Origin of the sequence: Comamonas aquatilis (genome assembly GCF_965139575.1) — a bacterium.
GTDB classification, from domain to species: Bacteria; Pseudomonadota; Gammaproteobacteria; order Burkholderiales; family Burkholderiaceae_C; genus Comamonas; species Comamonas aquatilis.
This window is the reverse complement of sequence record NZ_CBCSIW010000009.1, coordinates 1-56,255: the sequence shown is the minus strand read 5'-3', so window position 1 is coordinate 56,255 and position 56,255 is coordinate 1. Positions and strand designations below refer to the sequence as shown.

Genomic DNA, 56,255 nt, shown 5'->3' with positions numbered 1-56,255 from the left:
CTCTGGACTGGATGCAGGCTGGAGCAGATCCACGCTCCGAGTTCACTGGCTTTTACCTTGAGAAATTCACCAAGGACGCTCAATTTCCGGTGATCGAAAGCTGGGCATTCGGCGCTGTGGCTGGCTCGCCCTTCATTACAGCCTGGCAAAAAGAGTTCCACCTGGCTTTGATTGAAGAGGGAACGGATGCGTATCTGCAACGTCACCAATCCATGCCGGGCTGGTCCGAGATTCAGCAAAATATCGAAGACCCCCGCTATTTGCTGATTCACATTACGGCCCAGCAGGTGCTGCGTGGACAGCAATTCTCGCGCATGGCCTTGTTCAAGGCCGAGGACACGGCTTACTACTATCACCGTGCTTTGCGCTGGAAGTGGTATCTGCTTTACCCACAACTATGTCTGGTTGCTGCACCCAGGCAAAGTGCACCCATCGTCAAACTGCGTGGCGGCGAGCGTCGCCACTTCACGGAAATGTTTACCTCGCATGGCGGCTCCGTGCCTGGCAGCACCTGGCATCAGGCTTTGAACCCCCAAGAAAAAAGGCCTTGAAAAGGCCTTGGGGTGAGGTAGGTGCAGTTGGCTCAATGACCGCCTGAAAACACTTCGCCCGCCTTCAGTCGGTAGACTGTGCCGCAATAGGGGCACTTGGCTTCGCCGGTCTTGGCCACGTCCAGATAAACCTTGGGGTGGGAGTTCCACAGCTTCATGTCGGCTTTGGGGCTGGGGCAGAACACGCCGCCTTGGTGGTTCAAGTCCTGGGCGGCCAGTTCGATGACGGCATTGGTAGACATGCTAGTTAATCTTTCTCTGAAATTTCAGTGGGGATGGTAATCGGTTCGGCTCTGCAAACGGGGTGGCTGAGCCAGGGGAGGCCAGCCAGCATCGTCTCGCAGCGAAGGCGCCGTCCAGCGCCTTAGTGGGTCAGACCAAAGTCAGCCAGTGGGCGTACTTGGGGTTGCGGCCGTTGACGATGTCAAAGAAGGCCTTCTGGATTTTTTCGGTCAGCGGGCCGCGGCGGCCTTCACCGATCTGGATGCGGTCCACTTCGCGGATGGGGGTCACTTCGGCGGCAGTGCCGGTGAAGAACAGCTCGTCACAGATATACAGCTCATCGCGGGTGATGCGCTTTTGCACCACTTCCAGGCCCAGGTCTTCGCAAATGTGCATCACGGTGTTGCGGGTGATGCCGTTCAGGGCCCCGGCCGACAGATCGGGTGTGTAGACCACGCCGTCCTTGATGACAAAGATATTCTCGCCCGAGCCTTCGGACACAAAGCCGGAGGCGTCCAGCAAGATGGCCTCGTCGTAGCCGTCGTCCAGGGCCTCGGTATTGGCCAGTATGGAGTTGGTGTAGTTGCTCACCGCCTTGGCCTGGCTCATGGTGATGTTCACATGGTGGCGCGTGAAGCTGGAGATCTTGGTGCGGATGCCGCGCTCCATGCCGTCTTCGCCCAGATAGGCGCCCCAGGCCCATGCGGCCACCATCAGGTGGATGGTGTTGCCCTTGGGGCTGACGCCCAGCTTGCGGTCGCCAATCCAGGTCAGTGGGCGCAGATAGCAGGACTTCAGGCCGTTGGCCTTGACCACGTCCACCTGGGCCTGATTGACCTGGTCTTGTGTGAGGGGGATCTGCATGCGCAGGATCTTGGCGCTGTTGAACAGGCGCTTGGTGTGATCCTGCAGGCGGAAGATGGCCGTGCCCTGTTCGGTCTCATAGGCGCGTACGCCTTCGAATGCGCCGCAGCCGTAGTGCAGCGTGTGGGTCAGCACATGGATCTTGGCATCGCGCCATTCCACCATCTGGCCATCCATCCAGATCTTGCCGTCGCGGTCGGACATCGAGGGAACAACAGGGCTCATAAAACCATCCTCTAAGGGCTTGTGTGCGGACGGACGCCAGCGCTGAAACGTTCAGCTGCGGCGTTTGTCTCCGTAAGCCCTTATTTTAGGATGTCGCAGAGCCTGGAGTCTGGGCGTTTGTTTCCGGTGTGGGTAAAGCGGCTGCATCCTCCTTGGGCTCAGGGCGCTGCAGCGACCATTTCACCAAGCGGCCCGAGACAAATTCGCAGGTCACATGCGACTGGCTGCCGTCGGTCCAGCGGTAAATTTCCGGATCCTTGCCTTCTTCGGACAGACGCTCGCCCAGCGAGCGTGTCATGGCCACCACGTGCACCAGAGGCACTTTGGGCTTGAGCTTGGCATTGAGCATGACGGCGCTGCCCACATAGCCGATGGGGCGGTTGGCGGCTTTTTTCATGACGGACATCAGCCGCGTGAAGTGCAGCAGCAGCCACATGATGATGCCGCCGGCCACGGCGGCCACGCCTGGCCAGCCCGCAGACCGATGGGCCGCAAGCACCAGAACGAGCAGGCCCACAGGAATCAGAATATTGCGCAAATTCATGGATGAGATTGTCTTATGCAAGCAGAGGTCAGAGTCTGCGGTCAGTGCGTATGCCCCTTGATCCGACTCGGTGGGTGGGCGATGGATTCAAAAACAGGAGCGGGTAGCGCTTTCAACAGTTGAAGATCAAGTCGTTTTTTATTTGAAATTCAATCAAATCAAGCGCTGATAGCTAGCCTTTTGAAGAATCAAGCAATGCCTCTCACGATATTCATGGCCTCGTCCACACGCTCCACCGCATGAATGGTCAGGCCGGGAATGGCCTTCTTGGGTGCATTGGCCTTGGGGACTACCGCGACAGTGAATCCTAACTTTGCAGCTTCCTTCAGACGCTCCTGACCGCGCGGCGCCGGACGCACCTCGCCGGCCAAGCCTACCTCACCAAAGGCGATAAAACCCTTGGGCAAAGCCTTGCCGCGCAGACTGGAAGTGATCGCCAACATCACGGCCAGATCAGCTGCCGGCTCATTGATGCGCACGCCGCCCACGGCATTGACGAACACATCCTGATCGGCACAGGCCACACCCGCATGGCGGTTGAGCACGGCCAGCAGCATGGCCAGCCGGTCCTTGTCCAGGCCCACGGACAGCCTGCGGGCCTGCGGGCCGCCTTGATCGACGAGTGCCTGAATTTCCACCAACAGAGGGCGCGTGCCTTCCAGCGTCACCAGCACGCAGCTGCCGGGCACGGGCTCGCTGTGCTGGGAGAGGAAGATGGCGCTGGGGTTTGTGACGCCCTTGAGGCCTTTTTCCGTCATGGCGAAGACGCCAATCTCGTTCACCGCCCCAAAGCGGTTCTTGATGGCGCGCACCAGGCGGAAGTTGCTGTGTGTATCGCCCTCGAAGTAGAGCACCGTGTCCACCATATGTTCCAGCACGCGCGGGCCGGCCAGGGCGCCGTCCTTGGTGACGTGGCCTACTAGGATGATGGTGATGCCCGTGGTCTTGGCCGCACGCGTCAGGTGCGCAGCGCATTCGCGTACCTGGGCCACCGAGCCGGGTGCGGACGATAGCTGGTCCGAATACACGGTCTGAATCGAGTCGACCACCACCACGGCCGGCTGAGTCGCTTCCACCGTGGCCAGGATTTTTTCCAACTGAATCTCGGCCAGCACATTGACCTGGCTGTTGTCCAGCCCCAGGCGGCGCGAACGCAGGGCCACCTGGGCACCGCTTTCTTCCCCGGTCACATACAGCGTGGGCAGGCCTATGCGGTGCAATGCATCCATGGCCTGCAGAAGAAGTGTGGACTTGCCTATGCCAGGGTCGCCGCCAATCAAGACCACGCCGCCTTCCACCACGCCGCCGCCCAGTACCCGGTCCAGTTCTTCTATGCCGCTGGGCGTGCGCGCCACGTCCTGTGCTTCGATGGCCGACAGCGGCGTAACGGGCTGGGCATTGGCCAGGCCTGCATAGCCCTGGGGTTGGCTTAACCGGTTCTTGCCGCCCGAAGCCGATTCGGCCACGGTCTCTATCAGCGAGTTCCAGGCGCCGCAGCTAGGGCATTTGCCCAGCCAGCGCGGGCAGGTGCCGCCGCAGGCATTGCAGGTAAACGTGGTTTTTTCTTTGGCCATGAGCGGCCACTATACAGAGCGCAGATTGCCGCTGGCCACTGGTAGGCGGGCGACAAATTTCAGAGCCAATAGCCATAAAAGCAATGAGTTCATATAACCAGTGCGCATGACAAGAGAATATCGGCTACAATTCATCCATCGACACGGCAACGACATAAAGCTGCCAAGTCAGAGAAATTACCGCGCGATGGAGCAGTCTGGTAGCTCGTTGGGCTCATAACCCAAAGGTCGGAGGTTCAAATCCTTCTCGCGCAACCATCAAAAAAGCCTTCTGGAAACAGAAGGCTTTTTTCGTTGTGCACTGCACAGTGGTCAAGTCCCACGCCGATCCGGGCGTGCCGCCTCGCTGTAAAAAAATCGCCCCTCTTTCGAAGAAGCAGGGGCGATTTGCAAAGGGAAGGCGCCAGGCGCCCACCGCTGATGCTTATGGGTACAGACCGCGCATTTCGCGAGCGTGCAGAATGCGCTTGCAAGCCACGATGAAGGTGGCCGTACGCAGCGACACCTTGTTTTCCTGGGCCACTTGCCAGATGCCAGCGAAGGCCTCTTGCATGATGCGCACCAGGCGGGCGTTGATTTCGTCCTCGGTCCAGAAGAAGCTGGAGAAATCCTGCACCCACTCGAAGTAGGACACGGTCACGCCACCGGCGTTGGCAATCACGTCGGGCAGCACCAGCACGCCCTTGTCGGTCAGGATGTCGTCGGCTTCAGGCGTGGTGGGGCCGTTGGCGCCTTCGATCACGATCTTGGCCTTGATCTGCGCGGCATTGTCCTTGGTGATCTGGCTTTCCAGCGCAGCAGGGATGAGGATCTCGCAATCCACGGCCCAGAAATCCTTGGAGTCCATGGCTTCGCCACCGGCAAAGCCGCCCACGCCGCCATTGGCTGCCACATGCGCCAGCAGAGCCGTCACATCCAAGCCGTTGGCGTTGTAGATGGTGCCGGTATGATCTTGCACGGCCACGATATTGGCACCGGCTTCAGCAAACAGCTTGCCTGCAGTACCGCCCACATTGCCAAAGCCTTGCACGGCCACGCGTGCGCCTTGCAAGGGCAGGCCGGTCAGCTTGGCAGCTTCCACGCCCACGGTGAACACGCCGCGGCCTGTCGCTTCCACGCGGCCCAGCGAGCCGCCCAGATCGACGGGCTTGCCTGTCACCACGCCGGTGGAGGTGGCGCCGGTGTTCATGGAGTAGGTGTCCATCATCCAGGCCATGATCTGGCCGTTGGTGTTCACGTCGGGTGCGGGAATGTCCTTGGATGGGCCGATCAGCAGACCGATTTCGCTGGTGTAGCGACGTGTCAGGCGTTCCAGTTCGGAAGTCGAGAGCTTGCGCGGATCTACGCGAATACCACCCTTGGCACCGCCGTAAGGCACGTTCACGGCCGCGTTCTTGACCGACATCCAGGCCGACAGCGCCATGACTTCAGACAGCGTCACGTCCTGGTGGAAACGCACGCCACCCTTGCCGGGGCCGCGGCTCAGATTGTGCTGAACGCGGTAGCCCTCGAAGTGGGCGATGGTGCCGTTGTCCATCTCGATGGGCACGTCGACGATCAGAATGCGCTTGGGGCGCTTGAGGGTCTCGACCCAGCGGGCGAGCGAGCCCAGATAAGGCGTGACGCGATCTACTTGCTGCAGATAGTTGCCCCAGGGGCCGAGGTGCTCGGAATTCAGATAAGAAGGCAGAGCGTGTGCGGAAGAGTCTGTGGCTTGCATGATTTGGGCCTGGTTGACTGAGGTGGAACGGGCCGTTGTGAGGCCTCGCTGTCCGGGAACTACAGTGTGCGCGGGGCTTTGTGGCTTGTCCAAGGCTTGTTGCTTGGGGTCTTATGCATTTAACGCATAACCCTGAAAAACCGCCGATGCTGTCCAGTGTTGTCAGGGGAATACGCAACCGGGCGCGGAATTTGCCATCATGCTTGCATGTCTGAAAACAACGATTGCCAAGACGGCTGGTGCGGCCCCGCCCCTTTTGCCAACACTCCGCCCATGGGTTTGGCCCCCGAGTTGCGGGACGTGCAGGATGTGCTGCCCGATTGGGCGCAGCTGGCTCCGGCCCTGCATGAAGATGCCTATGCCACGGCCGATGCGCTGTGGTGGTCGCGCAAGCTGGGCGAGAAGATGAGCCTGGGCGCGGATGTGGCGGCGCTGATGCGCAACGAGGAAGATGCACGCGCCGTGCAGTCGGCGCTGGCCGGCGTCTTGGGCTGGTGGCCTGCAGACCGGGCCCCGCGCTACTGGAAGTCCGGCGCTGCCAACCGCCAGACGGCCCTGCTGCATGTGCCCCTGCCCGAGTCTGGCGTGCAGCAAGGCCTGGCCTGCGCTGCCGCCCCGCCAACCGTATTCAATCTGCGCGGTGCAGAGGCGGAAATCGCCTTGCGCATAGGGCAAGACATTTCAGCGCAGCAAGCTGCCGCCCTGACTCCCGAAAGCGCCCTGGCCCTGGTAGATGACGTGGCCGTGGCCATTGAATGGGTGGATGTGCGCTGGCGCGACGGCTTGCAGGCGCCGGCCCTGGCCTTGCTGGCCGACGGCCAATGCCATGGCGGTCTGGCGCTGGGCGAATGGCTGCCTGCCTCAGTGCTGGCGGGCCGGGACTGGGCGCAGCAAGTCTGCACCGTGGCCGTGAACGGTGAGGCGCCCCGGCGTTTTACCGGCACGCACAGCCTGGGTGACCCGGCCTGGTTGCTGCTGGACTGGCTGCAGCATGTGGCGCGCTGCTACGGCAGTGTGCCTGCAGGCACGGTGGTGACCACGGGCAGTTGGTGCGGCTGCCTGAAGCTTGAGGCTGGGGATCGCCTGGCCGTTGTTTTTGAGGGCCTGGGCCAGCTGGGCTGGCAGTTTTAAGCCGGTTTGCTCACAAAACAGAAGCTGCTTGCGCCAACGACTGCTTGATCTTGAAGCGAAAGCACGCTGCATTCAAATCAAGCTCTGCGCCAGCAGCTTTTGAAGTAATAGCAAGTCGCTTCACTTCACCTGGATTTTCTCCAGCGCCGGAGAGCCCGCCGGGTATTGGAGCTCCAGATTGCCCAGCACCTCGCGCAGCAAGGTGGCAATCATCAGATTGCGGTGGGTTTTGGAGTCGGCGGGAACAATGGTCCAGGGCGCCCAGGGCGTGTGGGTGGCGGCCAGCAGCTTTTCATAGGCCTGCTGATACTCGTCCCACTGGGCACGTACCTTGAGGTCGCTTTCGTCAAACTTCCAGTGTTTGCAGGGGTCGTCCAGTCGCTCTTGCAGTCGCTGGCGCTGCTCGTCCTTGCTGATGTGCAGCATGAACTTGACGACCAGGGTGCCGTTTTCGCTGAGCATGCGCTCGAAGTCGTTGATCTGGGCATAGCGCTGGGCCTGCTGCTCGGGCGTGATCCAGCCGTTGACCACGGGCACCAGCACATCCTCGTACTGGCTGCGGTTGAACACCACGATCTCGCCCGCGCCCGGCACCTGCTGGTGGATGCGCCACAGATAGTCATGGGCTTTTTCGGCATCGGTAGGCGCTTTCCAGCCCACGGTGTGCACGCCCAGCGGCGTCATCTGGCCGAACACGCCGCGCAGCGTGCCGTCCTTGCCGGCCGCATCCATGCCTTGCAGTATGACCAGCAGCTTGAAGCGCCGATCGGCATAGAAGATGTTCTGCAGCCCATCGAGTTCCCGGGCCAGCGCGCTGACGCTGTCCTTGTCATGCTGCTTGCCCTGGCCGGCTGAAAAAGGCTTGGCTCCGGGCTCGAAGCCGGCCAGCTCCACGGAGGGCGGCGCATCGGCGTCCAGCTGGCGGCTGTCGCGCGGCACGCCGGGCTGCCATTGCTGCCAGAGCTTGCGCAGGGTTTTGTGCTTGCTCTCGAAAGGATAGACATTCTCGGCGGAAGGCGAAGGCTGTACCGGCTGGCTGGGGGTGGACATAACGCAGCTCCATGAACAAGGTGGATGAAAGCGGATGCTATGAATAATCTAGCTATGTGCGCCTGATTGATATGGGTTTCAGGCTGTTTTAATGCTTAACTCGGGCGCTGCGGCACTCCCTGCTCGCGCAGCAACTGCACAAAGCGGCGGGCGGCCAGGCCTTGCGGGCTTTCCTTGGACCAGACCCAGTCCACGAACAGTGTGGTGCCATTGCTCAGGTTTTGCACGGGAATTTCCAGCAACTGACCGGCGGCAATGCGCGGCTCGACCAGGCCCTTGGGCAGCCAGCCCCAGGCCATGCCCGCGCCAATCAGCGACAGCGCGGCCTGGTGGCTGTCGGTGCGCCACAGCTGGCGGGCAAACACAAAGCGCGGGTCGGTCTGCTGCGGATCACGACTGGCCACCAGCACCTGGCGGGTGGCTGCCAGCTGTTCCACGCTGAGCCGGGCGCGCTCGCCATGCTCGGCCCGCGCCTGCTGCCAGGGGGGGAACTGAGGGGACATCACGGCCAGCAGCGTCTCGCGCCCCATTTCCTGAAAGCCTTCGCGCCCGTCAATGGCCGGGCGTTCAAACACCAGGGCCAGATGGGCGCGGCCTGCGTGCAGCAACTGCAGGGCATCGGTCTGCGGCGCGGTCAGCACTTCAATCGGTAGGGCAGGAAACTCCTGCACCAGGGCGGCCAGCGTCTCGGTCCAGGGGGTGGAGAGCAGCTCGGGCGCAATCGCCAGCGTCAATCTTTCCTCCAGCCCCTGATGCAAGGCGCTGGCCTGCCAGTTGAGCTGCTGCAGCTGCTCGGCCAGCAGACGGGCCTGCGGCTCCAGCGCCCGGGCGGCGGCCGTGGGCCGGGGCTCGCGCCCGCTGCGGTCGAACAGCGGCAAATCCAGCTCCGCTTCGAGCTGGGCCACGGCCATGCTCACGGCCGAGGGCACGCGCCCCAGCTTGCGGGCGGCAGCGGAAAACGAGCCTTCATCGAGCACGGCAAGAAACAGCGGAACCTGGTCGGCAGCGAATGGCATGGCGTTATCTATCAGGAAAATTGAAAGGAGATGACTTTTATCTTCAGTTTTCAGAACATACACTGCGGCCCATGTCTCAACAAGCCTCCGCGATGGCATCCGCTTCTTCTTCTGCCGCTCACACTGTTCATGCTTCTGTCAAAGCCTCCGCGCCTGCCGCGCCGGGCAAGGCCACGGGTCTGCAAGGCCCCAAGCGCCGCATCATCTATGTCTCCTTGTACGAGGCGATCGCTATCGCCGTCTCCAGCCTGATCTTCATGGCCATTGGCCAGAAGGCCGGCGACTCCAGCGTCATGGCCGTCGCCGCATCGGTGATTGCGATCTGCTGGAACCTGAGCTTCAACCACCTATTTGAAAAATGGGAAGCACGCCAGGCCGTCAAGGGCCGCTCCGTGCTGCGCCGCGTGGTGCATGCGATTGGTTTTGAGGGCGGCTTGGCGCTGGTCCTCATCCCGCTCATGGCCTGGTGGTTCGACGTCTCGCTGTGGCAGGCGACGGTGATGGAAGCCGGCCTGCTGGTGTTCTTCATGGTCTACACCTTTGCCTTCAACTGGGCGTTTGACCGCCTGTTCGGTCTGCCTGCCTCGGCCCAGAATCTGTCGGCCTGAGTCAAGTAAAAAATCCGGCTGCAGCGCTTGATAGTCAAGCGCAGGTAGCTATCAAAAAAAGCGTGCGCCTTGTCAAGGTGCACGCTTTTTTCGTTGGGGAGCGGTGACGGGAATCAGCGCAGCCAGCTGATGAAGCCCTGCAGCAAAAAGGCGTTGATGATGTCGATGAAGAAGGCCCCCACCAGCGGCACGATCAGGAATGCCTTGTGCGAGGGGCCGTACTGGTTGGTCAAGGCCTGCATATTGGCCACAGCCGTGGGCGTGGCGCCCATGCCGAAGCCGCAGTGGCCGGCGGCCAGCACGGCGGCGTCGTAGTCTTTGCCCATGACGCGGAAGGTCACAAAGACCGCATACGAGGCCAGAAGCAGGGTCTGCACCAGCAGGATGATCATTAGCGGCGCGGCGAGATCCGTCAGCTCCCACAGCTTGAGCGACAGCAGGGCAATGGACAGATAAATCGACAGGGCCGCGCTGCCGAAGACGTCGATGGCCCGGTCAAAGACCTTGATGTTGAACACATAGTCCAGCGTATTGCGGATGATCACGCCGCCGCCCAGGGCCCAGACAAAGGTGGGCAGCTTGATGACGCCCTGGGTCAGCGAGGTCATGAGTTCGGCAAACGCCAGGCAGCCGGCGAACAGCGCCAGGGTTTCCACGGCAGCATCGGCCGTGATCAGGCGCGGCGCCTTGCTGGAGGATTCGAAATTGGCCACGTCGCTGCCCTCGCTCACGGCGGGCGCATCGACACTGAGCTGCTGGGCCTCGGTGCGAGGCTGGGCCAGCTGGCGGCTGGTGATCAGCCGCTTGGCCAGCGGGCCGCCGAGCAGACCGCCAATCACCAGACCGAAGGTGGCACAGGCAATGCCCAGCGCCGTGGCGCCGGTGAGGCCGTATTCGTTCTCCAGCATCGCGCCGTAGGCCCCGGCCGTGCCATGGCCGCCGATCAGAGTGATGGAGCCTGCGACCAGACCCATCAGCGGGTCTTGCCCCAGCAAGGTGGCCAGGCCCACGCCCACCACGTTCTGCGCAAAGATGAAGCCGGCGATCAGCCCCAGAAAGACCAGCAGCGCCGTGCCGCCTTCGCGCAGCTTGGAGAGGTTGGCGCTCAGACCAATGGAGGAGAAAAACACCAGCATGAAAGCATCTTGCAGGCTGGACTCAAAGCCCAGGGTCAGGCCCGTGGTTTCATGGAGCAGGAAAATGCTCATTGACACCACCAGCCCGCCGGAGACGGGCTCGGGGATGTTGAAGTTGCGCAGAAAGCGGATGTGCCGCGTCATCAGCTTGCCCAGCAGCAGCACCAGCACGGCAAAAATAAGGGTGTAGTACGCGCCAAAAGTGACGTGCATGCGTTTTCTCCAATCGGCACCCGCCGTCAAGGGGCGGCGGTGATTCCTGAGGTCGAGTCTGTACTCTGGGTTGAACAGTGCATCGGCGTCGCAGCATGTGGCGGCTTGGCTCCATTCGCCAGAGCCTAGACAGATAGGATCGATGCTTTTATCCCGTCAGCATGCCCGCCGCCGTTTGCGCGCGCAACTGGCATTCATCTGGCATCAACGTGACCGAGGAGGCGAATATGCTTGAAACCAGACGACTGCGTTCGTCATTGACGATATGTCCCGGGCGAATGTTGGCGTTTTAGGGATAAAGCGCGGGTTTCATGCAATAAGCCGAGGCGATCGGACTGCGGTGCAGGGAGTCAGGCACATTGGTTCGATTGAGGCTCTTGACGGTTTAAGGCGCATTCACTTGTGCACATGGTGCAGATTGGCTGCATGGACATAAAATGCAGGGCTTCGCCCCAAGGAGCGCTGCAGCTAGCTGGTTGATGTTCAACCAGTGCGTCAGGCTTGGGGTCAGCAGCTGGGCTCTGATGCCGGCTGCTTCGCAACAACGGCGCTCACCTGTTATTTCTGATTCTGGTTTTCACACAGGTGAGCATGATGTCTGCTGCAATCCCCGCCACTGCTATTTCTTCCGTGCCCCCCATGCGCCTGTCGGGCCTGGAGCCCGTGTTCATCGGCGAGGACACGCTGTTCGTCAACGTGGGCGAGCGCACCAACGTCACCGGCTCCAAGGCCTTTGCGCGCCTGATTCTCAACGAGCAGTACGAAGAAGCGCTGGCCGTGGCCCGCCAGCAGGTGGAAAACGGCGCCCAGGTGATCGACGTGAACATGGACGAGGCCATGCTGGACAGCAAGGCCGCCATGGTGCGCTTTCTGAACCTGATCGCCTCCGAGCCCGATATCGCCCGCGTGCCCATCATGGTGGACAGCTCCAAGTGGGAGGTGATCGAAGCCGGTCTGCGCTGCATCCAGGGCAAGGGCATCGTCAACTCCATCTCGATGAAAGAGGGCGTTGACGAGTTCAAGAAGCACGCAAAACTAGTCAAGCGCTATGGCGCTGCCGCCGTGGTGATGGCGTTTGACGAAAAAGGCCAGGCCGACACCTTCGAGCGCAAGATCGAAATCTGCGAGCGTGCTTACCGCATCCTGGTGGACGAAGTGGGTTTTGCCCCCGAGGACATCATCTTCGACCCCAATATCTTTGCCGTGGCCACCGGCATCGAAGAGCACAACAACTACGGCGTGGACTTCATCGAAGCCACGCGCTGGATCAAGCAGAACCTGCCGGGTGCCAAGGTGTCTGGCGGCGTATCCAATGTGAGCTTCTCCTTCCGCGGCAACGATCCGGTGCGCGAAGCGATCCACACCGTGTTCCTGTACCACGCCATCAAGGCCGGCATGGACATGGGCATCGTCAACGCCGGCATGGTCGGCGTGTACGACGATCTGGAGCCCGTGCTGCGCGAGCGCGTGGAAGACGTGGTGCTGAACCGTCGCCCCGACGCCGGCGAGCGTCTGGTGGAAGTGGCCGACAGCGCCAAGAGCGGTGCCAAGGACGAGAGCAAAAAGCTGGAGTGGCGCGGCACGCCCGAGCACCCCAGAACCGTGGGCGAGCGCCTGTCGCACGCCCTGGTGCACGGCATCACCGACTTCATTACCGAAGATACGGAAGAGGCTTATCAAGCTATCGTGATCCAGGGCGGCGGCCGTCCGCTGCACGTGATCGAAGGCCCGTTGATGGACGGCATGAATGTGGTCGGCGACCTGTTTGGCGCCGGCAAGATGTTCCTGCCCCAGGTGGTGAAATCGGCTCGCGTGATGAAGCAGGCCGTGGCCCATCTCGTGCCCTATATCGAGGAAGAGAAACGCCAGCAGGAAGCCGCTGGCATGGACGTGAGCAGCCGCGGCAAGATCGTCATCGCCACTGTCAAGGGCGATGTGCACGACATCGGCAAGAACATCGTCACCGTGGTCTTGCAGTGCAACAACTTCGAAGTCATCAACATGGGCGTGATGGTGCCCTGCCACGAAATCCTTGCGCGCGCCAAGGCCGAGGGTGCCGACATCATCGGCCTGTCTGGCCTGATCACGCCCAGCCTGGAAGAGATGCAGTACGTGGCCGGCGAGATGCACAAGGATGACTACTTCCGCATCAAGAAAATTCCGCTGCTGATCGGCGGCGCCACCTGCTCGCGCGTGCACACTGCCGTGAAGATTGCGCCCAAGTACGAAGGCCCGGTGCTGTATGTGCCCGATGCCTCGCGCAGCGTGAGCGTGGCGCAAAGCCTGCTGGGCGAGAACAAGGAGGCCTATCTGCAGGAAGTGCAGGCCGACTACGACAAGGTGCGCACCCAGCACGCCAACAAGAAGAAGACGCCGCTGTGGCCTTTGGAAAAGGCCCGCGCCAATGCCACGCCCGTGGACTTTGCCGCCCACCCGCCCGTGGCACCGCGTGCCCAGGGTCGTCGCGTGTTCAAGAACTTTGACTTGGCCGAGATTGCCCAGTTCATCGACTGGGGTCCGTTCTTTCAGACCTGGGACCTGGCAGGTGCCTATCCCGCCATCCTCGACGACGAAATCGTCGGCGTGGAAGCGCGCAAGGTGCAGGCCGATGCCCAGGCCATGCTCAAGAAAATCATCGAAGGCCGCTGGCTGCAGGCCAATGGCGTGATGGGCCTGTTCCCCGCCAACCGCGTGGGCGATGACATCGAGTTCTACACCGACGAATCGCGAACTCAGGTGCTGATGACCTGGTACGGGATGCGCCAGCAAACCGAAAAGCAGGCGATTGACGGCCCGGATGGCCGGCCCGTGATGCGCCCCAGCCGCTGCCTGGCTGACTTTGTGGCCACCAAGGAATCGGGCATCGCCGACTATGCAGGTCTGTTCGCCGTCACGGCCGGTATCGGTGCCGAGAAGAAGGACAGGGAGTTTGAAGCCGCACTGGACGACTACAGCGGCATCATGTTCAAGGCCCTGGCCGACCGCCTGGCCGAAGCTTTTGCCGAATGTCTGCACCAGCGCGTGCGCAAAGACCTGTGGGGCTATGCGGCCGATGAAAACCTCAGCAACGAGGAACTCATCAAGGAGCAATACCAGGGTATTCGCCCCGCGCCAGGCTATCCGGCCTGCCCCGACCATACGGCCAAGTGGGACCTGTTCAAGACGCTGCAGGCCGAGGAAATCGGCATGACGCTGACCGAAAGCCTGGCCATGAACCCCGCTTCCAGCGTCAGCGGCTTTTACATCGGCTACCCCGAAGCCACCTACTTCAACGTGGGCGAAATCGGCGAAGACCAGCTGGCCGATATGGCTGCGCGTCGCGGTATGGATATCGAGGAGCTGCGCCGGTATCTGGCCCCGAATCTGGCTTGATTTTTCTTGCAGCCATGAGGCTGCAAGCCTGATTTGCTCTGATCTCAGACGGCTTTATGCAATGGCAGCCGTCTGAGCTCGGGCCAGATCAGCCAATCGCCTCGACTCGGTTGCGGCCGTTCTCTTTGGCCAAATACAGTCCTTCATCGGCTCTTCTGAGCAAATTTGACATCTCTCTGTCTTTGGTGCCTTTCACGGCCACGCCTATGCTCAAGGTAAAGGGGATGGCTCTGTCTTCTGGCCAAGAATAGGAAAAATCTCTGTCAGAGATTTTCTTTCTTAAATTTTCTGCTATTTGAAGTGCCTCTTCCTTATTCGTATTAATCAGGCAGGCAACAAATTCTTCCCCGCCAAGTCTGGCGACAATATGTTCTTTTCCTATGGTTTCACGGGCGATGGACGCAAAGGCTTTCAGCACATCATCTCCGCCTTCATGACCATAAGTGTCATTAACCAGCTTGAAGTTATCCAGATCCATCATTAGTATGGAGAGTGGATTTTCTGTCTCAAACAAGCTCCTGGCCACATCATTGAATTCGCGGCGATTGGGCAGTCCGGTTAAATCATCGACTGCCGCCTGGCGGTGCAAAAGATCAACCAGGTGCACCTTGTCCGTGATGTCTCTGATAATCGCGGTAAATTCCACCAGCCCATTCACGGTGATTTTAGAGATGGCGATTTCTACCGGGATGCGGCTTCCGTCTTTATGAAGTCCGTAAATCCGGTTTCGCTCGTCCATTTGTCTGGAGCGCACTGGAGAACGCGCAAACTGATGCACATATCCCCGGTGACCTTCGCGGGCCGCGGGAGGAAGCAATACTTCCAGCGGCTGGTCCAGCATTTCTTCCTGGTCGTAACCGAACAAGCCTTCTGCGGCCCGATTGAACAAGGTGATGTGATGCTGCTGATCGATGGTGATGATGGCATCGTATGCGGCATCCACAACCGACCGAAAACGTGATGTGCTGACTTCAAGATCATGCATCAGCAGCATTTTTTTTGTGATTTCTATTCCGGTGAGAAAAACCCCTTCGGCCGTTTCGGAGTTGGCTGATTTCTTGAATGGCTTCAAAGACAAACGCCACCAGTGCGTTCCATCTTTCAAATCATAGGCCTGCTCCAACTCATGAGAAACACCATCAGCCAAGCAATTAATAACGGCTAAACGCAGCTCTCATCTTGCATAATTGGGGACGATTGTTTCTAGAGAAAATGGATAGCGATGAATGGAGTTTCTTTTGGCCCCCATCATGTCGAAGAATATCTCATTGCAAGAGCTGACGGCCAAACCATCTTCATTCACACGAATCAAAGCCACGCTGGCTGCGATTCCATTCATGAAATCTTGTAATTCTTCACCCAGTCTATCCATAGCAAATCCTTAAATATCGAATCGGAAGCATCGCGCGTGCCAACGATAGCTACCTTTTCCCACCCCGACGGTTAAAGTGCAAAATTATATGGACAGTCCACGCCTGATAACGAAAATCAAGCGCTCATGTTTTGTCATGACGCTGTTGCAAAAATCCGCTTGAAGACAGATTTTCCCGGACTCAGACCGGTGAATGCCAGGGCAAGCGTCCGAGCCGGGCCCGGTTTTTTGGGGCGAGCAAGGATGGCGGCGCGAGCACGCAGCTCATGGACTGTTGCGCATGGGCTCCGCTCGCCTGCAAGGCTTCAGCGCGGGGCACCAGCACCCATGGCCGCGCAAGAGCAGCGCCAGCGCCGACTTCGTTGAAAGTCATGCCACTGGCGTGAATCTGCGGCGTCAGCGCATGGCTGACCCCGCTGGTGCTTGTTTATCGCCCGGGTCTGGCGGCTGCCGGACGGCGTGAAGGTGACAAGAGCGCCGAGCTACCGCTTTTCGCACTGGGCGAGTCTCTCGGCGCTGTGGTTACAGCCCCAGCTTTTTGGCCACGTAATCCGCGTCCTTGTCGCCGCGGCCCGAGAGGTTGACCAGAATGTGCTGATCGCGGCTCAGCTTGGGTGCCTCGCGTATGGCCCAGGCCACGGCATGGGCGCTCTCCAGTGCGGGGATGATGCCTTCCACGCGCGACAGCGTCATGAAGGCGTCAAGGCAGGCCTTGTCGTCCACCGATTGGTAGTCCACCCGGCCCAGGTCCTTCAGATAGCTGTGCTGCGGGCCCACGCCGGGGTAGTCCAGGCCCGAGGCAATGCTGTGCACGGCGGCGGGCGTGCCGTCGGCGTTTTCCAGCACATAGCACTTCATGCCGTGAATCTCGCCGGGCTTGCCCACCGAGAGGGTCGCGGCATGGCGGCCGGGCTTGTCAATGCCTTCGCCTGCAGGCTCCACGCCCACCAGGTGCACGGATGCGTCGTTCAGAAAGGCCGTGAAGATGCCCATGGCGTTGCTGCCGCCGCCCACGCATGCGGCCACATGGTCGGGCAGCTTGCCATGCTTGTGCTGGAACTGCTCTCGGGCCTCGCGTCCCACGATGGATTGGAAGTCGCGCACCATCATGGGAAAGGGGTGGGGGCCGACCACCGAGCCAATGGCATAGATGGTGTTCACGGGGTCTTGCAGATAGACCTCGAAGGCGCTGTCCACCGCTTCCTTCAAAGTGGCGGCGCCGCGCGTGACGGGCACCAGGGTGCAGCCCAGAATGCGCATCTTGGTGACGTTGGGGTGCTCTTTCTCTATGTCCACCTGGCCCATGTGAATCTCACAGGGAATACCCACCAGAGCGCAGGCCGTGGCTAGCGCCACGCCGTGCTGGCCGGCGCCGGTTTCGGCAATCACTTTTTTCTTGCCCATGAACTTGGCCAGCAAGGCTTCGCCCAAGCAGTGATTGATCTTGTGCGCACCAGTGTGGTTCAGGTCTTCGCGTTTGAGGTGGATCTGCGCGCCGCCCAATTGATCCGACAGACGCTTGGCGTGAAAAATCGGGCTGGGGCGACCTACATAGTCGGCAAACAGGGCGGCCAGCTCGTCCTGAAAATCCTGGCGCTGGACGATCTCGTCATAGGCTTGCGAGATTTCATCCATGCACTTTTTCAGGTCGGGCGGCACCAGCTGACCCCCGTAGGGGCCGAAAAAGCCGTTGGCGTCCGGCATGGCCGCGGGATTTTTGCTCATTGCTTGTCTCCTGGTGTCATGGTTATGAGACCGTCTTCATATCACAGCCGCTATGCGCTGCCGATGCAGACAAGCCCGAGCCTGTCAGAGCAGAAATGGACGCCAGCCCATATATCACAAGCGTTTACAGCTATTGTTTTGGTATTTTTGGCCGTCCGCTGCGGCCTGCAACACAATAAGGCCATGAAAGCCAGAACCGTCCGCGACATTGTCTTTGCGCATGCCATAGAGACTGCAGCGCCCCATGAGAGTCTGCCCACGGCCGCGCGCTGCAATGCCATCACGCAGGAGAGTCTGCATGCCCTGGGCAAGAGCGGTGAGGGCAGCACCGCCTTTGCCGCATTCCTGCAGGAGCGTGCCAAACGCATCATTGCCAATGCGCAGCTGCCTGCCGACATCCGCGCGCTGTGGCTGCGCTCGGCCGGTGTATCGCGCTGGGCGGTTATCGGCATCCTGGCGGCGGCGCTGGTGCTGGGCTATCTGGGCCATGCCATCACAGATCCGCACCGGGTCGATCTGCTATCGCTTTCGCTGATAGGCATTGTGCTGTGGAATCTGCTGGTCTATGGGCTGCTGATCGTCGGCGGCCTGCGGGCGCTGGTGAGGCGCAAGCCCGAGGTGCTGCTGCCGCTGGCGCCTACACAGGCCCATGTCGCCAATGCAGCCGAGGCGGCAAGCGCCTCCAGCGGCTGGCTGCAAAAGCTGGCTGCCAGGCGCGCACAGCTGACGGCCGGCACCGGCCTGCGCAAGCTGGCACTGACCTTTGAGCGCAACTGGTGGCAGATCAGCCGCCGCCAGCGCCATGCGCAATGGCTGCTGTGCCTGCATCTGGGCGCGGCCATGCTGGCGCTGGGAGCGCTGGCGTCGCTGTGGATCACAGGGCTGACCCGTGAATATCAGGTGGGCTGGGAGAGCACGTTTCTCTCGCCTGCGGCCGTGCAGACCTGCCTCAACATTCTGTTTGCCCCGGTTCACTGGCTGGTAGGTGCCGCCCCCTGGAGTCTGGAAGAGATCCGTGCACTGCAGGGCTGGGTGCCCAGCGGCACCCCCGAGGTGGTTGCGGGCCTGAGCCAGTGGCTGGAGCGCCCCACGGTGGGCGAGCGCTGGGTGCAGCTCTATACCTTGCTGCTGTGCATTACGGTGATAGGGCCGCGTTTGTTGCTGGCGCTGTGGCAGGGCGTGCGCCTGGGCTGGATGAAGCGCCATATGGCCCTGCCTTTGCAGCAGCCGTATTTTCAAAAACTTCAGCGCGACTGGGCGGGCCGGGCCACGCAGCTGCTGGTCCAGCCCTACAGCCTGGACCTCACCCCCGAACGCGAAGCCGTGTTGCGCAACCATGTGGTGCAAAGCTATGGCGCCGGCGCGCAGCTGACGCTGCTGCCTGCGCTGGCTTATGGCTCGCCTTTGCCGCAGGCGCTGGACGGTGCCGGCCAGCAAGTGCTGCTGCTCAATCTGGCCGCCACGCCCGAGGCCGAGATTCACGGTGCCCTGCTCGGCCAGGTCTTGCATTACTGGGGGGCGCAGACGGACGTCTGGCTGTGGGCGCAGGACTTTCGTGCCCGCAACACCGGCGCACCCGGCCGTGTGCAGGAGCGCGAGCATCTGTGGCAAGACTTTGTACGCCGCGCAGGCTTGCATGTCACGCTGATCCCCGCTGCCGGAAACTGAATATGTCCACAGAAAATACCGCCGTGGCCTTGGCCACAGACCCCGAGCAAACCATTCAATGGTGCCTGCTGTCGCACACCAATATCGGCAAGACCACGCTGACCCGCACCCTGGTTTCCGATGACGTGGGCGAGATCGAGGACGGGGCCCACGTCACCACCCAGTCGCAGCGCTATTTGCTGCAGAAAACGCAGCAAGGTGATGAGCTGTGGCTGTGGGATACGCCGGGCTTTGGCGATTCCGTGCGCCTGTATGAGCGCCTGCGGCAGCAGGGCAATCCCCTGGGCTGGTTTCTCAGCAATGTCTGGGATCGCTGGCGCGACAAACCGTTTTTTTTGAGCCAGCGCGCCCTGCTGGCCGCGCGCGATCATGCCGATGTGATGCTCTATCTGGTCAACGCCGCCGAAGACCCGGCCGATGCCGGTTACTGGAGCGCGGAGATGAGCATTCTGCGCTGGCTGGGCAAGCCCGTCATCGTCTTGCTCAACCAGATCGGCAGCGACACCACGCAGCAGCAGACCGCCGACGATCTGCAGCGCTGGAAGCAGGCTACGGCCGCCTTCAAGGACACGGTGCAGGACGTGCTGGTGCTCGATGCCTTCACCCGCAGCTGGTGGCATGAGCGCCGGATGATGCAAAGCATTGCCCCGCTGCTGCCGCAGGCCAAGCAGGCCGCATACGAGCGCCTGCTGCAAGAGCGTGCCCAGCGTCAGGCGCAGCGGCAGGCGCAAAGCCTGCGGGCCATGGCCGAGCAATTGGTCGCCTCGGCCCGCTTGCAGGAGCGCATGGACCCGGCCCAGGGCAAGCTGCTGGCGCGTGCCTGGCACGGCCTGAGCAGCCTCGCCGCCAAGCTGGGCAAGAACAAGGGAGAGACCGAGGCCCTGGAGCCGCAGGCCAGGGCCGCCGTGCAGCGGTTGATGCAGACGCTGCACCAGGCCGATATGCAAACCACGCAGCGCTTGCTGGAGATCCACCAGCTGGACGGTAAGGCCGCCAGCCAGATCGAAGAGCAGTTGCAAAGCCAGCTCAAGGTGAGCACGCCGCTCGATCCCCAGGCCGCCAGCCTCTGGGGGGCGCTGACGGCGGGTGCCGCCACCGGCCTGGGGGCGGATCTGGTGGCCGGCGGCCTCACGCTGGGCGCGGGTGCCTTGCTGGGGGCGCTGGTGGGGGCGGCCACGTTTGCGGGCGCGGCCTGGGGTGCGAACAAGATGTTTGACCAGCAGGCGCAGACTTTTCAGCTCTCGAGCGACTATCTGAACGCCTTGGCAGCCCAGGTGCTGCTCAAGTATCTGCTCATCTCCCACTTCGGGCGTGGCCGTGGCCGCTACACCAGCCCTGCGGCGCCGCAGCAATGGAGCGAGGCCGTGCAGACCGCCATGCTGGCGCAAGGCGAGGAATGGTCACAGCTGTGGGACAGCTTGCGTGCAGCCGATGCGTCGGCCGATGTCGGCGCAGTTCAGACCGATGTGGAGCAGCTGTTGGAGCGCGGGTTGCAGGCGGTGATGCAACAGCTCTACCCCACGCTGTCGGACACTTTTTGACGCTGGCACTCTTGCGAATTGACGTCGGCTGGCGCAGCATGGCAGCGGCCGCGTCAGGTCTGGCGCGGCGTTCCACCAAACCGGGAGTGCATTGATGCGCAACACATGGACTTTGTGGCTGGCTGCAGCCTTGATGGGCAGTTCCTTGACCAGCTTCGCCCAGACACAGGCGGCGCCCGCTACCGCACCGGCAGCCAAGACGGCCCCCGCGCCTGCCGCCAAGACGCCGCCTGCAGCCGCGGCCATGCCAGCGACCAAGGCCGCACCGGCATCGGCACCTGCAGCGACCGGAAAACCCGCAGCCGCCGCGACGCCGGCACCAGCGGCCAAGACGGCAAAAACGGCTGCAGCAGGCGGCGGTGCCGGCAAGGTCTGGGCCAATGAGGACAGCAAGATTTACCACTGCCAGGGCAGTCGCTTTTATGGCACGACCAAGAACGGCAAATACATGACGGAAGCCGAAGCCAAGGCCGCAGGCATGCACGGCGCCAACAACAAGACCTGCGCTTAAAGCACTTTCACTCCTCTCCACGCGCTTGTCTGCCTGTGCAGCAAGCGCGTTTTCTTTTTAAGGTAAAACCAGGCGGTAGCCAGCATGCGCCAATCGCCAGCTGCTATCAATGACATAGGGAGTGACGAGGGATGATGTGGCTGGTCGGCTTGATGATGGTGTTGATGGGTTTAGTGTTTCTTTGGGCGTTTTCGGCGGTGCTGATATCCATCCTGGTCGGTCTGCTGGCAAGCGCCTTGCTTTGGCTGCCGTTGCGCTGGTGGCGCAGAAGGCAGTTGCAGCATGCTCTGGAGCTGAACCCGGCGCTGGATACTCAGCAGGAGGCTCAGAAGCATCCGGCCCTGTTTTATGTGCTCTCGACCCTAGTGGTGCTGCTGGGCTGTGTCGCCATGCTGGCCACCCTGGTCCAGCTGCCGCAGCGCATGTTCTCGCCCGAGCAACTCTCGCTGGGTGCCGGCATCGCGCTGGTCATCAGCTTTGCAGCGCTGATCAAGCTGTCAGGCAATCTGCTCAGCCTGGGCAAGGATGCGCAGGCTGCGGCCGATATCAAGGCGGGCTGGTCGCTGGCGGCGGGCATTGTGCCCATGCTCGTGGTGATCGTGCTGATCTTTTTTGCCCCCCATACCGCTGGCTGGATGGTCTGGCGCGAGGAGTGGCGCGGCTATGACAGCACGCAGCTGCGCATTCCCCTCAAACGCAACGATGCCGAGCACCAGCGCGCCGCGCTGCAGCTGGTCCGGCCCGTGCTGGAGCAGGGCAGCCGCATCTTGAACCACCGTGCCAGTTCGCGCAGCGGCAGCAGCTATACCCTGAGCGCCGCCTTGCCTGCGCGCTATCGTTTTCATGAGGATGCGCTGGAACTGCAGCTGGCGGGGCTGATGCCGCAGGAGCAGCTCAATGTGCATCTGCAGGCTCTGGTTTCCGTGGTGGAAGGGGCCGAGGCCGGTAGCTTGCAGCTGGCCTACGCCCAATGCCTGCCGTCACCGGAATGGCTGGGCAGGCAGCGCTTTTTCGGCCGCGGCCAGCAAGCCATGTCATCGCTGCGCGGCTGTGTACAGAGCCGCCAGTCCGAGTTGGAAGCCGTCCTGCCTTTGCTGCAGGGCAATCTGCAGGAGGTGCAGATAGGCTGGCGCCGCTTTCGCCCCTGGCTGAGCCTGCCGCGCTGGCATGCCGCGCTCCTGCCTGAAGACGAGGACGCGTTGCAGCAGCTCGATACCTTGCGTTAAGCGCCGCTGGCCGAGCCACTATCCGGCAGCGCATCCACCCACTGCCCCGGCTCCAGTCCTTCAATCGTGTAGGGGCCAATCGCCATTCGTACCAGGCGCAGTGTGGGGTGGCCCACGGCGGCCGTCATGCGGCGCACCTGGCGGTTCTTGCCTTCACGGATGATCAGCTCAATCCAGCTGTCGGGAATGTTCTGGCGCACGCGGATCGGCGGCTTGCGCGCGGCCATCAGAGGCTGGGGATCGAGCAGGCGGGCCTTGGCGGGCAAGGTCAGGCCGTCGTTGAGCTGCACGCCATCGCGCAGGCGCTGCAGCGCGGCAGCGTCGGGCACGCCTTCCACCTGCACCCAGTAAGTCTTCTCCATCTTGTGGCGCGGATCGGCAATGCGGGCCTGCAACTGGCCGTCATTGGTCAGCAGCAGCAGGCCTTCGCTGTCGGCGTCCAGCCGGCCCGCCACATACACGCCGGGCACATCAATCCAGTCTTTCAGGCCTTGCCATTTGCCCTCGGGCGTGAACTGGCTGAGCACTCCATAGGGCTTGTGAAAGCACAGCAGTCTGGGTACTTCGGGACGGGGCGCGCTCTGGCGCACGACGCTGCTACGCGGGTTGGATGAGCGGCTGAAGGTGCGGCTGGGCGGGGTTGGACGTGGCATGCCGCGAGCTTAGCGCCTGAGCCAAAGCTGTGCCCGAGGAACAGAATTGGCGTCAAACAGGCTGTAGCCCATATGAGGTAAGCGCAAACAGCTATATATTTTGATAGTCGAGCAAGGTGGCGCCCTGTAGCGGCTGAGGATAGATCTCGCGCACGCAGTCCAGCCAGGCCCGCGCCGCCCGCGACATATGGCCTGCGCGCCATAGCAGTACCACATCCCAGGCCAGCTCCGGCTCGGTCAGCGGACGGCTGGCCACGCGCTGCGGGTCGAACTTGGCGATCACATGTTCGAACATCACGGCCACGCCCACATCCTGGGCCACCAGATCGCCGATGAAATCCCAGTAGCGTGTCTGCAGCTGTACCCGGGGCTCGAAGCCAGCGGCCGCGCACTGCTGCTGCACGGCGTTGTGCAGGGCGAAGTCGCTGGTGTAGAGCACAAAGGGCAGCTCGCGCAAATCCTGCCAGCGCAAAGGCTGCTCAGCGTTGCCGACCCGATGGGCGGCCAGGGCCACGCGGGTTTTCTGGCGGGCGAAGGTATAGCTTTGCAGCCCGGTATCGGTATCGGCGGTATCGAGCAGGCCCAGGGCCATGTCCAGCGAGCCGTCAAGCACGCGCTGGCGCTGGGCGCGGGCACCTTGCTCGTCCACATGCAGACGCACGCCGGGGTGACGTTGCTGGAACAGCGCAATCACCGGCGCCATATAGTGGCCCGCCGTGGGCATGATGCCTACCGACAGCTCGCCGCGCGCAATGCCATCCACCTCGGCCACTTCCTGGCGCAGCAACTGGGCCTGCTCAAGCAGCGTCACGCCGCGCTCGAACACCACCCGGCCCGCATCGGTCAGCTGCACGCCGCGCCCTTCGCGCAGCAACAGCGGGCCGCCCAGCTCTTCTTCCAGCGATCTGACCATCTTGCTGATGGTGGGCTGGGTCACATGCAAGACCTCGGCGGCACGGGTGAAGCCGTTCTGGCGCACCACCTCGACAAAGTAGCGCAGCGCCCGCAAGTCCATGGGAATGCCTTTTGTGCATCGAAAAAATGAGAATAATTCATTTTACGAATATGAGTAAAAACCCTAGGATTGCAGCATGTCCTCGTTTTCTCAAATCCCGGTACTGCGTCTGCCCAGCCTGCTGCCCAAAGTCAAAGTGGTGGCCCAGATTGCGGTGCTCAGCGCCATTTGGATCGTCATGGATGTGCTGCGTCAGCACTTTGGCTGGAGCATGCCCGCTGGGCTGATGGGTTTTGCGCTGCTGGCCCTGGGTCTGTTCTCGGGGCTGATCAAGCGGCAATGGCTGCAAGGCGGCACCAACTGGCTGATGGCCGAGATGCTGCTGTTCTTTGTGCCGGCCATGCTGGTGGTGACCGAATACCCCGATTTGATCCGCCACCAGGGTCTGCGCATTCTGGCCGTCATCGTGGCCAGCACCGCTTGCGTGATGGCCGTGACGGCGCTAGCGGTAGACCGGGTCTACCGGCTGGAGCTATGGCTGGCGCGGCGCAAATTCAGCCGCCGTCTGTATGCGGGCGGCAAGGCTTGAAGAGCATGTTCTCCAATGATGTCATAGGCGTGCTGGCCTTGGTGGCAACGCTGGCCTGTTATGCGCTCAACAAGCGCCTGTACCGCCAGCACCCCCATGTGCTGCTCATGCCCATCATCGCCACGCCAGCGGTCTTGATCGGCCTGGCCCTGCTGACCCAGGTGAGCTTTCCGCAATACTATGCCCAGACCCATTGGCTGGTCTGGCTGCTGGGGCCGACCACCGTGGCCTTTGCGCTTCCGCTTTATGAGCATCGCAGCCTGCTGCGCAAGCACTGGATGTCGATTGCCACCGGCGTCATCGTGGCCAGTGTGGTCTCAATAGCTAGCACCTTGTTGCTGGCCCATGAATTGGGCCTGTCGCAGGAGCTGCAAAAAGGCTTGGCCGTGCGTTCCATCACCACACCGTTTGCCATCGAGGCCGAAAAAGTGCTGGGCGGCCCCACCGATCTGGCGGCCCTGTTTGTGCTGCTCACCGGCGTCAGCGCCATGCTGCTGGGCCAGACCGTGCTGCGTTTTCTGCCCCGTATCCGCAGCAAACTGGCCACCGGTGCCAGCTGGGGCGGCGCCGCCCACGGCAGCGGCGTGGCACGTGCCCGCCAGGCCGGCGAGGTGCAGGCCGTGATGGCCTCGCTGGTGATGATGATTGCCGGCGCGCTGAACGTGCTGGCCGCGCCCTGGGTACGCATGCTGTTCTTCTAAAACAGGAGCTGCTGACGCATATCCAGTATGCATCTGTGGCCGATAAGGCCTAAAAATCAGACCAAAGGCAGCGCTTTCTCTTCAAGGGGCGCTGCCTTTTTTATGCCCGGGCCGAGCACTTGCCTGCGCCATGAAAGATGACAGGAATATCACCGTGCTGTCCTGATTCTGTTGGGGTCGGCTTTCTAGGATGAAGCCATCTACTCCTCACCTGCCAAGGCATGAGAGAGCTAGGTTTCATCAACTTCAATCAGGAGGTCGCACCATGTCCCAACGTCATCTGTCCATCTCTTTGCTGCTTGCCAACGCTGCCGCAGTTGTGGCTCTGGGTCTGCCTGGCATGGCTTCAGCGGCCTATGAGCACGCGACCACAACCGAAAAGGGCGTCGTGGTGCATCCACAGCATTTCATCAGCCAGAAGACCCGCGCTCAGGTCCGGGCGGAGACTGAGACCGCCCTGCGCCAAGGTCTGCTGAACTACGGTGACGGCAACTACCAGATGCAGGCGCCTGCGGCCATGGGCTCTGGAAAAACACGCCAGGAAGTCATCAGGGAGCTGCTCAATGAAACGCCGGCACAGCGTGAGGCACGCATTCGGGCCATGGCGGGTTAAGGCTGATAGCCCCACCGGCTGGGAGCCGCCTTCGAGCTGGCCGATTCAGACAGAAAAAGGCACAGCCTCCAAGCCTGGAGGCTGTGCCTTTTTGCATGGTGCAAGCCTCAGGCCAGGGTGTAGGCCGTCTTGACCGTGGTGTAGAACTCCTGGGCATAGCGCCCTTGTTCGCGCGGGCCGTAGCTCGAACCCTTGCGTCCGCCAAACGGCACGTGATAGTCCACGCCTGCCGTGGGCAGGTTGACCATCACCATGCCGGCCTGGCTGTGGCGCTTGAAGTGGGTGGCGTACTTGAGGCTGGTGGTGGCAATGCCGGCCGACAGGCCGAACTCGGTGTCGTTGGCCACGGCCAGTGCCTCCTCGTAGCCGCTGACGCGGATCACGCTGGCCACGGGGCCGAAGACTTCTTCGCGGTTGATGCGCATGCCAGCTTCGGTGTCCACCAGCAAGGCCGGCTGCATGAAGAAGCCTTGCTTTCCGCTGCCGGTGTGGCAGGCCACGCGGCCGCCGCCCGAGGCGAGCACTGCGCCTTCGGCCTTGGCGATTTCCACATAGCTCAGGTCTTGCTCCAGCTGGGCCTGGCTGACCACGGGGCCGATGTCGGTGCCTGCAGCACGCGCATCACCGACCTTGATTTTTGCCATGCGCGCCTGCAGCGCTTCGACAAAGGCCGGATAGATCTTGTCGGTGACGATCAGGCGACTGGACGCCGTGCAGCGCTGGCCGGTGGAGTAAAAGCAGCTTTGTGCGGACAGCTCCACGGCTTGTGCCAGATCGGCATCATCCAGCACCACTTGTGGGTTCTTGCCGCCCATCTCCAGTTGCACTTTCTTGCCCGATGCCACGCAGGCCGCCGCAATGCCACGGCCCACACCCACCGAGCCGGTGAAGCTGATGGCGGCAATGCCTGGGTGCTGCACCAGGGCTTCGCCGATCACGCGGCCACGGCCCATGACCAGGTTGAAGACCCCGACAGGGATGCCGCTGCGCTGAATGATATCGGCCAGGGCCCAGGCGCTGCCGGGCACCATATCGGCAGGCTTCAAGACCACGCAGTTGCCGAAGGCCAGGGCCGGCGCGATTTTCCAGGCGGGAATGGCAATGGGAAAGTTCCAGGGCGTGATCAGGCCGACCACGCCAATGGGCTCGCGGGTGATCTCCACGCCAATGCCGGGACGTACGGAAGGCAGGGACTCGCCGGCCAGGCGCAGGCATTCGCCGGCAAAGAATTTGAAAATCTGGCCGGCACGGGCCACTTCGCCAATGCCTTCGGCGCGGGTTTTGCCTTCCTCGCGGGCCAGCAGATCGCCCAGCTCTTCCTTGCGGGCCAGAATCTCGCTGCCGATCTTGTCCAGCACGTCGGAACGGGCCTGGATGCCCGATGTGGACCAGGCCGGGAAAGCGGCCGTGGCAGCGGCCACGGCCGCTTCCACATCACTGGCATCGCCCTGGGCGTATTCGCCGATGACATCGGACAGATCGCTGGGGTTGAGGTTGGGGGCGTAGCTTTTGCCAGCCGTCCATTGGCCGGCAATCAGATTGTCAAAACGAGACATCACAGCCCTTTTAACGCGCCCAGCACAGAACCAGAGGGTCGAGTCGGCGCGCAATGGCGATGAGTTGTCGGCGCACCTCGGGGTGCAGTGCAGGCCAGGGTGCACGCGGTGCTTCGCAAGCAATCACGCCACCTTCTTTCATCAGCGCTTTGGCGGCCAGAAATCCGGCCTGACGGTTTTCGTGATTGATCAGCGGCAGCCAGCGCTGGTATTGCTCGAAAGCCTTGTCCTTGTCGCCGTTGCGGTGGGCTTCGATGATGGGGCGAATGCCGTCGGCAAAGCCGCCGCCAGTCATGGCGCCCGTGGCACCGGCCTCCAGGTCGGCCAGCAAGGTGATGCCTTCTTCGCCATCCCAGGGGCCTTCGATGGCTTCGCCGCCCAGGGCAATCAGCTCGCGCAGCTTGTTGGCTGCACCGGCGGTTTCCATCTTGAAGTAGCTGACCTGCTCTATCTCTTTGGCCATTTTGGCCAGAAAGGCGGGTGGCAGCGGCGTGCCGGCGGCCGGAGCATCCTGGATCATGATGGGAATGTCGATGGCATCGGATACGCCCTGGTAGAAGGCATGGACCTGTGGCTCTCCGAAGCGGAAGGTGGCACCGTGATAGGGCGGCATCACCATCACCATGGCCGCACCCATATCCTGCGCACGGCGGCTGCGTGCGGCGCAGATGGCAGTGCTGGTGTGGGTGGTGGTGACGATCACCGGAACGCGCCCCGCCACATGCTCCAGCACGAGGCGGGTGAGGGTTTCACGCTCCTCATCTCCGAGCAGGAACTGCTCGGAATAGTTGGCCAGAACGCACAGGCCGTCCACGCCGGAGTCAATCATGAAGTCCACGCAGCGACGTTGGCTGATCAGGTCCAGCGTGCCGTCCTCGTGGAAGGTAGTGGGAACGACGGGGTAAATGCCGCGATAGCGGGGATTGGAAAGTCCGGGCATGGTGCGGCTCCTTACTCGATGATGTCGAACTGGTCGAGGTACTCGGTCTTGAGCGAAAGGCCCAGACCCGGGACATCGTCCCTGAGTTGCAGGAAGCCGTTGTCGGCAATCGGTTCACCATCAAAGATGTACCAGAACAGCTCGTTGCCCACCTCCACGTCGAAGATGGGAAAGTACTCGGCCATGGGCGAGGCAATCGTGCTCATGGTCAGGTGGTAGTTGTGCATCTGGCCGGCGTGAGGAATCACGGGCACGGAATAGGCCTCGCACAGCGCATTGATCTTGTGTGCGGCCGTGATGCCGCCCACGCGGTTGGTGTCGTACTGCACGACGCTGACCGCCTTCTTGTCGAGCAGTTGTTTGAAGCCGTAAAGGCTGAATTCATGCTCGCCGCCCGAGATCGGGATGATGTTCATATTGTTCAGTTCGGCGTAGCCATCGATATCGTCGGCAATCACCGGCTCTTCCAGCCAACGGGGCTCAAACTTGGCCAGCTTGGGCAGCATGCGCTTGGCGTACTCCAGGTTCCAGCCCATGTAGCACTCCAACATCAAATCGTTGTCATAGCCGATCACTTCACGGATGGCTTCGACCGACTTGAGGTTCTCCTTCACGCCGTGCTGCAGATGGGCCGGGCCGTAGCCGAAGCGCATCTTGAAAGCGGTGAAGCCCTGGTCCAGAAATTTCTGGGCCTCGTCCTGCATCTCTTTCAGGTCGGTGCGGTAGAGCTTGCTGTAGTAGCAGGGAATCTTTTCCTTGGTGCGACCGCCCAGCAGCTTGAACACCGGCTTGTTCACGCTCTTGCCCAGAATGTCCCAGATGGCCAGATCCACGGCCGAGATGGCGGCCATGGTCACGCCTTTGCGGCCCCAGGCATGGGTGGCGCGATACATGCGTTGCCACAGGTATTCATAGTCCCAGGGGTCCTGACCGATGACCAGCGGCGCCAGGTATTCGTCGATGATGGCCTTGGCGATTTTCGGTGCTAGCGCCACATTGCCGATGCCGACGATGCCGTCATCGGTTTCGATCTCCACCACCGTCCAGGAGTGAAAGCGGAAGGTGCTCATGGACTCGGTGTTGGAATACACCAGATCCATGGCGTTGGAGCAGAAGTTGCCCTGGGGCGGAACGGTTTTGCCCTTCCACTGGAAGACACGGGCGCGGACAGACTTGATCTTCATAAAGACCTCTACAAAAAAGCGTGAACAAGACAGGTGACGGCAGCCACCTGCGGGAGTCGGTCAGGCAGTGGCCTGTTGTTTGCTGCGGTGGGCGGTGCCCATGCGGGTCGCAATCTGCAGCGCCTGCCAGGTAGCCTCCACATTGGCGCGGCCCTGGCCGGCAATGTCGTAGGCCGTGCCGTGAGCCGGTGTCGTGATGGGAATGGGCAGACCGCCCTGCACCGTGACACCGCGCGAAAAGCCCAGCAGCTTGATCGCGATCTGGCCTTGGTCGTGGTACATGGTCACGATGGCCTGGTACTCGCCGGCCAGGGCTTTCAGAAAAATGGTGTCGGCCGGAAACGGGCCGTGAAACGGCGTATCGCTGGGCCATTCACGAGCCTGCAAGGACTGCACGGCAGGGGCGATGATGTCGATCTCCTCGCGGCCGCAGGTGCCTCCATCGCCGTTATGCGGATTGAAGCCCGCAATGGCGACCTTGGGTGCCGCAAAGCCGCTGGCACGCAAGGCCTTGTAGATCAGCTCGGCCGCCTGGGTGATCCGCTCCACACTGAGATAGCTGGCGACATCCTTGAGCGGCACATGAGATGAGATGCGCGAGGTCCACAAATCGCCCAAGGTGTTGAATTCGCAGAAGTAGCCTTGTGCCCCCAGGTACTCGGCAAAGTGATGCAACTCATCCTCATGGCGCAGGCCGCCCAGCTTCATGGCTTGCTTGTTCAACGGGGCAAAGCAGATGGCATCGATGTCGCCCACCAGCGCCGCATCCATGCATCGATTAAGCACCTGCAGCACCGACTTCCCGCCCACAGCACCGACTTGACCTTGCATCACATCGGTGGACGAGACCGTCTCCATGGCGATGAAGGCAGGCAGATTGGCGCTGCTGCGGTGGCGCACCTTGGCCAGATTCTGCGCGGGAACGGTGGCAACCTGTACGCCGGCAATGCGCTGGCCTTGCTCCCACAGCCAGGGGTCACCGATGAGCACCAGGTTGGCTTGCTGTGCGGCCTCGGGCTTTGCCAGCAAGCGTGCGATGAGTTCGGGCCCGATCCCCGCAGGATCTCCGAGGGTGAGGGCGACGACGGGAAGAGAATCGGTAGCCATGATTCAGTCCAGCTTGATATTGTTCTTGCGAATGATGTCGCCGAAGCGTTTGTATTCGGCGAGATGGTAGGTGGCGAAGTCCGCTTGGGTCATGGGACGCAGTTCGGCGCCCACGGCTTCCAGGCGGGTTTTGGTTTCGGGCATGGCGATGACCTTGTTGACTTCGTCATGCACTTTTTGCTGCACCGCCTTGGGTGTGGAGGCCGGCATGTAGATGCCATACCAGGCGCTGATTTCCACATTGGGCAGGCCTGCTTCGGCCATGGTGGGAACCTGGGGTAGTTGGGCATTGCGCTGAGGGGAGGTGACAGCCAGCGCCCGCAGCTTGCCGGTCTTGATCTGGCCGATGACAGAAGGCATGGTGTCAAAACTCATCTGCACTTGACCGCTGACCAGATCGACCAGTGCTGCGGAGCTGCCTTTGTAAGGCACATGGGTGATGTTGATGCCCGCGGCATCTTTGAACATCTCGGCGGCAATGTGCTGGGTGCTGCCGGTACCGCTGCTGGCAAAGTTGATCTGGCTGGGCTTTTTCTTGGCCATGCTGACGAGCTCTGTTAGCGAGTTTGCGGAGACAGAGTTGCCGACGATCAGCACGTTGGGTACAGAGCCGACAAAGGCCACTGGTACCAAATCCTTGTTGTTGTCATAGCCCAGCTTAAGCAAGTGGGGTGCGATGGCATGGGCGGTCACCACGCCCATCACCATGGTGTGGCCGTCGGTTGATTTGGCCGTGACATCCACGGCCATGGTGTTGGAGACACCGGGGCGGTTTTCTACCAGGACAGGTTGCTTGAGCAGTGGTGCCAGCCGGTCAGCCACGGCGCGCGCCATGGCGTCGGTACCGCCGCCTGGGGCCGAACCTACCAGCATGCGCACGGGTTTGGTGGGCCAGTTGCTGGGGTCTTGGGCATGTGCGTGCCAGGAAAGCAGGACAGAAGCGCACAAGGCGGCTGAAAGTAGATGGCGTCTATACATGGTTGTCTCCGGTGTTTCTTATCTCATCGCCCCCCGATCCTAGGGAGAGCTCTGATATACGTAAATTGAAAGTTATTGATAAATCGATAACCTGAAGGAATCAGAAAATACGGCCATGGGTTCAATAGACAAGCAGAACAACACGCCTCAGCTGCTGAACCGCTTGCGCATGCGTCAGGTGGCTTTGATGCTGGCGATTGAGGAGCGGCAGACGCTGCGCGCCGCTGCAGCCGAGCTGGGATTGACGCAGCCTGCGGCCACCAAAATGCTGCATGAGCTGGAAGATGCGCTGGGGCAGCCTTTGTTTGAGCGGGTAGGGCGCCGCTTGCAACGCAATGAGGCCGGCGAGCGGGTCTTGGCCTACTTTCGCTCGCTGCGCGGCAACATCGAGGCGCTGAACCGTGAGTTGGGTGAGCTGCGTCATGGAAGTGCCGGGCGTCTGGTGATCGGCAGCATCATGGCCGCATCGCCGGGGCGGCTTACCCAGGCTTTGCTGCAACTTAAGAAAGAGCTGCCGCTGCTGGAGGTGGAGGTTGCGGTGGATACCAGCGATCGCTTGCTGGCTCAGCTGCAGGAAGGGGTGCTGGAGGTGGTACTGGGGCGCATGACGACGGCTGCGGGAGAGGATTGCAGCTTCCGTGTGATCGATGACGAGAGTCTGGCAGTCATCGTCGGCAATGAGCATCCGCTATTGGGGGAGCAGCCAATCAGCTTTCAAGCCCTGCAGGCCTATGGCTGGGTGTTGCAGCCCCCGGGCAGCCCTATGCGCGCCTTGATTGAGCAGGAGTTCAGAGAGAACTGCATTCCCTTGCCAAGAGGGCTGATCGAGACGGGATCCATCCTGACCACGATGAATCTGGTGCGAAGCTCCGATATGGTGGGCGTGATCCCTCAGACGGTGGCCGAAATCAATGCCGCACATGGCATGTTGCATATTCTTCCCTACCGGATGCGACGGAAACTGGAAGCGTATGGCAGCCTGGTGCGAAAGGACCGTCCCATCAGTCGTGCTGCGCAACGCTTTCTGGAACTGCTGCATCGCCCAGGTGAGGCGGCGGCCGAGTCCAAACGGAGTCCCAAGCAATAGACGTTTCCGTAAGCGTAGCTTTTGCGGATGGACTAAAAAAGCCGGGCTCAAGGCCCGGTAAAAGAGAAGCAGCAACTATGTCGAATCAGGCCAGGGTGTAGGCCGTCTTCACCGTGGTGTAGAACTCCTGGGCATAGCGGCCCTGCTCACGTGGGCCGTAGCTCGAGCCCTTGCGGCCGCCAAACGGCACGTGATAGTCCACGCCAGCCGTGGGCAGGTTGACCATCACCATGCCGGCCTGGCTGTGGCGCTTGAAGTGGGTGGCGTACTTGAGGCTGGTGGTGGCAATGCCGGCGGACAGGCCGAACTCGGTGTCGTTGGCCACGGCCAGGGCTTCTTCATAGCCGCTGACGCGGATCACGCTGGCCACGGGGCCGAAGACCTCCTCGCGGTTGATGCGCATGCCGGCTTCGGTGTCCACCAGCAGCGCAGGCTGCATGAAGAAGCCCTCCTTGCCGCTGCCGGTGTGGCAGGCCACGCGGCCGCCTCCCGAGGCGAGCCGGGCGCCTTCGGTCTTGGCAATTTCCACATAGCTCAGGTCTTGCTCCAGCTGGGCCTGGCTGACCACGGGGCCGATGTCGGTGCCTGCAGCACGCGCATCACCGACCTTGATTTTGGCCATGCGGGCCTGCAGTGCTTCAACAAAGGCTGGGTAGATCTTGTCGGTCACTATCAGGCGGCTGGAGGCCGTGCAGCGCTGGCCGGTGGAGTAAAAGCAGCTTTGCGCCGACAGCTCCACGGCTTGCGCCAGATCGGCATCGTCCAGCACCACTTGCGGGTTCTTGCCGCCCATCTCCAGCTGCACTTTCTTGCCCGATGCCACGCAGGCCGCTGCAATGCCACGGCCCACACCCACCGAGCCGGTAAAGCTGATGGCGGCAATGCCGGGGTGTTGCACCAAGGTTTCGCCAATCACACGGCCACGGCCCATGACCAGGTTGAAGACCCCGGCAGGGATGCCGCTGCGGTGGATGATGTCGGCCAGAGCCCAGGCGCTGCCGGGCACCAGATCGGCAGGCTTCAAGACCACGCAGTTGCCAAAGGACAGGGCCGGGGCGATCTTCCAGGCGGGAATGGCAATGGGAAAGTTCCAGGGCGTGATCAGGCCGACCACGCCAATGGGTTCGCGGGTGATCTCCACGCCAATGCCGGGGCGCACGGAAGGCAGGGACTCGCCGGCCAGGCGCAGGCATTCGCCGGCAAAGAATTTGAAAATCTGGCCGGCACGGGCCACCTCGCCAATGCCTTCGGCGCGGGTCTTGCCTTCCTCGCGGGCCAGCAGATCGCCCAGCTCTTCCTTGCGGGCCAGGATCTCGCTGCCGATCTTGTCCAGCGCGTCGGAACGCGCCTGGATGCCTGACCCGCTCCAGGCCGGAAAGGCGGCCGTAGCTGCGGCCACGGCGGCTTCCACATCGGATGCATCGCCCTGGGCATAGTCGCCGATCACATCGGACAGATCGCTGGGGTTGGTGTTGGGGGCGTAGCTTTTGCCTTCGACCCATTGGCCGTTGATCAGGTTGTCGTAGCGGGACATAGAGTTCTCCGTAAGAAAAAGGGGGCGCCAAAGCGCGTGATTCCGATCAGTGCAGGGCTCTAACCACCGGCGCGCTCCATGCCAGAGACGCCGGGCAAGGGCCTACGCCGGCCGCGCTGCCCCGCAGCGATGGCGTCGTCCCCTTGGGGGGAAGGCGCGCAGCGCCACAGGGGGGAGGCATCACCTCACCATGCAAGGCCGCTTGTTGTCGAACTTCCAGTCGGGAATTAGGTACTGCATGGCGATGGCATCGTCGCGGGCGCCCAGGCCGTGCTCCAGGTACAGGGCGTTGGCGCGCTGCAAGGCGGCGCGGTCCACGGTCACGCCCAGGCCTGGCGTTTTGGGCACTTCCACAAAGCCGCCCTTGATCTGCAGCGGGTTCTGGGTCAGATACTGGCCGTCCTGCCAGATCCAGTGCGTATCTATGGCCGTGACCTTGCCGGGTACGGCAGCCGCCACATGGGTGAACATGGCCAGCGAAATGTCGAAGTGGTTGTTGGAGTGCGAGCCCCAGGTCAGGCCCCAGTCACGGCAGGTCTGGCCCACTCGCACGGAACCGGCCATGGTCCAGAAATGCGGGTCGGCCAGCGGGATGTCCACGGACTGCAGCGACAGCGCGTGCACCATCTGGCGCCAGTCGGTGGCGACCATATTGGTGGCCGTGGGCAGGCCGGTGGCGCGGCGGAATTCCGCCATGACTTCGCGACCCGAGAAGCCGTTTTCGGCACCGCAAGGGTCTTCGGCATAGGCCAGCACGCCGTGCATGTCGCGCATCAGGCGGATGGCGTCCTTGAGCAGCCAACCGCCATTGGGGTCGAGCGTGACACGGGCCTCGGGGAAGCGCTTGGCCAGGGCTGTGACGGCTTCGATTTCCTGCTCGCCGGCCAGCACGCCGCCCTTGAGCTTGAAGTCGTTGAAGCCGTAGCGTTCGTAAGCGGCTTCGGCCTGGCGCACGATGGCCTCGGGCGTCATGGCTTCCATGTGGCGGACCTGGGTCCAGTTGTCGCTGCCCAGCGGGTCTTCACCGGGTTTGACATAGGGCAGGCGGGTCTTGTCCGAAGGGCCGACAAAGAACAGATAGCCCAGCATTTCCACGCGATCGCGCTGCTGGCCTTCGCCGAGCAAGGCTGCCACGGGCACGCCCAGGTGCTGGCCCAGCAGGTCCAGCAGGGCCGATTCCACGGCCGTGACCGCATGCACGCCAATGCGCAGGTCAAAGGTCTGCAAGCCGCGGCCGCCGGTGTCGCGGCCTTCCAGATTCTTTTGCACGCGTTGCAGCAGTTGCAGATGCTGACCGATGGACTGGCCGATCAGCACGCTTTTGCTGTCTTCAAGGGCCTGACGAATGCTTTCGCCACCTGGCACCTCGCCAACACCGGTGTGGCCGCTGCTGTCGTGAATCAGCACGATGTTGCGGGTGAAGTAGGGCGCATGCGCGCCGCTGAGGTTCATCAGCATGCCGTCGCGGCCGGCGACGGGGATGACTTCGATCTCGGTGATGGTCGGGGTAGTGGACATGGAGTGCTCGTTCAACAGACTCGGAAGGAATAGACGGTGATCACTGCGCGGCTGACCAAGGCACTTCGGCCGCGGGGCGCCCCGTGGCGATGTATTGCTGCAGGTTGTGCAGCACCAGGTCGGCCATGGCGCGGCGGGTTTCATGGGTTCCGCTGGCGATGTGGGGTGCCAGCACCACGTTGTCCAGCGCGAGCAGTTCGGGCTTGGGGCGGGGCTCGTCCTCGAACACATCCAGGCCGGCGCCGGCAATGCGCTGCTGCTGCAGAGCGGTCACCAAGGCGGCTTCGTCCACCACGCTGCCGCGGGCCACATTGATCAGAAAGCCTTGCGGGCCCAGAGCGTCAAGCACGTCGGTGCTGACCAGATGCTGGGTGCTGTCGCCGCCGGCGGCGGTGATGACCAGGAAATCGGACCAGCGCGCCAGCTCCAGCAGCGAGGGCAGGTAATGGTGGGGCGAGCCCTCGATGGGGCGGCGGTTGTGATAAGCCACTTCCATGTCGAAGCCCGCTGCACGGCGCGCCACGGTGCTGCCGATGCGGCCCATGCCGAAGATGCCCAGACGCTTGCCGCTGGCGCGGGTGCGGATGCCGAAACGGCCTTTGCTCCAGTCGCCGCGACGCACAAAACGGTCGGATTCGCTGAGGCCGCGTGTGGCGTCCAGCAGCAGGGCAAAAGCCATATCGGCCACACAGTCGTCAAGCACGCCGGGGGTATAGCCCACACGCACGCCTTTGTCTTGCAGGGCTTCGCGATCCAGGGCATCAAAGCCTACGCCGAAGCTGCTCACAAACTTGAGCTTGGGCAAAGCTTGGATCACGCGCGCCGGCAAACCCATGGCCGCCGAAGTGACCAAATATTCGAACTGTGCGCCTTGCTCGGCAAGAAAGTGCTCAGGGTCGGGCTGCTCGGAGAGGATGCTCACCTCGTAGGCCTGAGCCAAGTCGGCGTCAAGCTGGGGCAGCGGCATCTTGCCGTATTGGAGAACGCGGGAGCGGGAATTTGCCATGCCTGGAGGTCCTTGCAGCCTTGCGAGATTCAGAGGCCGCAGAGGCCTCCTTGGTTGTGCTTGAGCGCCAGCTCAGTCGGCGGTGATTTTTCGGGTCTGGATCAGTTGCTTCCAGCGTTCGTTTTCCTGGGTCTGAAAGCGTGTGAACTCTTCGGGTGTGTTGCCTACGATTTCCAGACCCTGCTCCACAAAGCGCTTGCGGATGTCGGGCTGCTGCACGGCGGCGATGGCAGCCTTGGCCAGCTTGGCCTTCACTTCGGCGGGGAGGCCTTTGGGCGCTGCCATGCCTTGCCAGGAATAGACCTCGGCGCCCTTGACGCCTGACTCTTCTAGCGTGGGCACATCAGGCAATACCGGGGAGCGTTTGGTGCCCGTGACGGCAATCGCATGCAGCTTGCCGCTGCGCAGGTGAGAGAGCACGGCATTGACGTTCTGGAACGAGAAATCCACCTGGCCGCCCAGCAGGTCGGTAATGGCCGGGGCGCCACCCTTGTAGGGCACATGCATGGCTTCGGTGCCGGTTTGCTGCCAGAACAGTTCGGCCGACAGATGATCGGAAGATCCGTTGCCCGAACTGGCAAAACTGATTTTTCCAGGATTGGCCTTGAGTGCGGCGATGACTTCGCTCACGCTGCGGACCTTTTGCTTGGGGCTGGCCACCAGCACATTGGGCGCCTGCACGGGAATGGTGATGTAGTCGAAGTCCTTGGCCGCGTCGTAAGGGACGTTCTTGACCAGATGGGGCGTGACGACGAACGGGCCCAACGAAGCCACGAGCAGGGTGTAGCCGTCGGCCGCCGCGCGCTTGACCGCTCCCGCACCGATGGTGCCTGTGGCACCGGGGCGGTTTTCCACGACAAAGGGCTTGCCCAGCTGCTCGGCCATGCTCAAGGCCACGGCTCGTGCCACGGTGTCGGTAGAGCCGCCGGCCGGAAAGGGCACGATGACGTTGACGGCTTTTTCAGGAAAGCTGCCGGCCGCCTGGGCCATGGGTGCCAGCTGGGTGCTTAGGGCGAGCGCTGCGCCCAGAGTGATCCATGTTTTTTTCATGCGTTTGTCTCCTTGGGGCGGCAGGTGCTGGCACCTGCCGGTGCCGGGCTTATTGGGGGCCGAGCTTGTCGATCAAGGCCTTGAGCTCTTCCATCTCGGAAGGCTTGAGGTCCGTCAGTGGAGCGCGCACGGGGCCGGCACCGTGGCCCACCAGCTTGGCGCCTGCCTTGATGATGCTGACGCCGTAGCCTTCGACGCGGTTGCGGATCTTCAGGTAGGGCATGAAGAATTCCTTGAGCAGCTTGTGCTGCGTGGCCATGTCGTCGGTGCGCACGGCTTCGTAGAAATCCATTGCCGTCTTGGGTATGAAGTTGAAGACGGCCGAGGAGTACACGGGCGTGCCCAGAGCCTTGTAGGCGGCGGCATAGATTTCGGCGGTGGGCAGGCCGCCCAGATAGGCGAAGCGGTCGCCCATCTTCATGAAGATGGAGGACATGGTCTCGATATTGCCCATGCCGTCCTTGAAGCCCACCAGGTTGGGGCAGCGCTCGGCCAGGATGGCCAGGGATTCGGGCGTAAAGCGGGTGCGGTCGCGGTTGTAGACGATGACGCCGAATTTCACGCTCTTGCAGACCTGCTCCACGTGGGCGATCAGACCTTCCTGGCCGGCTTCGGTCAGGTAGTGGGGCAGCAGCAGGATGCCGTGGGCGCCCAGGCGTTCGGCTTCCTGGGCATGTGCGATGGCGGTGCGGGTGGGGCCGCCGGCACCGGCAATGATGGGTACCTTGCCGCGGCAGGTGTCCACGGCGGTCTTGATGATCTGGCCGTACTCCTCGCCGTACAGCGAGAAGTATTCGCCCGTGCCGCCGGCGGCGAACAGGGCACTGGCGCCATAGGGGGCCAGCCATTCCAGGCGGGCGGCATAGCCCTTGGCATTGAAGTCACCGTTGCTGTCGAAGTCCGTCACGGGGAAGGACAGCAGGCCGGAACTCATCACGTCTTTGAGGTCTTGGGGGGTCATGGGAATCCTTTGAAAGAACAGAGCAGAAAGGTGCTGAACTTCAGTCCAGCTGCAAATTGGCGGTTTGCACCACGCTGCGCCAGCGGGCACGCTCGGCGTTGAAGAACTTGTCGGTTTCGGTGGGCGTCATCGTCACCACCTCGGCGCCTTGGGCCGTGAGGCGCGAGCGCACTTCGGGCGAGCGGATGGAGGCCAGCAGGGCCTGGTTCACGCGCTGAATCACGGCTTCCGGCGTCTTGGCCGGCAGCACTACGCCTTGCCAGGTACCGGAGTCAAAGCCCTGGGCGCCTTGCTCGGCCAGCGTGGGCACATCGGAGATCAAGGGCATGCGGCTGCTCTTGGAGATGCCCAGCAGCTTGAGCTTGCCGCTTTGTACATGGGGGTAGGTGGCCAGCATGCCGTTCATCAGCACCTGAGTCTGGCCGGCGACGGTGTCCTGCACCGATTGAACGCCGCCCTTGTAAGGCACGTAAACCCACTTGGCTCCGGTCAGTCGGGCCAGTTCCACGCCGGCCAGGTGGGGAGCGCTGCCAGTGGCCGTCACGGCAAAGTTCAGATCCTGCTTCTTGGACAGTTCCACCAGCTCCTTGAGGTTGTTGGCCTTCACGGACGGGTGAACCACCAGCATGTGGGGCGAGTACGCCAGCATGGCTGCGCCGCGCAAGGCCTTGGAGGGATCGAAGCTGAGCTTGGTATAGACCGAGGGCGAGATGGCCAGCGCACCCAGATCGCAGAGCAGCCAGGTGTAGCCGTCAGCCGGTGCGCGGGCGACAAACTCTGCGCCCAGGTTGCCGTTGGCGCCGGGCTTGTTTTCGATCACCACGGGTTGCTTGAACTCTTGCGAAAGCTGCTGGCCTATGGCACGGGCAATGATGTCGGAGCTGCCGCCGGGGGGATAGGGAACAACCAGGCGAATCGGCTTGGAAGGCCAGGCTTCGGCTGCGAGCAGCTGAGGGGAAAACAGGCTGCTGGCGGCAAGCGCCAGCGCGGAACACAGAAATCGGGAGCGGCAAAGCATGATGAGATTGTCTCCTGGTTGTTGTCGGTCATCATACAACTAGAAATCTCAAAATCCAATGCCTTCCTGCTAGGGGGAAACGCGGATGGGGCGGTGATTAAGCCGTTGTGCCTGATTCCTGCGCCTGACTCAGACGTTGCGCCAGGCGCAGGCGCTCGCGCGAATTAGTCAGGTGAATGCGCATGGCGGCACGGGCAGAATCTGCGTCCTGGCGCTCGATGGCGGCATAGATTTCCTCATGCTCGCGATTGACGCGACGCAGGTAATCGGGGTCGCGGGCCGGTGTATGGATGGAGGTGATGCGGTTGCGTGGAATCAGCAGCGTGCCGAAATGCTGGAGGATTTCCTGGAAGTAGCGATTGCCCGTGGCCTGCGCGATGCTGAGGTGAAAGGCCAGGTCGTGGCTGACGGTTTCGTTTCCAAGCGCAAAGTTGTGTTCGAAGGCCTGCAGTGCCTCGCGCATGGCCTGCAGATGTGGGGCTTGACGGCGTTGTGCGGCCAGGCCGGCGGCTTCGGTCTCAAGGCTGATGCGCAGCTCCAGCACGGCCAGCACATCCACCGATTCACTCAATTCATGGGCGTTGAGCACGGGGCTTTGGCGCACCGGTGCCGGCAGCACAAAAGTGCCTATGCCATGCCGTGTTTCCACCAGGCCGCCGGCTTGCAGCTTGGACAAGGCTTCACGCACCACGGTGCGGCTGACGTCGTAGCTGCGAACCAGCTCGGATTCGGTAGGCAGCTTGTCGCCTTCATTGAGCAGGCCTTGCCGAATCTTTTGCTCGAACTCTTCAGACAACAGATTGGCCAGGCTGCGACTGCCTCGGCTGGTCTTGCTGCGCAGCGCAGACCCCTCCGTCGGCAATAAAAATGCAGTGGATTGGGGTAATTCCGATGTCTGGGTGCTCATGGCTCTGATGATAATAGTTTTTAGTTGTACGACAACATACCACAAGACTTCTGCACTCAAGCTCCGTGGCTTCACCCAGCCACTCTGATTTCACTACCGCCGCTGCCCGTCCAAAATGAGCACCTCTCACGCGATCCGCCACATCCGCATCACGCCCATTGCTTTCCGTGATCCGCCGCTGCTCAATGCGGCGGGCATACACGAGCCTTGGGCGCTGCGCTCCATCATCGAGATCGAGACCGCATCGGGCTTGGTGGGCATCAATGAAAGCTATGGCGACCAGTCCATGCTGGAGGCGCTGGCCAAGGTGGCTCCGTCCTTGATCGGACTGTCGCCCTGGGCGCTCAACGAAATGGAAGTGCGTGTTGCGGCCCTGGTGACGCCGCCCCAGCTGACCGCTTCGGAGTTTCTGGGCCAGCAGGTTTCGCTGGCACCGGGTACCCATGTGTCCAAGACCGTGGCCAAGGTGGTGAGCGCCTTTGAAGTCGCCATGCTCGACCTGCAAGGCCAGATGGCCCAGGCGCCCATCGTGGATCTGCTGGGCGGCGCAGCGCGCGACCGCGTGCCGTTTTCGGCTTATCTGTTCTACAAGTACGCCGAACACATAGACCAGCCTTATGCGCCGGATGCCTGGGGCGAGGCACTGGCGCCGCAGCAACTGGTGGAGCAGGCGCGCCGCATGATCTCGCAGTACGGCTTTCAGAGCATCAAGCTCAAGGCCGGTACGCTGCCGCCCGAGCAGGAGGCCGCAGGCATTCTGGCGCTGGCCGAGGCCTTTCCGGGTCTGCCGCTGCGCATAGACCCCAATGGCAACTGGACCGTGGAAACCAGCCTCAAGATCGTGCAGCAGCTGCGCGGCGTGCTGGAGTACTACGAAGACCCAGCCCCCGGTCTGGACGGCATGGCGGCCGTGGCGCGCGAGTGCGAGGTGCCTCTGGCTACGAATATGGTGGTGACGGACTTTGCCGAGTTCCGCCGCAATGCCGACATGGGCTGCCCCGTGAAGATTGTGCTCAGCGACCACCACTACTGGGGCGGCCTGCGCGCCACGCAGCGCTTGTCCACACTGTGCCGCACTTTCGACCTGGGCCTGTCCATGCACAGCAACTCCCACCTGGGCGTGAGCCTGGTGGCCATGACCCATTTGTGCGCCAGCGTGCCGCTGCTGACCTATGCCTGCGACACCCACTACCCATGGCAGGACGAAGAGGTCGTCGAAGGCGGCCGTCTGCAGTTCGAGCAGGGCAGCCTGCGCGTGCCCACCACGCCGGGCCTGGGCGTGACGCTGGACCGCGAGGCGCTGGCTCGCCTGCACGACAACTATCTGCGCTGTGGCATTCGCAACCGGGACGACCTGGGGCAGATGCGCAAGTACGACCCATCCTTCACCGGCCACCAACCCCGTTTTTGAACCCCAATCCACAGCGCAAAAAGACGCTATCGCCCAACCGGAGACAAGCACCATGCAACGCCGCACACTGATCCAATGCACTCTCGCCGCCAGCTCCCTGCTGCTCGGCGCATCCCAACTGGCCGCGCCCGCCCTGGCACAGGGCAGCTGGCCAACGGGCAAGCCCATCACCTATCTGGTGCCGTTTCCACCCGGCGGCAATACCGACACCCTGGCACGCGTGATTGCCCAGCCGCTGAGCAAGGCGCTTGGCACGCCGGTGGTCATCGAAAACAAGGGCGGTGCCGGCGGTAGCGTGGGCTCGGCCCTGGCCGCCCGGGCGCCGGCCGATGGCTACACCATTCTGGGCGGAACCATCAGCTCGCATGCCATCAATGTGAGCCTGTATTCCAAGCTGGATTACGACCCCATCAAATCCTTCACGCCGGTCGCCATGCTGGGCTCCGGGCCTCTGGTGCTGGTAGTGCCTGCTGCCAGTTCCTACAAGACGCTGGCCGACGTGCTGGCCGGCAGCAAGGCCAAGGCGGCTGCCGGCGGCCTGACCTCGGCTTCGCCCGGCAACGGCACTTCCAACCATATGGCGCTGGAGCTGCTGGCCTACCAGACGGGCGTGAAGTTCACGCACGTGCCCTACAAAGGCAGCGGCCCGGCCGTGCAGGATGTGATCGGCGGCCAGGTGGACATGATGTTCGACACCGCCCTGGTCGTCGGCCCGCATGTACAGTCCGGCAAGCTGCGGCCCATCGCCGTGACCAGCTCCAAGCGTCTGGAGTCCTTGCCCGATGTGCCGACCATCGCCGAAGCTGGCGAGAAAGGCTTTGACATGGGATCGTGGCAGGCGGTGTTTGCGCCCGCCGGAACGCCCAAGCCCATCGTGGACCGACTGCATGCCGAGATCATGAAAATCGTCGCCACGCCCGAGGTCCAGGCTCGCCTCAAGAACTTCGGCATGCTGCCTTCTAGCATGACTCCAACCGAGTTGGCCGATTACCAGAAGGCCGAAGTGGCCAAGTGGGCCAAGGTGATCAAGGCGGCAGGAATAAAGGCTGAATGACCCCCTGAGGCGCTTTGCGCCTTCCCCCTTCTCGCTTCGCGGAGGGGGACGACACCTTCGGTACGGGGCGGCCCTTCCGCGGTGTCTCTGGTTTGGGGCTGCGCCAGTTTCCTAGCTGATGCGGCCCAAGGCCATGAAATAGAAAATTGAGATGAGATTGCCATGAGTACCCCAGCCCCACTTTCCATCAGCATGCACCCGGCCGACAACGTGGCCATCATTGCCAACGACGGTGGCCTGCCGGCCGGCACCGTGCTGCCCGGCGGCCTGGTGCTGGTTGACAAGGTGCCGCAGGCGCACAAGGTGGCCCTGGAAGACATTCCCGAAGGCGGAGCGGTGCGCCGCTACAACGTGGTCATAGGCTATGCGCTGCAATCGATTGCGGCCGGTAGCTGGGTGCATGAACGCCTGCTCAAAATGCCTGGTGCGCTTTCGCTGGAAGGTCTGCCCATTGCCACGGTCAAGCCGCCCGCAATGGAGCCGCTGACGGGCTATACCTTCGAGGGCTATCGCAATGCCAACGGAACGGTGGGTACGCGTAATATTCTGGCCATTACCACCACGGTGCAGTGCGTGGCCGGAGTGCTGGACTTTGCCGTGCAACGTATCAAGACCGAGCTGCTGCCGCGCTATCCGAATGTCGATGACGTGGTGGGCCTGGAGCACAGCTATGGCTGCGGCGTGGCCATCGATGCCGTGGGTGCCGAGATTCCGCAGCGCACGCTGCGCAACATCAGCCACAACCCGAACTTCGGCGGCGAGGTGATGGTGGTCAGCCTGGGCTGCGAAAAGCTGCAACCCGAGCGGCTGTTGCCGCCGGGCAGCTTTCCCATCATCGATGAACGCCAGTCCCCACAAGACGGTGCGTTGGATGTGGTGTTCCTGCAGGACGAGGCCCATGTGGGCTTTATGTCCATGATCGACTCCATCATGGCGCGTGCCAAAGTCCATCTGGAGCGCCTCAACGCGCGCCGCCGCGAAACCGTGCCCGCCAGCGCTCTGGTCGTGGGCGTGCAGTGCGGCGGCAGCGATGCCTTCAGCGGCGTCACGGCCAATCCTGCCGTGGGCTTTTGCACCGATCTGCTGGTGCGCGCCGGCGCCACCGTGATGTTCAGCGAAGTGACCGAGGTACGCGACGGCATAGACCAGCTCACCTCGCGGGCCTCCAGCTCTGAAGTGGCCGAAGCCATGATCGCGGAAATGGCCTGGTACGACGCCTACCTGGACAAAGGCAAGGTGGACCGCAGCGCCAACACCACGCCGGGCAACAAAAAAGGCGGTCTCTCCAACATCGTCGAGAAGGCCATGGGCTCCATCATCAAGAGCGGTACCGCCCCCATTACGGGCGTGCTGTCGCCGGGCCAGCGGCTGGCAGATCGCGGCATTGAACGCGGCCTGGTCTATGCCGCCACGCCGGCCAGCGACTTCATCTGCGGCACCTTGCAGCTGGCTGCGGGCATGAATCTGCATGTCTTCACCACCGGCCGGGGAACGCCTTACGGTCTGGCCCAGGTACCGGTGATCAAGGTGGCCACGCGCAGCGACCTGGCGCGGCGCTGGCATGACCTGATGGATGTCAACGCCGGTCGCATTGCCGATGGCGAAGCCACGATAGAGGACATAGGCTGGGAAATGTTCAGACTGATGCTGGATGTGGCCAGCGGCAGGAAAAAGACCTGGGCCGAACAGTGGAAGCTGCACAACGCGTTGGTGCTGTTCAACCCCGCGCCCGTGACCTGAAAGGCGTTTCTGAAGGGTCGAGTCGCCTCTGGACTGCTCGTCGGCGTGGACTGACAGGTCAATATCGGTGATTGACGACACAATGCCGCATGGCACTACAAGTTTCTATATGGAAGCAGCGACTCGAGCGCTGGAGTCGACCTGTTCAACCTCTGATAGACGCCGTACAGCTGTGGCTGCAGGCCGATGGTCTGCGCATGAGTGCGGCGATGTCCTTCTACGGCATTCTGAGCCTGGCGCCGCTGTTGCTGGCGGTGGTGGGCTTGTTGGGCTGGTGGCTGGATCGCAGCTATGTGGAGAACACGCTGATCAGCCAGGTGCAGGCGGTGGTGGGCGAGCGTGTGGCACAGGTGATTCAAGGCGCGCTGTCCAGCGCCCAGAATTCGGGCGAGGGTACTCTGGCCTCGGTGCTGGGTTTGGTAATGATGCTCTCGGGGGCGACCGGCGTGTTTGTGGAGCTGCAGGCCTCGCTGGACAAGCTGTGGTCCATGGGCGAAGAGCCCGTGCCCCAGACCCGCGCTGCTTGGTGGAGCATGGCGGTCTCGCGCTTGCGGGGGCTCAGCTATGTGGCCGGTTTGGGCTTTTTGCTGCTGGTGTCCATGCTGCTGTCCACGGCCATCCAGATGGTCACCAAATGGGCCAGCGAAGAGCTTCAGTTGGTGCCCATGGGCCCGCTGCTGGGCTTGGTCAATGAATTGGTGTCCCTGGGCATCTCGGTGCTGTTGTTTCTGGGCTTGATGCGTATGGGCGCCGGCATCAAACCGTCCATGCGCTATCTGCTCATGGGGGCCATGACAGGTGCTGTGCTGTTCACTCTGGGCAAGCAGGGCCTGGCCTGGTATCTGTCCACGGCGGCCGTGGTTTCTGCCTACGGCGCGGCGGGCTCACTGGTGGTGGTGCTGATGTGGTTTTACTTCACCTCGGCCATCTTGCTGTTTTCGGCCGCTACGGCCAAGGCCTGCAGCAAAGCCGGGCTGAGGTTCAGACGGCCTTTTGCCTCGCAGGCTGGTGCACCGGCAACTGTCGACCCCCAAGCCTTGCCCAAGACCGCAGGCGAGAATATTTAAAAAGCCACGTCGCCAATCTTGCGAACAAGAAGGCGAGCGTGGCTTTTGTCAGGGCCGGGCCGAGGCTGTGCTCAGCCTGGAGCTTTACTTTTCCACAAACGCGCGTTCAACCACAAAGTCGCCAGGCGTGGTGGTGTTGCCTTCCTTGAAGCCGCGGTGTTCCAGCAGCTCCTTGAGTTCAGCCAGCATGGCGGGGCTGCCGCAGAGCATCACGCGGTCGGTCTCGGGGTTGAGATCGGGCAGACCGATGTTTTGCGGGAAGGTGCCGTTGTTGATCTGGGTGGAGATACGGCCATGGTTGCGGAAGGGCTCGCGCGTCACCGTGGGGTAGTACACCAGCTTGTCCTTGATGATGTCGCCCAGCAGCTCGTGCTCGGGCAGCTCTTTTTCCAGCAGTTCCTGATAGGCCAGTTCGTTGACATGGCGCACGCCATGCACGATCACGACCTTCTCGAAGCGCTCATAGGTCTCGGGGTCGCGGGCGACGGACAGCCAGGGCGCCAGACCGGTGCCGGTGCCGATCATGTACAGATTCTTGCCGGGCAGCAAATAGTCGATGAGCAGCGTACCGGTGGGCTTTTTACCCACGATGATGGTGTCGCCCACCTTGATGTTCTGCAGCTTGGAGGTCAGCGGGCCGTCGGGCACCTTGATGGACAGAAACTCCAGGTGCTCTTCGTAATTGGGGCTGGCAATCGAGTAGGCGCGCAGCAAGTTCTTGCCGTCCACCTTCAGGCCAATCATGGTGAAGTGACCGTTGGAAAAACGCAGCGAGGTGTCGCGTGTCGTTGTGAAGGAGAAAAGACGGTCAGTCCAGTGATGGACGGACAGCACGCGTTCTTCAAGAAAAGCACTCATGATCGTCTGACAAAAAAAGACTTTGGAGCAGGACGGGCCTGCAGAGAAAATGCCCGGCATTCGCCTGGGGGCGGGCGGTGGCGGAGCGCCAGCACACAAGCGGTGGCTGACGCGGTAGCTGCCGGTTGCCAAGCGGGACTAGCTACATATTGTCCGGCAATATGGTCTTAAACGGGTACATTGCTCGCCAATGTCTTGATACTGAATAGTGATAAGGAGAATGACGATGGGTTTTCACATGCGCTGGATGACTCCGGCATTGGCCCTGGCCGCTCTTCCTGCCTGGCAATCTGCCGCCGCGCAGGGCGTGATCAAGATTGGCGAAATCAATAGTTACAAAGCCCAGCCTGCCTTTCTGGAACCCTATAAAAAAGGCATGGAACTGGCGGTGGAGCAGGTCAATGCCGCAGGCGGTGTGGCGGGCAAGAAGCTACAACTGGTGGTGCGTGACGACAACGCCACGCCGGGCGATGCCGTGCGCGCCGCCGAAGAACTCTACAGCCGCGAAAAGATCGACGTGCTCACCGGCAGCTTTCTCTCGCATGTGGGGCTGGCGCTGACGGACTATGCCAACCAGAAAAAACGTTTCTTCCTGGCGTCCGAGCCGCTGACCGACAAAATCGTCTGGGCCAATGGCAATCACTACACCTTCCGTCTGCGCGGCTCCACCTATATGCAGACAGCCATGCTGGTGGAGGAAGCACTCAAGCTCAAGAAAAAGCGCTGGGCCATCGTCTACCCCAACTACGAATACGGGCAGTCGGCCGTCGCCACCTTCAAGAAGCTGATGAAGGAAAAGCAGCCCGATATCGAGTTTGTGGCCGAGCAGGCGCCGACGCTGGGCAAGATCGATGCCGGCTCCGTGGTGCAGGCCTTGGCCGATGCCAAGCCCGATGCAGTCTTCAACGTGCTGTTTGCCACCGATCTGGGCAAGTTCGTGCGCGAAGGCAATACCCGAGGCCTGTTCAAGGGCCGCGAAGTGGTGGGCTTGCTGACGGCCGAGCCCGAATACCTGGACCCGCTCAAGAAGGAAGCCCCCGAGGGCTGGACGGTGACCGGCTATCCCTGGTATTCCATCAACACGCCCGAGCATGCCGCCTTCCTCAAGGCCTATCAGACCCGATTCAAGGACTATCCGCGCCTGGGCACCATCGTGGGTTACAACGCCATCCAGTCGATTGCTGCGGGTCTGCGCAAGACCGGTGGCGACCCCGATACCGAAAAGCTGATTGCAGCCTTCAAGGGCCTGGAAGTGGCCACGCCTTTTGGCCGCATCACCTACCGCGCCCAGGATCACCAGTCCACCATGGGCGCCTATGTGGGCAAGACGGCTTATGACGACAAGCTCAAACGCGGCGTGCTGGTCAAATACCGCTATGCCGATGGCAAGGACTATCAGCCTTCGGACGAGGAAGTGAAGAAGCTGCGACCCGCCGCAGCGAACTGACGTGCTGGGGTGAAAATTCTTGCGAAAATACACAGGCCACCCCGCGAGGGTGGCTTTTTTCATACCTGCAGGGAGTGAGTTGATGACAAGGGGAGACGCAGCATGAGCGCATCCGGCCTGCTGGCCCAGTTGCTCAACGGCCTGGCCAGCGCATCGTCGCTGTTTCTGGTGTCGGTGGGGCTGTCACTGATTTTTGGCGTCACCCGCACCATCAACTTTGCCCATGGCTCGTTCTACATGCTGGGTGCCTTCATGGCCTACAGCAGCGTGGAGGTGCTCTCGCCTTATATCGGCTTCTGGCCTGCGCTGCTGTTGGCCCCGCTGGCCTGCGCAGTGTTGGGCGCCATCACCGAGATACTGCTGCTGCGCCGCATCTACAAGGCGCCCGAGCTGTTTCAGCTGCTGGCCACGTTTGCCCTGGTACTGGTGATCAAGGATGCGGTGCTTTGGCTGTGGGGGCCCGAGGAGTTGTTCGGTCCGCGCGCTGCCGGTTTCGAAGGCTCGGTGGCCATTCTGGGGCGTGAGTTCCCTACTTACGATCTGCTTTTGATAGCGGCTGGCCCCATGGTTTTGCTGGGTCTGACGCTGTTGCTGACCAAGACCCGCTTCGGCACCCTGGTGCGTGCCGCCACGCAGGACAGGGAAATGGTCGGCGCACTGGGCGTGAACCAGGCCTGGCTGTTCACGGCCGTATTTGCCCTGGGCACGCTGCTGGCGGGTCTGGGCGGTGCGCTGCAGCTGCCGCGCGAGCCGGCCAGTCTGGAGATGGACATGCTGACCATTGGCGCGGCCTTTGTAGTGGTGGTCGTGGGCGGCATGGGCAGCATTCCGGGAGCGTTTGTGGCCGCGCTGTTGGTGGCGGAATTGAAAGCCGTCTGTATCTGGCTGGGCGTGCAGCAGATTGCCGGCGTGGAAATCTCGTTTTCCAAGCTCACCCTGGTGGTGGAGTTTCTGGTCATGGCCGTGGTGCTGGTCTGGCGGCCCTGGGGCCTGCTGGGCAAGCCCCAGGCGCTGGCCCGTAGCGGTGGCGAGCCCGAACTGCCGCTACGCAGCGCAGGCCGTGGTGCGCGTGCGGCGTGGCTGGGCTTGCTGCTGGCCTTGGTCCTGCTGCCTCTGGTGGCTGGTGAGGCCGGCGGCTACAGCACCGTGCTGCTGACGGATATCTTTATTGCCGCGCTGCTGGCGGCCAGTCTGCACTTCATCCTCGGCCCTGGCGGCATGCATTCCTTTGGTCATGCGGCTTACTTTGGCCTGGGTGCCTACGGCGCGGCACTGCTGGTGCGCACGCTGGATTTGCCGCTACCTGCCGTGCTGCTGTTGGGGCCCCTGGTGGCGGCGGCCGGTGGACTGCTCTATGGCTGGTTCTGCGTGCGTCTGTCCGGCGTGTACCTGACCATGCTGACGCTGGCGTTTGCGCAGATCAGCTGGGCCATCGTCTTTCAGTGGGATGCGCTTACCGGCGGCAGCAACGGCCTCACCGGCGTGTGGCCGCCGGAATGGGCATCCCATGGTGCGGTCTTTTACTGGCTGGCGCTGGCGGTCTGCGCTCTGGGCATATACCTGCTGCGGCGTCTGCTGTTCTCGCCGCTGGGCTATGCCTTGCGTGCCAGCCGCGATTCGGCGCTGCGGGCCGATGCCATCGGCATAGCTGTGCGTCGCGTGCAGTGGACGGCGTTTGTCATTGCGGCCTGGTTTGCCGGGCTGGCCGGTGCGCTGTTTGCCTTCAGCAAGGGCGGCGTGGCGCCCGATGCCATGTCGGTCACCAAATCCGTCGATGCGCTGGTCATGGTGCTGCTGGGTGGCGTGCAGACGCTGGCCGGCCCCGTGGTGGGTGCGGCGGCCTTTACCTGGCTGCACGATACGGTGGCGCGCAACACCGAGTACTGGCGTGCGCTGATGGGCGCCATCATGCTGGCCCTGGTGCTGCTGTTTCCTCAGGGGATTTCAGGGTTTGCGCAGATGCTGTGGGCGAGAGTAGCTATGAAAAAAGCGCAAGGAGCCCAGCCATGAGCCTGTTGCAAGTGCAAAACATCAGCAAGGCCTTTGGCGGCGTGAAGGCGGTGCAGAACATCTCGTTCGCGCTGCAGGCCGGCGAGCTGCTGGCCCTGATAGGCCCCAATGGCGCGGGCAAGACCACCACCTTCAACCTGGTGGGCGGGCAGTTGGCCGCCGACAGCGGTCAGGTGCTGCTGGGCGGCAAGAACATCAGCGGGCTGGCGCCGCGCGCCATCTGGCGGCTGGGCGTGGGGCGCACGTTTCAGATTGCCCAGACGTTTGCCTCGCTGACCGTGGTGGAGAACGTGCAGATGGCGTTGCTGTCTGCCGACCGCAAGATTTTCAGCTGGTGGCCGCGTGCGGCCGGCCATCGCCGCAGCGATGCCCTGGCGCTGCTGGAGCAAGTCGGCATGCAGGCCCAGGCCGAGCGCCCTTGCAGCGAACTGGCTTACGGCGATGTGAAGCGTGTGGAGCTGGCCATGGCACTGGCGCACGACCCGCAATTGCTGCTGATGGACGAGCCCACGGCCGGCATGGCACCGGGCGAGCGCGTGGCCTTGATGCAGCTGGCGCGGCGCATTGCACGGCAGCGTCAGATGGGCGTGCTGTTTACCGAGCACAGCATGGATGTGGTCTTCGGCCAGGCCGACCGCGTGGCCGTGCTGGTGCGCGGCCAGTTGCTGGCCGAAGGCACGCCGCAGCAGATTCGGGCCGATGCCAGAGTGCAGCAGGCCTACCTTGGCACGGGCTTGGTATTGGAAAAACAGAAGTGAATCAAAACCATAGCAGCTCCCGCATGATGGACATAGGCCAGAGCCAGAAATTGCTTGAAATCGAAGGCCTGAACGCCTGGTATGGCGCGGCCCATATCCTGCATGGCGTCAGCCTGAGCGTGGGGCGCGGCGAAGTCGTGGCGCTGATGGGGCGCAATGGTGCGGGCAAATCCACCACGCTCAAAAGCATTGCTGCACTGGTGCCGCGTCGGGAGGGGAAGATCCGCTTCATGGGCCAGGCCATCGATAAAAAAGCCTCGCACCAGATTGCGCAGCGCGGCCTGGGCTATGTACCCGAGGACCGGCGCATTTTTACCGAGCTGACGGTGCTGGAAAATCTGGAAGTCGGCCGCCAGAAGCCGCGCCAGTGGCCGGATGGAACGGCTCTGCCGCACTGGACGCCTCAGAAGCTGTTCACCCTGTTTCCCAATCTGGGCGAAATGCCGGATCGCCTGGGCGGCCGCATGAGCGGCGGCGAGCAGCAGATGCTGTCCGTGGCCCGCACGCTGATGGGCCAGCCCTGCCTGGTGCTGCTTGATGAGCCCTCCGAAGGCGTGGCGCCGCTGATCGTGGAGCAGATGGCGCGCACGATTTTGGAGCTCAAGGCCCAGGGCATTGGCATTTTGCTCAGCGAGCAAAACCTGCCGTTTGCCGAAGTGGTGGCCGACCGCGCCTATGTGCTGGAAAAAGGCCAGATCGTGCACCAGGCCAGCATGGCGGAGCTGGCGGGTGACGACGCTATTCGCCAGAAGTATTTGGGTGTTTAAAAAGCGAGGGAGAAGCGTTGATGAGTGGCCTGCAAATTGTGTACGTCCTGACCAACCCGGCCATGCCGGGTCTGGTCAAAGTTGGAAGAACCACATTAGAAGAAGTCGATGGCCGGATGAAACAGTTATTCAGCACAGGGGTGCCTGTGCCGTTTGACTGTGCTTTTGCCTGCCGCGTCCCCAATTCGGCTGAGGTTGAAAAAGCGCTGCATCACGCTTTTGGCAATGTTCGCGTCAATACCAACCGAGAGTTCTTTCGCATCGAAGCTGATCGCGTCATTTCCATCCTCAAACTGCTGCATGTGGAAGATGCGACGCAAGAAGTTGAAAGCGTCATTGAAGCCGATGCGACAAAGGCAGATTTGCTGGCGGCAGAAAGCATGAAAAAGCGTCGCCCGCGCATGGATTTCGCAGAGTTGCAGATCCCCGTTGGCAGTGTTCTTTTACACAAAAATGGCGTAGCACAAGTAACCGTTTTCGGTGCGAAGACAGTGCAATACGAAGGCCAGGAGTGCTCCTTAACTTCTGCCACACGCAAGGTGCATGGTCTTGCGGACAGCTATCCACTTCAGCCCTCGCCTTTCTGGTCTTTCAATGGAAAAACCGTGCAGGAAATTTACGAAGATTGGTATGCAGAGCTAGAGGCGGAATAAGCTGGCTCACTCCACCACCACGGGCGAAAACTCCGGCGGTGCGCCAAACCAGGCACGGGGCGAGGGCGGTTGTGCGCCATCCACATCCTGCACGCCGTACTGACTGGCCAGCTCGGCGGTGTAGAAGGTGCGGCCCGAGCGGGCCTCCAGGCAATCCGGGTCGCCATGCAGGGCCAGCACCACACGGCCTATGAATTGCGGCGTTTCGGCCGTGTCGAAGCTGTTGCCGTATTTGTCGGGTGAGGCGGCGCAAACGCGCTCGGAGCGTTCGGTCCTGACCAGGCCCGGCCAGAGCGAGACCACGCTCACGCCGTGGGGCTTGAAGTCATGGGCCATGTCAAACGTCATCTTGTCGGTGCCGGCCTTGCCGGCGCCATAGGCCGGACCGTGCATATAGCAGCGGCTGCCGGCAGAAGAGATATTGATGACCAGACCGCTTGCCGCCAGCAGCAGATCGGCAGCGAGATGGCAGGTCACATAGCTGGAGCGCAGGCCCACGTCCAGCAGCTGTGTCATGGACAGCGGCTTTTGCCAGAAAGGCGCGACTTCGATCAGCGCATCGGGAATGGCAATGGCGCTGTTGACCAGAATGTCGAGCTTGCCGTGCTCGCGGCGCACGCGCTCGAACAGGGCCTCCACCTGGGCATCGTCGCCATGGTCGCAGGCCACGGCAATGCCGGTGCCGCCGGCGGCGCTGACATCGGCCGCCGTCCGGCCCACGGTGCCCGGCAGGGGTGAATCGCCCTCCTTCACGCTGCGCCCCGTCACATAGACAGTGGCACCTGCCGCACCCAAAGCCAGGGCCACGCCCCGGCCCACCCCCCGGCTGGCGCCGGTGACCACGCATACCAATGCTGTTGTCATCCTGTCTCCTCGGTGTTTATGCAGGATGAATTTGGCTGATGTGCAGCCGCCGGGCTACGTCTGTCAGGACTAGGGGCTTTGTCTCGTTTAGCAGCAGAAATTGAAGCGAAATCTGCCTGAAGTCGAATCAGGACAGGCGCGTGGTGCTATGTATTTTGAATGCGCTTCAGGCGCGGTCTGGCTGCTTCCAGGCCTGTTCCAGCTCCTGGGCCAGAGTCTTTACCAGCTCGGCGGCAGGCATGGCGCGGGCCAGAGCTGCGCCTTGTCCGGCCCAGTGGGCGGCATAGTCGCTGCTGCCCTGGGCGCTGGCCGCCTGGTGCAGGGCCTTGCCCGCGTCATAAACCATGGGGTAGGCCGGCAGGGGCTGGCCATAGTCAAGGCCCAGCTGGTGCAGGCGGTTGAACATGCCGCGTGCGGGGCGCCCCGAAATGGCGGGAGTGATACCGGTGTGCAGCGCTTTTTCGCTTTGCAGCTCGGCCCGGTAGGCGGGGCTGGCGGCGGATTCGGGGCACAGAATGAACGCCGTACCCATTTGCACGGCGCAAGCGCCCAGCTGCATTGCGGCGGCAATGCCATTTCCATCCATGATGCCGCCAGCGGCCACCACGGGCAGGCGGCATTCGCGCGCCAGCAGACGCACCAAGGCCATCGTGCCCAGCAGCAGATCCTGCTCGGGCACAAAGGCGCCGCGGTGGCCGCCGGCTTCCATGCCCTGGGCCACGATGACATCCACACCGGCCTGTTCGATCTGCCGGGCTTCAGCCAGGCTGGTGGCACATGCCAGCGTGACGCTGCCTGCATCGCGCAAGGCATCTATAAAGCTTTGCTCGGGCAGGCCGAAATGAAAGCTGACCACCGCAGGGCGCAGCTGAAGCAGCATGGCTTGCAGCGCGGCATTGCCCAGCGCCGATTCGTAAATGCGGCGCAGGCCGGCCGGCGGCTGTGCGCTGAAGCGGGCGAACTCCGGTGCCAGGTACGTCAGCCACTCTGCCTCGCGTACCGGGTCGGCAGCGGCTTGCTGGTGGCAAAACAGGTTCACATTGACTGCTCGCGCGGTCAGAGCCTGCGTCTGGGCAATATGTTGTCTGGCCTGCTCCAGGCCATAGGCGCCTATGCCCACCGAGCCCAGGGCTCCGGCATTGCTGACGGCAGCGGCCAGCTGCGGTGTGGAGGTGCCCGCCATGGGGGCCTGAATAAGGGGATGCTGCAGACCCAGGCGGGTCATCCAGGGGGCAAGAGTGGTCATAGTCAATACTCGATCAAATCATGAGCGAAGAGTCTGCGCCGAGCGGCTGCTGGCCACCAGCAGCGAGCCCAGCAGCAGTGCGGCGCAACCCAGCACAAACAGCTGGCGGTAGCTGCCCGTGCTGGCGTAGATAAAAGCCATGAGATAGCCTGAGGTGGCTTGCAGCAGCGCAAACGCGGCCGTGGCATAGCCCCACATTTTTTTATGCTGGGCCGGGCCTATCAGCTGCATCAGATAGCCCGAGGTGATGGCCGCCATGCCGGGCGACAGGGCGCCGACCAGAAAGCCCGAGACCGCATGGCCGGCAAAGCCGGCCCAGACCAGCGGCAGACCTATGGCCACGGCTTTGAGGGCATAAGCTCCCGTGGTCGTGCCCCACCAGCCCCAGCGCGTGGCGCAAAAGGCTGCGCACAGCGGGCCGGCAATGGCGCCCAGACCGAAAAATGCCCATTGGGTGGCAGCATAAGCCGAGCCCTGCTGCAACTCGCGATCCAGATAGTCCACCCAGAACACGGTATGGGGCACAAAGCCAAAGGCATCGCAGGTATAGGCCAGAAAGACCAGCACCACGGCCATGCTCCACAGCGAGGTGGGTGGTGCAGCGGCCGTATGCGTGGGCGTGATGGCCACCGGTGCGGGCACGTGGATCTGGCGGGCGCAGCGCCAACCTGTCCACAGCGCCAGCACGCACAAGGCCGTCAGCGCCCACCACACAGCGCTCAGGCTGACGCTCGCAAACACCGGCCCCAGGGTGGCGGCCAGCAATGCTCCCACACCGATGCCGCAAAACATCAGCGGCCCCAGCGTGGCGCGGCGCTGGGGCAGGGCGGCGGACATGGCGACCGAGGGGCCCAGCACCATCAGCGTGGCCCCGGCAATGCCCGAGATCAGCCGCCAGACAAAGAACACCGCCATGGGCTGGGGCAGGCTGCAGCCGGCAAAGCTCAGCGCCACGGCAATCCAGCAGATCAGCAGCACGCGCACGGCGCCCATGCGTTCGGCCCAGGGGGCAGCGGCCAGGGCGCCAATCAGATAGCCCAGCAGATTGGCTGCGCCCAGATAGGCCACCTGCTCGCCGTTGAACCAGCCCGCATGCACCATTTGCGGCATCAGTGCCGTATAGGCAAAACGGGCCAGGCCCACGCCGCTGAGCGTGGCCATGAAGCCGGTCCAGAAAAGAGGCCATTCCTTGGGTTGAATCACGGGTCGTTTCTCTTAGAACGTGTTGACGATCTCTACGCAGCCGCGTTGAGGCGCAATCGGGATGAGTTCGAAGCGGTGTGGAGCAGCTTGCACCCGGGGTGCAAGTAAGCCGCAGCGCGAAGAAATCGCCCGATTTCGCTTCAACCCTTCGGGCCAGTGCCTTTGTGGGCGCCCGGCTAGGGGCGGTCTGCGTTGTTGCGGTCGCTTGCAAGGCAACAGCCTTGCTGCGCACCCGCGCCTAGCATCCCATCCCGCAAAGACACTGGCGCGGCGCCGAGGAGATCGTACACACGTTCTTACAGTGAGGACGCAAGCCTAAGCGCAGTGGTTCAATCATGTCCAATGATTCAAAATGATTGTTGATATCGTTTTATGAGATTGTGGAGCGCGCCATGCAACTCAAATCCCTGCGCATGTTCGATGCCGTCTGGGCGTTGTTGCATAAATCGCAGGCTAGGGTCAGGTAGCCTCGTGCGATGAGTCATTCCCCGCAGTCCAAACCTCGCTATCGCACCACCAACTGGAAGCAATACAACGCAGCGCTCAAAGCG

The 56,255-nt window shown here is 62.3% G+C and carries 51 protein-coding genes, 1 tRNA gene and 1 riboswitch (1 of these 53 running past the window's edge); of the genes, 22 read left to right on the top strand and 30 right to left on the bottom strand.

The features are described from left to right. Positions 1 to 551, top strand: the 3' portion of a protein-coding gene (locus tag ACNAZA_RS12645) for a glycosyltransferase family 32 protein (protein WP_415796924.1). 406 nt of this gene lie to the left of the window's left edge; only the last 551 of its 957 coding nucleotides appear in the window; its start codon lies beyond the left edge, outside the window; it ends in the stop codon at positions 549 to 551. 32 nt (positions 552 to 583) lie between these two features. Here ACNAZA_RS12645 and ACNAZA_RS12640 read toward each other — a convergent pair whose 3' ends face one another. From ACNAZA_RS12640 to radA, 4 genes are all read right to left on the bottom strand, one after another. Then, positions 584 to 793, bottom strand: coding sequence for a zinc-finger domain-containing protein (locus ACNAZA_RS12640; RefSeq protein ID WP_415796923.1), 210 nt, complete (start codon positions 791 to 793; stop codon positions 584 to 586). 130 nt (positions 794 to 923) lie between these two features. Then, positions 924 to 1,862, bottom strand: coding sequence for a branched-chain amino acid transaminase (locus ACNAZA_RS12635; protein WP_415796922.1), 939 nt, complete (start codon positions 1,860 to 1,862; stop codon positions 924 to 926). An 85-nt stretch (positions 1,863 to 1,947) separates the two neighbouring features. Continuing rightward, a complete protein-coding gene (locus ACNAZA_RS12630) occupies positions 1,948 to 2,406 on the bottom strand; it encodes a glycerate kinase (protein WP_415796921.1) in 459 nt (152 codons plus the stop codon). A 188-nt stretch (positions 2,407 to 2,594) separates the two neighbouring features. Further along, a complete protein-coding gene (radA, locus tag ACNAZA_RS12625; RefSeq protein WP_415796920.1) occupies positions 2,595 to 3,980 on the bottom strand; it encodes a DNA repair protein RadA in 1,386 nt (461 codons plus the stop codon). Between the two features lie 181 nt (positions 3,981 to 4,161). Between radA and ACNAZA_RS12620 the strand changes: the two genes are divergently transcribed. After that, positions 4,162 to 4,238: transfer RNA gene (locus tag ACNAZA_RS12620), tRNA-Met, on the top strand. 166 nt (positions 4,239 to 4,404) lie between these two features. Here the strand turns inward: ACNAZA_RS12620 and ACNAZA_RS12615 are convergent. Next, entirely contained in the window at positions 4,405 to 5,700 is a 1,296-nt protein-coding gene (locus ACNAZA_RS12615) for a Glu/Leu/Phe/Val family dehydrogenase (RefSeq protein ID WP_415796919.1), read from the bottom strand. Positions 5,701 to 5,907: 207 nt separating this feature from the next. Here ACNAZA_RS12615 and ACNAZA_RS12610 point away from each other — a divergent pair, with 207 nt between their 5' ends. Then, on the top strand, positions 5,908 to 6,831 hold the full coding sequence (locus ACNAZA_RS12610; protein WP_415796918.1) for a fumarylacetoacetate hydrolase family protein: 924 nt from the start codon (positions 5,908 to 5,910) through the stop codon (positions 6,829 to 6,831). 120 nt (positions 6,832 to 6,951) lie between these two features. Here the strand turns inward: ACNAZA_RS12610 and ACNAZA_RS12605 are convergent, their stop codons facing one another. Continuing rightward, entirely contained in the window at positions 6,952 to 7,881 is a 930-nt protein-coding gene (locus tag ACNAZA_RS12605; RefSeq protein WP_415796917.1) for a PPK2 family polyphosphate kinase, read from the bottom strand. Between the two features lie 95 nt (positions 7,882 to 7,976). Then, a complete protein-coding gene (locus ACNAZA_RS12600) occupies positions 7,977 to 8,897 on the bottom strand; it encodes a LysR family transcriptional regulator (protein WP_415796916.1) in 921 nt (306 codons plus the stop codon). Between the two features lie 179 nt (positions 8,898 to 9,076). On the opposite strand from ACNAZA_RS12600, the gene ACNAZA_RS12595 reads away from it, so the two are divergent. Then, positions 9,077 to 9,505, top strand: coding sequence for a PACE efflux transporter (locus ACNAZA_RS12595; protein WP_462936554.1), 429 nt, complete (start codon positions 9,077 to 9,079; stop codon positions 9,503 to 9,505). Between the two features lie 113 nt (positions 9,506 to 9,618). Here ACNAZA_RS12595 and gltS read toward each other — a convergent pair whose 3' ends face one another. Further along, positions 9,619 to 10,854: a sodium/glutamate symporter gene (gltS, locus tag ACNAZA_RS12590; RefSeq protein WP_415796914.1), complete on the bottom strand. Its 1,236-nt coding sequence runs from the start codon at positions 10,852 to 10,854 to the stop codon at positions 9,619 to 9,621. A 448-nt stretch (positions 10,855 to 11,302) separates the two neighbouring features. Continuing rightward, positions 11,303 to 11,414, top strand: a riboswitch (S-adenosyl-L-homocysteine riboswitch). A 34-nt stretch (positions 11,415 to 11,448) separates the two neighbouring features. On the opposite strand from gltS, the gene metH reads away from it, so the two are divergent. Next, positions 11,449 to 14,226 (top strand): methionine synthase, encoded by a 2,778-nt coding sequence (gene metH, locus ACNAZA_RS12585; RefSeq protein ID WP_415797002.1) that lies wholly within the window; start codon positions 11,449 to 11,451, stop codon positions 14,224 to 14,226. An 88-nt stretch (positions 14,227 to 14,314) separates the two neighbouring features. Here metH and ACNAZA_RS12580 read toward each other — a convergent pair whose 3' ends face one another. From ACNAZA_RS12580 to trpB, 3 genes are all read right to left on the bottom strand, one after another. Next, positions 14,315 to 15,373, bottom strand: coding sequence for a GGDEF domain-containing protein (locus tag ACNAZA_RS12580; protein WP_415796913.1), 1,059 nt, complete (start codon positions 15,371 to 15,373; stop codon positions 14,315 to 14,317). Positions 15,374 to 15,400: 27 nt separating this feature from the next. Beyond that, complete coding sequence (locus ACNAZA_RS12575; protein WP_415796912.1) at positions 15,401 to 15,598, bottom strand: hypothetical protein; 198 nt, start codon at positions 15,596 to 15,598, stop codon at positions 15,401 to 15,403. A 522-nt stretch (positions 15,599 to 16,120) separates the two neighbouring features. After that, positions 16,121 to 17,323 (bottom strand): tryptophan synthase subunit beta, encoded by a 1,203-nt coding sequence (trpB, locus tag ACNAZA_RS12570; protein WP_415796911.1) that lies wholly within the window; start codon positions 17,321 to 17,323, stop codon positions 16,121 to 16,123. A 183-nt stretch (positions 17,324 to 17,506) separates the two neighbouring features. On the opposite strand from trpB, the gene ACNAZA_RS12565 reads away from it, so the two are divergent. The 4 genes from ACNAZA_RS12565 (at position 17,507) to ACNAZA_RS12550 (ending at position 22,269) form a co-directional block, all read left to right on the top strand. Further along, positions 17,507 to 18,991 (top strand): DUF2868 domain-containing protein, encoded by a 1,485-nt coding sequence (locus tag ACNAZA_RS12565; RefSeq protein ID WP_415796910.1) that lies wholly within the window; start codon positions 17,507 to 17,509, stop codon positions 18,989 to 18,991. A 2-nt stretch (positions 18,992 to 18,993) separates the two neighbouring features. Beyond that, positions 18,994 to 20,532, top strand: a complete 1,539-nt coding sequence (locus ACNAZA_RS12560; protein ID WP_415796909.1) for a DUF3482 domain-containing protein — start codon at positions 18,994 to 18,996, stop codon at positions 20,530 to 20,532. 94 nt (positions 20,533 to 20,626) lie between these two features. Further along, the gene (locus tag ACNAZA_RS12555; RefSeq protein ID WP_415796908.1) at positions 20,627 to 21,043 is read left to right on the top strand and encodes a signal protein; all 417 of its coding nucleotides are present in this window, start codon (positions 20,627 to 20,629) and stop codon (positions 21,041 to 21,043) included. 131 nt (positions 21,044 to 21,174) lie between these two features. Beyond that, positions 21,175 to 22,269 (top strand): hypothetical protein, encoded by a 1,095-nt coding sequence (locus ACNAZA_RS12550; RefSeq protein WP_415796907.1) that lies wholly within the window; start codon positions 21,175 to 21,177, stop codon positions 22,267 to 22,269. Here ACNAZA_RS12550 and ACNAZA_RS12545 read toward each other — a convergent pair. Continuing rightward, a complete protein-coding gene (locus ACNAZA_RS12545) occupies positions 22,266 to 22,922 on the bottom strand; it encodes a pseudouridine synthase (RefSeq protein WP_415796906.1) in 657 nt (218 codons plus the stop codon). The two genes, ACNAZA_RS12550 and ACNAZA_RS12545, sit on opposite strands and share 4 nt — an antisense overlap. A 91-nt stretch (positions 22,923 to 23,013) precedes the next feature. Continuing rightward, complete coding sequence (locus tag ACNAZA_RS12540; protein WP_415796905.1) at positions 23,014 to 23,937, bottom strand: LysR family transcriptional regulator; 924 nt, start codon at positions 23,935 to 23,937, stop codon at positions 23,014 to 23,016. A 76-nt stretch (positions 23,938 to 24,013) separates the two neighbouring features. On the opposite strand from ACNAZA_RS12540, the gene ACNAZA_RS12535 reads away from it, so the two are divergent. From ACNAZA_RS12535 to ACNAZA_RS12525, 3 genes are all read left to right on the top strand, one after another. Beyond that, positions 24,014 to 24,466, top strand: a complete 453-nt coding sequence (locus ACNAZA_RS12535) for a CidA/LrgA family protein (protein WP_415796904.1) — start codon at positions 24,014 to 24,016, stop codon at positions 24,464 to 24,466. 5 nt (positions 24,467 to 24,471) lie between these two features. Continuing rightward, positions 24,472 to 25,167 (top strand): LrgB family protein, encoded by a 696-nt coding sequence (locus tag ACNAZA_RS12530; RefSeq protein ID WP_415796903.1) that lies wholly within the window; start codon positions 24,472 to 24,474, stop codon positions 25,165 to 25,167. Positions 25,168 to 25,432: 265 nt separating this feature from the next. Continuing rightward, the gene (locus ACNAZA_RS12525) at positions 25,433 to 25,780 is read left to right on the top strand and encodes a DUF4148 domain-containing protein (protein ID WP_415796902.1); all 348 of its coding nucleotides are present in this window, start codon (positions 25,433 to 25,435) and stop codon (positions 25,778 to 25,780) included. A gap of 107 nt (positions 25,781 to 25,887) precedes the next feature. Here the strand turns inward: ACNAZA_RS12525 and ACNAZA_RS12520 are convergent, their stop codons facing one another. From ACNAZA_RS12520 to ACNAZA_RS12500, 5 genes are read right to left on the bottom strand one after another with little or no spacing between them, the layout of a single operon-like run. Further along, positions 25,888 to 27,336 carry an aldehyde dehydrogenase family protein gene (locus ACNAZA_RS12520; protein WP_415796901.1) on the bottom strand — a complete coding sequence of 483 codons (1,449 nt, stop codon included), beginning with the start codon at positions 27,334 to 27,336 and terminating at the stop codon, positions 25,888 to 25,890. A gap of 10 nt (positions 27,337 to 27,346) precedes the next feature. Further along, the gene (locus ACNAZA_RS12515) at positions 27,347 to 28,276 is read right to left on the bottom strand and encodes a dihydrodipicolinate synthase family protein (protein WP_415796900.1); all 930 of its coding nucleotides are present in this window, start codon (positions 28,274 to 28,276) and stop codon (positions 27,347 to 27,349) included. Positions 28,277 to 28,287: 11 nt separating this feature from the next. Beyond that, complete coding sequence (locus ACNAZA_RS12510) at positions 28,288 to 29,460, bottom strand: L-rhamnonate dehydratase (RefSeq protein ID WP_415796899.1); 1,173 nt, start codon at positions 29,458 to 29,460, stop codon at positions 28,288 to 28,290. Between the two features lie 60 nt (positions 29,461 to 29,520). Further along, positions 29,521 to 30,567: a 4-hydroxythreonine-4-phosphate dehydrogenase PdxA gene (locus ACNAZA_RS12505; RefSeq protein WP_415796898.1), complete on the bottom strand. Its 1,047-nt coding sequence runs from the start codon at positions 30,565 to 30,567 to the stop codon at positions 29,521 to 29,523. A 3-nt stretch (positions 30,568 to 30,570) separates the two neighbouring features. Further along, positions 30,571 to 31,545 (bottom strand): Bug family tripartite tricarboxylate transporter substrate binding protein, encoded by a 975-nt coding sequence (locus tag ACNAZA_RS12500; protein ID WP_415796897.1) that lies wholly within the window; start codon positions 31,543 to 31,545, stop codon positions 30,571 to 30,573. A gap of 115 nt (positions 31,546 to 31,660) precedes the next feature. Between ACNAZA_RS12500 and ACNAZA_RS12495 the strand changes: the two genes are divergently transcribed. Next, a complete protein-coding gene (locus tag ACNAZA_RS12495) occupies positions 31,661 to 32,632 on the top strand; it encodes a LysR family transcriptional regulator (protein ID WP_415796896.1) in 972 nt (323 codons plus the stop codon). 85 nt (positions 32,633 to 32,717) lie between these two features. Here the strand turns inward: ACNAZA_RS12495 and ACNAZA_RS12490 are convergent, their stop codons facing one another. From ACNAZA_RS12490 to ACNAZA_RS12460, 7 genes are all read right to left on the bottom strand, one after another. Continuing rightward, the gene (locus tag ACNAZA_RS12490) at positions 32,718 to 34,166 is read right to left on the bottom strand and encodes an aldehyde dehydrogenase family protein (protein ID WP_415796895.1); all 1,449 of its coding nucleotides are present in this window, start codon (positions 34,164 to 34,166) and stop codon (positions 32,718 to 32,720) included. Between the two features lie 180 nt (positions 34,167 to 34,346). Then, entirely contained in the window at positions 34,347 to 35,684 is a 1,338-nt protein-coding gene (locus tag ACNAZA_RS12485; RefSeq protein ID WP_415796894.1) for an enolase C-terminal domain-like protein, read from the bottom strand. Between the two features lie 40 nt (positions 35,685 to 35,724). Next, positions 35,725 to 36,690 carry a 2-hydroxyacid dehydrogenase gene (locus ACNAZA_RS12480; protein ID WP_415796893.1) on the bottom strand — a complete coding sequence of 322 codons (966 nt, stop codon included), beginning with the start codon at positions 36,688 to 36,690 and terminating at the stop codon, positions 35,725 to 35,727. 72 nt (positions 36,691 to 36,762) lie between these two features. Further along, on the bottom strand, positions 36,763 to 37,740 hold the full coding sequence (locus ACNAZA_RS12475) for a Bug family tripartite tricarboxylate transporter substrate binding protein (protein WP_415796892.1): 978 nt from the start codon (positions 37,738 to 37,740) through the stop codon (positions 36,763 to 36,765). Between the two features lie 49 nt (positions 37,741 to 37,789). Beyond that, positions 37,790 to 38,701 carry a 5-dehydro-4-deoxyglucarate dehydratase gene (kdgD, locus tag ACNAZA_RS12470; protein WP_415796891.1) on the bottom strand — a complete coding sequence of 304 codons (912 nt, stop codon included), beginning with the start codon at positions 38,699 to 38,701 and terminating at the stop codon, positions 37,790 to 37,792. A gap of 40 nt (positions 38,702 to 38,741) precedes the next feature. Further along, the gene (locus tag ACNAZA_RS12465) at positions 38,742 to 39,719 is read right to left on the bottom strand and encodes a Bug family tripartite tricarboxylate transporter substrate binding protein (RefSeq protein WP_415796890.1); all 978 of its coding nucleotides are present in this window, start codon (positions 39,717 to 39,719) and stop codon (positions 38,742 to 38,744) included. 97 nt (positions 39,720 to 39,816) lie between these two features. After that, complete coding sequence (locus ACNAZA_RS12460) at positions 39,817 to 40,626, bottom strand: FadR/GntR family transcriptional regulator (RefSeq protein WP_415796889.1); 810 nt, start codon at positions 40,624 to 40,626, stop codon at positions 39,817 to 39,819. Positions 40,627 to 40,741: 115 nt separating this feature from the next. On the opposite strand from ACNAZA_RS12460, the gene ACNAZA_RS12455 reads away from it, so the two are divergent. The 4 genes from ACNAZA_RS12455 (at position 40,742) to ACNAZA_RS12440 (ending at position 45,898) form a co-directional block, all read left to right on the top strand. Then, a complete protein-coding gene (locus ACNAZA_RS12455) occupies positions 40,742 to 42,037 on the top strand; it encodes a glucarate dehydratase family protein (protein ID WP_415796888.1) in 1,296 nt (431 codons plus the stop codon). 52 nt (positions 42,038 to 42,089) lie between these two features. Then, the gene (locus tag ACNAZA_RS12450; protein ID WP_415796887.1) at positions 42,090 to 43,091 is read left to right on the top strand and encodes a Bug family tripartite tricarboxylate transporter substrate binding protein; all 1,002 of its coding nucleotides are present in this window, start codon (positions 42,090 to 42,092) and stop codon (positions 43,089 to 43,091) included. A gap of 162 nt (positions 43,092 to 43,253) precedes the next feature. Next, entirely contained in the window at positions 43,254 to 44,831 is a 1,578-nt protein-coding gene (garD, locus tag ACNAZA_RS12445; RefSeq protein WP_415796886.1) for a galactarate dehydratase, read from the top strand. 89 nt (positions 44,832 to 44,920) lie between these two features. Next, positions 44,921 to 45,898 (top strand): YihY/virulence factor BrkB family protein, encoded by a 978-nt coding sequence (locus ACNAZA_RS12440; RefSeq protein ID WP_415796885.1) that lies wholly within the window; start codon positions 44,921 to 44,923, stop codon positions 45,896 to 45,898. A gap of 84 nt (positions 45,899 to 45,982) precedes the next feature. Here the strand turns inward: ACNAZA_RS12440 and ACNAZA_RS12435 are convergent, their stop codons facing one another. After that, positions 45,983 to 46,756, bottom strand: a complete 774-nt coding sequence (locus tag ACNAZA_RS12435) for a ferredoxin--NADP reductase (RefSeq protein ID WP_415796884.1) — start codon at positions 46,754 to 46,756, stop codon at positions 45,983 to 45,985. 238 nt (positions 46,757 to 46,994) lie between these two features. Between ACNAZA_RS12435 and ACNAZA_RS12430 the strand changes: the two genes are divergently transcribed. From ACNAZA_RS12430 to ACNAZA_RS12410, 5 genes are all read left to right on the top strand, one after another. Beyond that, positions 46,995 to 48,203, top strand: a complete 1,209-nt coding sequence (locus tag ACNAZA_RS12430; RefSeq protein ID WP_415797001.1) for an ABC transporter substrate-binding protein — start codon at positions 46,995 to 46,997, stop codon at positions 48,201 to 48,203. A gap of 102 nt (positions 48,204 to 48,305) precedes the next feature. Continuing rightward, the gene (locus ACNAZA_RS12425; RefSeq protein ID WP_415796883.1) at positions 48,306 to 50,213 is read left to right on the top strand and encodes an ABC transporter permease; all 1,908 of its coding nucleotides are present in this window, start codon (positions 48,306 to 48,308) and stop codon (positions 50,211 to 50,213) included. Beyond that, positions 50,210 to 50,971, top strand: a complete 762-nt coding sequence (locus tag ACNAZA_RS12420; RefSeq protein WP_415796882.1) for an ABC transporter ATP-binding protein — start codon at positions 50,210 to 50,212, stop codon at positions 50,969 to 50,971. The genes ACNAZA_RS12425 and ACNAZA_RS12420 overlap by 4 nt, the downstream gene beginning before the upstream one ends. Then, positions 50,968 to 51,738 (top strand): ABC transporter ATP-binding protein, encoded by a 771-nt coding sequence (locus tag ACNAZA_RS12415; protein ID WP_415796881.1) that lies wholly within the window; start codon positions 50,968 to 50,970, stop codon positions 51,736 to 51,738. Before ACNAZA_RS12420 ends, ACNAZA_RS12415 begins: the two co-directional genes overlap by 4 nt. A gap of 20 nt (positions 51,739 to 51,758) precedes the next feature. Then, positions 51,759 to 52,391, top strand: coding sequence for a GIY-YIG nuclease family protein (locus ACNAZA_RS12410; protein ID WP_415796880.1), 633 nt, complete (start codon positions 51,759 to 51,761; stop codon positions 52,389 to 52,391). A gap of 6 nt (positions 52,392 to 52,397) precedes the next feature. On the opposite strand, the gene ACNAZA_RS12405 is transcribed toward ACNAZA_RS12410, so the two are convergent. From ACNAZA_RS12405 to ACNAZA_RS12390, 4 genes are all read right to left on the bottom strand, one after another. Beyond that, positions 52,398 to 53,255, bottom strand: a complete 858-nt coding sequence (locus ACNAZA_RS12405; protein ID WP_415796879.1) for an SDR family NAD(P)-dependent oxidoreductase — start codon at positions 53,253 to 53,255, stop codon at positions 52,398 to 52,400. A 166-nt stretch (positions 53,256 to 53,421) separates the two neighbouring features. Beyond that, positions 53,422 to 54,501, bottom strand: a complete 1,080-nt coding sequence (locus ACNAZA_RS12400) for an NAD(P)H-dependent flavin oxidoreductase (RefSeq protein WP_415796878.1) — start codon at positions 54,499 to 54,501, stop codon at positions 53,422 to 53,424. Between the two features lie 18 nt (positions 54,502 to 54,519). Next, complete coding sequence (locus ACNAZA_RS12395; RefSeq protein ID WP_415796877.1) at positions 54,520 to 55,704, bottom strand: YbfB/YjiJ family MFS transporter; 1,185 nt, start codon at positions 55,702 to 55,704, stop codon at positions 54,520 to 54,522. Positions 55,705 to 56,051: 347 nt separating this feature from the next. Next, positions 56,052 to 56,255: hypothetical protein (locus ACNAZA_RS12390; RefSeq protein ID WP_415796876.1), on the bottom strand; the 204-nt coding region annotated here is incomplete at its 5' end.

Coding starts and splice junctions, on each gene's coding strand:
- ACNAZA_RS12505 (WP_415796898.1), bottom strand. CDS start 30,567: ATGGCTACCGATTCTCTTCCCGTCGTCGCCCTCACCCTCGGAGATCCT.
- ACNAZA_RS12560 (WP_415796909.1), top strand. CDS start 18,994: ATGTCCACAGAAAATACCGCCGTGGCCTTGGCCACAGACCCCGAGCAA.
- ACNAZA_RS12600 (WP_415796916.1), bottom strand. CDS start 8,897: ATGCCATTCGCTGCCGACCAGGTTCCGCTGTTTCTTGCCGTGCTCGAT.
- ACNAZA_RS12465 (WP_415796890.1), bottom strand. CDS start 39,719: ATGCTTTGCCGCTCCCGATTTCTGTGTTCCGCGCTGGCGCTTGCCGCC.
- ACNAZA_RS12425 (WP_415796883.1), top strand. CDS start 48,306: ATGAGCGCATCCGGCCTGCTGGCCCAGTTGCTCAACGGCCTGGCCAGC.
- kdgD (WP_415796891.1), bottom strand. CDS start 38,701: ATGACCCCCCAAGACCTCAAAGACGTGATGAGTTCCGGCCTGCTGTCC.
- ACNAZA_RS12615 (WP_415796919.1), bottom strand. CDS start 5,700: ATGCAAGCCACAGACTCTTCCGCACACGCTCTGCCTTCTTATCTGAAT.
- ACNAZA_RS12525 (WP_415796902.1), top strand. CDS start 25,433: ATGTCCCAACGTCATCTGTCCATCTCTTTGCTGCTTGCCAACGCTGCC.
- metH (WP_415797002.1), top strand. CDS start 11,449: ATGTCTGCTGCAATCCCCGCCACTGCTATTTCTTCCGTGCCCCCCATG.
- ACNAZA_RS12440 (WP_415796885.1), top strand. CDS start 44,921: ATGGCACTACAAGTTTCTATATGGAAGCAGCGACTCGAGCGCTGGAGT.
- garD (WP_415796886.1), top strand. CDS start 43,254: ATGAGTACCCCAGCCCCACTTTCCATCAGCATGCACCCGGCCGACAAC.
- ACNAZA_RS12435 (WP_415796884.1), bottom strand. CDS start 46,756: ATGAGTGCTTTTCTTGAAGAACGCGTGCTGTCCGTCCATCACTGGACT.
- ACNAZA_RS12610 (WP_415796918.1), top strand. CDS start 5,908: ATGTCTGAAAACAACGATTGCCAAGACGGCTGGTGCGGCCCCGCCCCT.
- ACNAZA_RS12410 (WP_415796880.1), top strand. CDS start 51,759: ATGAGTGGCCTGCAAATTGTGTACGTCCTGACCAACCCGGCCATGCCG.
- trpB (WP_415796911.1), bottom strand. CDS start 17,323: ATGAGCAAAAATCCCGCGGCCATGCCGGACGCCAACGGCTTTTTCGGC.
- ACNAZA_RS12510 (WP_415796899.1), bottom strand. CDS start 29,460: ATGAAGATCAAGTCTGTCCGCGCCCGTGTCTTCCAGTGGAAGGGCAAA.
- ACNAZA_RS12640 (WP_415796923.1), bottom strand. CDS start 793: ATGTCTACCAATGCCGTCATCGAACTGGCCGCCCAGGACTTGAACCAC.
- ACNAZA_RS12420 (WP_415796882.1), top strand. CDS start 50,210: ATGAGCCTGTTGCAAGTGCAAAACATCAGCAAGGCCTTTGGCGGCGTG.
- ACNAZA_RS12430 (WP_415797001.1), top strand. CDS start 46,995: ATGCGCTGGATGACTCCGGCATTGGCCCTGGCCGCTCTTCCTGCCTGG.
- ACNAZA_RS12540 (WP_415796905.1), bottom strand. CDS start 23,937: ATGGACTTGCGGGCGCTGCGCTACTTTGTCGAGGTGGTGCGCCAGAAC.
- ACNAZA_RS12490 (WP_415796895.1), bottom strand. CDS start 34,166: ATGTCCCGCTACGACAACCTGATCAACGGCCAATGGGTCGAAGGCAAA.
- ACNAZA_RS12630 (WP_415796921.1), bottom strand. CDS start 2,406: ATGAATTTGCGCAATATTCTGATTCCTGTGGGCCTGCTCGTTCTGGTG.
- ACNAZA_RS12555 (WP_415796908.1), top strand. CDS start 20,627: ATGCGCAACACATGGACTTTGTGGCTGGCTGCAGCCTTGATGGGCAGT.
- ACNAZA_RS12520 (WP_415796901.1), bottom strand. CDS start 27,336: ATGTCTCGTTTTGACAATCTGATTGCCGGCCAATGGACGGCTGGCAAA.
- ACNAZA_RS12515 (WP_415796900.1), bottom strand. CDS start 28,276: ATGCCCGGACTTTCCAATCCCCGCTATCGCGGCATTTACCCCGTCGTT.
- ACNAZA_RS12605 (WP_415796917.1), bottom strand. CDS start 7,881: ATGTCCACCCCCAGCCAGCCGGTACAGCCTTCGCCTTCCGCCGAGAAT.
- ACNAZA_RS12475 (WP_415796892.1), bottom strand. CDS start 37,740: ATGAAAAAAACATGGATCACTCTGGGCGCAGCGCTCGCCCTAAGCACC.
- ACNAZA_RS12480 (WP_415796893.1), bottom strand. CDS start 36,690: ATGGCAAATTCCCGCTCCCGCGTTCTCCAATACGGCAAGATGCCGCTG.
- ACNAZA_RS12450 (WP_415796887.1), top strand. CDS start 42,090: ATGCAACGCCGCACACTGATCCAATGCACTCTCGCCGCCAGCTCCCTG.
- ACNAZA_RS12485 (WP_415796894.1), bottom strand. CDS start 35,684: ATGTCCACTACCCCGACCATCACCGAGATCGAAGTCATCCCCGTCGCC.
- ACNAZA_RS12495 (WP_415796896.1), top strand. CDS start 31,661: ATGGGTTCAATAGACAAGCAGAACAACACGCCTCAGCTGCTGAACCGC.
- ACNAZA_RS12635 (WP_415796922.1), bottom strand. CDS start 1,862: ATGAGCCCTGTTGTTCCCTCGATGTCCGACCGCGACGGCAAGATCTGG.
- ACNAZA_RS12550 (WP_415796907.1), top strand. CDS start 21,175: ATGATGTGGCTGGTCGGCTTGATGATGGTGTTGATGGGTTTAGTGTTT.
- ACNAZA_RS12535 (WP_415796904.1), top strand. CDS start 24,014: ATGTCCTCGTTTTCTCAAATCCCGGTACTGCGTCTGCCCAGCCTGCTG.
- ACNAZA_RS12565 (WP_415796910.1), top strand. CDS start 17,507: ATGAAAGCCAGAACCGTCCGCGACATTGTCTTTGCGCATGCCATAGAG.
- ACNAZA_RS12455 (WP_415796888.1), top strand. CDS start 40,742: ATGAGCACCTCTCACGCGATCCGCCACATCCGCATCACGCCCATTGCT.
- radA (WP_415796920.1), bottom strand. CDS start 3,980: ATGGCCAAAGAAAAAACCACGTTTACCTGCAATGCCTGCGGCGGCACC.
- ACNAZA_RS12400 (WP_415796878.1), bottom strand. CDS start 54,501: ATGACCACTCTTGCCCCCTGGATGACCCGCCTGGGTCTGCAGCATCCC.
- gltS (WP_415796914.1), bottom strand. CDS start 10,854: ATGCACGTCACTTTTGGCGCGTACTACACCCTTATTTTTGCCGTGCTG.
- ACNAZA_RS12405 (WP_415796879.1), bottom strand. CDS start 53,255: ATGACAACAGCATTGGTATGCGTGGTCACCGGCGCCAGCCGGGGGGTG.
- ACNAZA_RS12460 (WP_415796889.1), bottom strand. CDS start 40,626: ATGAGCACCCAGACATCGGAATTACCCCAATCCACTGCATTTTTATTG.
- ACNAZA_RS12530 (WP_415796903.1), top strand. CDS start 24,472: ATGTTCTCCAATGATGTCATAGGCGTGCTGGCCTTGGTGGCAACGCTG.
- ACNAZA_RS12500 (WP_415796897.1), bottom strand. CDS start 31,545: ATGTATAGACGCCATCTACTTTCAGCCGCCTTGTGCGCTTCTGTCCTG.
- ACNAZA_RS12545 (WP_415796906.1), bottom strand. CDS start 22,922: ATGCCACGTCCAACCCCGCCCAGCCGCACCTTCAGCCGCTCATCCAAC.
- ACNAZA_RS12575 (WP_415796912.1), bottom strand. CDS start 15,598: ATGGATAGACTGGGTGAAGAATTACAAGATTTCATGAATGGAATCGCA.